Consider the following 57671-nt stretch of genomic DNA (forward strand, 5'->3'; position numbering starts at 1 on the left):
TTCTAGTTCTTGATGCTTTAACCGGAAGGATCGCCTTCTTTCTTCACTTTCAGAAGAAGCAACGATGCGTTCGACACCAATAATGACAAGCTGGGATTTCCGGTACCATGATGCTTGCCCCTTTTCTTTAATCGTTTCTAAAGAACGTCTGACCGTTAGTTCTGATTGCTCGATGCGATAAGTTGGGATATTCATCTTCGTTAATTCTTTATACACCTTATTCAAACAAGTAATAGCCACATCGACTTTGTTACTTTCATATAATTCTTTATGAAAAGCAATAATCTCTTCAGCCGGCATATATCCATCGTAAGAATTCATCTGGAAAAGGACTCGATTCCTCACTAGCGGATCGAGTCCTCTATCCATTTCTTCTTCTTGAATAGTGTCCAAGCTAAAACGCTTTTGCACTTGATCGCTATCTAAAAAAACCTTTACTAAGACAGCAAGCAGGCTCGCACCACTTAAAGGAATATAACTCGCTTCTTTTTTTGTAATCACTTTCTTGGATAATGCATAAAAATATGGCGCCTGTCCTGAAAAAAGCCACTGGTCAACCCATTCTCTATTTCTAATAATAATTTGCTCAGTTTCTTCAGTCGATTCATACACAAAGGGAATAAAGTGAAGTTCGCCGTAGTCCGCCCCTGTATCTATAATCATTTTAACTGAATCTTTTGGTCCAATAACCCCCACTCGAATTTTCATTCAACGCACCTGCCTCCAACAAATTAAACAATATAGCCTTATTTTAACATGACTGGTTAAGGTTCGTTCTTTTTTAACTTATTGCCATCCTAAAATCACACGACAAATTGATTCAACGGCGATAGGCAGTACCTCTTCATCATAATCAAAACATGGATGATGATGTCCAGCAGCGAGCGGTGTTCCAAATAACATATAGTTCGCCGCTCCCCCATTATCCCTCACCTTCTCTAACATAAAGGCAGCGTCTTCAGAAGCCCCTAGAGGTAATTTCGGAATCACATTTTTAATATTTGTACTTGCTTTCACTGCCTCATTAATAAAATCCACCCATTCTTCTTGACACTCTGCACTTGGCGCTTGGCCAACGATTTCAACATTTGTTGTGACATCATATAGTGCTGCACTAGCTTGAATTATTCTCATGGCTTCGAGGACCATGTACTCTTCATTAAGTTCAGTTGAAGCACCTCGGGTTTCTAATTGCATTTTCGCATAATCAGCAATAATATTTCGGCCACTTCCAGCCTCTAGTGTTCCTATATTGATGCGCGTCGCACCCCCTGCGTGTCTCGTAATACCATTTAAATGTAATGAAGAGGCTGCAGCGGCTAATAGAGCATTCCTGCCTTCATTTGGCTCTAATCCAGCATGTGCTGATTTGCCAAAGTATTCAACGTTTATCTTTGTACTCGCTAAGAACTGATCTGTTGTTGCAACGATGTCACCAATGTTTAATGAGTGGATCCCTATATGTCCGCTTAAAAAGACATCGGCATCATCTAACAATCCTTTATCCACCATCGGCTTTGCCCCTCGTCCGCCTTCTTCTCCAGGTTGAAATAACAAGGTGAAACGTCCGTTTAATTGATGGCGATTTTCATGAATAAAATGCGCCACACCTAAACCAATGGCGGTATGCCCATCATGACCGCACGCATGCATATAGCCCGCTCTGTTACTATGAAACCCATGCACAAAAGGAAAATGTGCTTCATCCTCTGCTTCATTAATCGGCAGGGCATCAATATCAAATCGTAGAACAATATGTTTTCCTTTTCGACCAGTGTCGAAATAAGCTTTAAGTCCCGTAAAAGCACCTTTCATTAAATATAAATACGCTTTATTTATGCCCGCTTCCATCGCTCTTTGTTCTTCTTTTTCTATCTGATCTTCTGTTGGCAACCCCATTCTTGTATGTGGATGGAGAATCGCTTGTCCCATCTCTACTTCAAAATCAAGCTTTTCTATCTCTTCAGCAATTTTTGCAGTTGTCACATACTCTGTCCACGCTACCTCTGGATATGCATGAAACATTCTTCTCATTTTAGTTAAATACGGGGTGATGTCTTTTATGAATGCTTCCATTGAAAAAAATTCCTCCTATAAACCCTTACTTTGTAATTGTTCAATTGTATCAATGGCAACTTGAGCCATTAATTCCATACCGATCGGCAAAATGTTTTCATCAAGTTGAAAAGAAGGGTTGTGAAGCGGCTTTTGATTATTTCCTATTGAACAACCTAGCCAATAATATACACCTGGATATTCTTTTAAAAAGCGGCCAAAATCCTCTCCTGCCATTGAGGGTGCGACTTCTGGGACATTTTCCTTACCTACAAATTTTGCCGCTGTTTCCTTTACTCTTTCAGCCCATTCCGGAGTGTTTACTGTGGAAGGATAACCATCAAGGTATGTGATTTCGACACGTCCACCTAGCGCCTTAACAGTGTCTGTTACGATTTGATGAAAACGATTCTTCACTTGTGTTTTTACCTTATCTGTTAAAGTCCTTACTGTACCTTCAATAATTACTTCTTCCGCAATGACGTTATGGGCAACACCGCCAGACACCTTACCAACTGTGACTACCGCCGATTCTAGCGGATCAATGTTTCGGCTTACGATCGTTTGCAACATTGTAATTACTTGATTCGCTATAATAATTGCATCTATTGTCGTATGGGGCATACTTGCATGCCCACCTGAACCAGTGATTTTCAAAGAAAATCGATCAGAGTTACCCATCATTGGTCCCGGTCTAACTCCTATTTGACCTGGCGGAAGGTCTGGCCATACATGCTGACCAATAATAACAGACGGTTTATATTCATCAAATACACCATCTTCCATCATGATTTTCGCTCCACCTATTGGAGACTTTTCTTCCGCTGGTTGAAATAAGAGCAAGATTGTGCCGGATATGTTGCCTTTATGTTTATTTAAAATAATTCCAGCTCCTAATAACATTGCTGCATGGCTATCGTGACCACAAGCATGCATCACACCTTTTACTTTCGAAGAATAAGAGACACCACTTTGTTCTTCAATCGGTAGGGCATCAATATCCGCTCTTAAACATACTGTCGGTCCCTGTTTTGCCCCTTTAATAATTGCTAGAATACCAGTTTTTGCAAAACCAGTTTGATATGGTATTTGATAATCGTTTAATTTCTGTTGTATTTTCGAAGATGTTTGTACTTCTTCGCCACTTAGCTCTGGATACTCATGAAGCTCACGTCTAAACAATGTTAATTCAGTAGCTATTTCTTTTGCTTCGCCTTTAAAAGAAACGGTCATAATGATCTCTCCCTCTATCAAATCATTAAGGAAAAATTCCTTATCAATTCCGATAATACACTAAAATGAATCAAATTTGAGGGAAATCCGAGAATTTTTTAAAAATTTACGTAAATTTCTTTTGTGAATAGAAAAATATCCAATCAGTTACTCATTTTATTTCACTCTCGGTCTCGAGACGTAAAAGATGCTCCTTCCTTTCTATTCCTCCGCCATATCCACCTAATTTACCGTCTGCTTTAATCACACGATGACACGGTATTATAATGGCTATTTGATTGGCTCCGTTCGCATTTCCGACAGCCCTTACATAATTGCTACTTCCTAATAGCTGACCAATTTCCCGATAAGATACAGTTTGTCCATAAGGAATCTTTTGCAAAAGAGACCATACTTCGAGTTGAAAAGGAGTTCCTTGAAGGATAAAAGGAATTGTAAATTGTCGAAGTTGTTTAGCATAATAAAGCTTGAGCTGCTCTTCTAGGTTTCTATTAATCTTTGTATCCCCTGGTAGAATTCGCGCATTTTGTTTGTTTCTTAAGTTTTCTATCTCTTTTTCAAGTCCACGTCTATCAACAAATTCCAATAAATATAAATACTTTTCATCACTAATACTGATCATCCGCCCTAGAGGTGTTGATACAATATTTGCATATAATATCGATAAAGAAGCTCTCTTAGGAGACCTACCAAAAATCTTTGAGAAAGCATCATTAAACGCACTCGATGAATCATACCCGAGTAATACTTGTTGATCTATGACTTTTTTTCCATTTAATATTTCTTTAAAGGCGATACCCATTCTTCTTGAGCGGGCGTACTGCACAAATGTCATTCCATAAATTTCTTTAAACCTTCTTCTGGCAGTTGCTGAATGGATACCAATTTCTCGAAAATCTGCTTCCTTCCATCTTTTTTCCGGGCTTCCCTCAACGGCTACAACTAATTTCTCAATTTCTTTAGGAATGCTATTTGGATAGAATAATGGTGTACACCGCTTACAAGGGCGATATCCTGCTAATAATGCTTCCTCTGCAGTTAAGAAAAATTCACAATTCTCATACTTAGGCTTTCTTGCCGAACAGGTCGCGTGACAAAAGATACCGGTTGTTTTTATACCAACAAAGAAAATACCATCATATTTTGGATTTCTGTCAACTAAAGCTTGATAAAACTCTCTTGCCTTTTCCTCGCCTATAACCATAGTTGCCCCCTCCTTTATTTCGGTTAATCGCTACTATAATTATAGCGAGACTAAGCAAGATTTCTTTCGAAAAATGAACAACTATTTTTATTTTTGGTTTATCCCACTTTCTAAGTTATTTCAATCATATAGATGATGGGTTATATTATATTCTTTTATGAGCCAGTCTTTTTTCTTTAAAGTAATTGTATTAATACAACCATTTAATAGACGGTCTTTTTTTTGATGAATTTCTCCTTTTGAAAAATGATTTAGTAGTGTGCCAATCACCGCACCATGTGCAACAAGAAGGACTTTTTTATGAGGATATTGATAATGAATGGTTGATAAACCGATTTTTAATCTTTCCATTAATATTTTATCACTTTCATAACCCGGGATATTATGTGATGGAAACTGCTCTTTTCTTTCTTCATAAGTCATTCCCTCTGCTTCTCCAAAACATCTTTCAATAAATTCATCCATGACAACAATAGGTAATTGCAGCTTCTCATTTATAATTTCTGCTGTTTGTCGGGCTCTTTTCAAGGGACTTACAATCATTACATCTGCATCCGTTCCAGAAAAATAGTTTCCACATTGCTTCGCTTGTAGCTTTCCTTTTTCGTTTAGGATAATATCCGTTCTACCTTGAATTCTTCTCGCAGCATTCCAATCGGTTTCTCCATGTCTAATCAAACAAATCGTCGTCATTCTTTTCCCCTCCAAAAAGTTAACGCTTTTTTCATCTTGCGTTCATAGGTTATTCATATTTTATGTGTATATTAATAATACAGCTAGGACATAAACAAATTCCCCCCCTTTTGAAATAGGGATTGAACATTGTTCAATCCCTCAGACCGTAGACAAACCCCAACTTTGCATTAAGCGAAGGTGGGGTTTTCTATTGTTGTCAAAGATTTTTCTTCTTTTTTAGGTTGGACATGACCCTCGCCATGTCCAGTTTGCCAATTTCTTAAGATTCATGGCAGCGAACGTAAGCATCGCCTGCATTGAAACTTTTTTAATACCTCTTAAGGTCGTCCAACGCATGCCATGCTTTTCTTTTGCGTCCGCAAAGACTCGTTCGATCGTTTCTTTACGTTTCGCATATAGAGTTTTATTACGTTCGGTATGTCTCAAATGATCTACTTCCTCTATGTACTCCTGCCATACATGTCTATGAATCATTTTGGTATGATTCTTACTTTGCGTACAACGTTCTAACAGAGGACAGTCTTTACATTCCAAAGGATTTGAAGCGTATTGTTTGTACCCGTCTCTTGTCGTCGTACGGTAAGATAGAATTTGTCCTTCGGGACATAGATAGGCGTCAAAATATTCATCGTAAACGTATTCGTATTTTCTAAGATATCCGTCTTTCGTTTTTGGACGTGTATAAGGCATAACAGGTCTGATGTCTTGGTCCATTAAGAATTTAGCGATGTGTGGTGTTTTATATCCTGCATCAACAGCGATAGAATGGGGCTTACCGACTTTATCTGTGACTTGAGTGACGAGTTTGTCCAACATCCGACTATCGTGAACATTCCCTCCGGTGACCAGTGACCCTAAGATAAACCCACGGGAGTCGCTCGCCGTATGAAACGAATACGCAAATAGTTTTTCGCGTTCATCTTTTACGTAATAACCACTTTCAGGATCTGTCGTGCTAACTTTTATTTCTTTTGACTCTTCTTTATTCTGCGGGGGGAAGGGCTTTTTTCCGTGTTTCTCACGATCGATATTAATCTCTTCATCTAACTGATTCTGATATGATCTCGTTTCGACTCGGGCTATTTTTTTTTCAAATTTCTTCTTATTAGCGTTCGCTTTTACATGAGTAGAATCAATAAAAGCAATGGATGGATCGACCAATCCCTTGGTCATCGCTTCTTTTAGAATGCGATAGAAAATTTGTTCAAATAGATCTGTATCGTGAAAGCGTCGTGCGTAGTTTTTACCGAAGGTTGAAAAATGAGGAATCTTCTCGGTGAACCCATAGCCAATAAACCATCGATAAGCCACGTTGGTTTCGATTTCCTTTATGGTTTGACGCATTGAGCGTATGCCGAAAAGGTATTGTATGAAGACCATTTTAATTAGAACAACGGGATCAACACTCGGTCGACCATTGTCTAAGCAATACTTATCTTTTACCAGATCATAAATGAATTCAAAGTCAATCGATTGTTCAACCTTCCTGACCAGATGATCATCTGGAACAAGTTGATCCAACGCAACCATTTCAATTTGATTTCTTCCATCTTCAACGTGTTTTGATAACATTTTATATCCCCCACAAAAAATCGATTCCATTCTATTATACAAAAAAAGCTTGTAGACTTGGTCTAATTCTTAGACTTTGTCTACAAGCTGAGGGATTGAACATTGTTCAATCCCTTTCTTATTGTTTTACATACCGATTTTTCTTATTTTTTTATTCGTATGATGCACATACTTGTCCTGATATCATAAGATATTAACGAATAAAAATTTCTTTCCCGCTAAAACCAGTTTGCTTCGCCTTGTGGCCCACCTAGTGACAAAGTCTGCTCGGTGGGCGAATTTATTAGTTTTCAATTTCAAACTCGTTTTATCTATCAAGCTTTTTCTCGTTTTTTTCAAAAAAAGCCAAAGTAATATGCTCACTTACTATCTTCTCGCCCACCAATTGAAAACGATTTTTTTTATAAAAATTGACTGCTGGTGTATTTTTAGTTGCTGTCGAAACCTTCAGTTTTTTTGACTTGTTTTCATTCTCAATAAAGTTTAATAGTGCTTGTGCAACTCCCTTTTTAAAAAAGTTTGGGTGGACCACTAAACGGCAAACCTCTATCACATGCCTATCAATATTGATTGATATAACCCCATATAACCGTTCTTCGCTGTAATAACCAAAAAAAGATTCCCCACAATTTTGCAGCGTTTCTATTGTCTCTTTTAATGGGGGTAAATCATATGAACCAATAATCGCCGCTTCTATTTTATATGCTGCGATTTGAATGGAGAACACCTCTTGAGCTGACTCAAAGTTAGTAATATCAATTGTTTTTATCATTTTACAAATCCCCCAGTCTTCCAACTCTTATGAAGCTTTCACATTGATTGATCATCTGTGGTGTGTATGGCCATTATATCATCAAGTTTTTAAACAAACGCTATAGTTAATATCAAATAACATCATATAAAATCTAGCCATAATCTGAATTTCTTTTCCTTCGATACTTGATTGTCTATAATAATAAAAAGTAATGAAAGGCGGAGAGGAAATTGGATATGTTAACAAAGTGGCTGAATAATGCACATGCAACAGTTGTTTTTACCGGGGCTGGTATGTCTACAGAAAGTGGGTTACCAGATTTCCGCTCATCTACAGGACTATGGAAGCAATTCGACCCAAAGCAATTAGCTAGTATTGACGCATTGAACAATCAACTCAGTGATTTTATGCAATTTTATCTAGAAAGAGTGAACAGTATACAGCTTGTAAAGCCTCATCAAGGGCATAGCATTCTTGCACAATGGGAAAAACAAGGGTTAATTGAAGGTATTATTACGCAAAATGTTGATGGTTTACATCAAGAAGCAGGTTCTACACATGTAGCAGAACTGCACGGTACATTAAAAAGATTTCACTGTCAAAGCTGTGGGGAGACAAAGGATAGGGAAGATTTTATAAAGCAACAAATCAAATGTCACTGTGGTGGTAAGATAAGACCGTCTATCGTATTATTCGGTGAGCAGTTACCAAATAAAGCTTTCGAAGATGCGTCGCATCTCTCTTCATTTTGCGACCTTTTTATTGTTTTAGGTTCCTCTCTTTCTGTAGCCCCAGCCAATCAATTTCCTTTAATCGCAAAAGAAGCAGGAGCAAAGTTAATAATCATTAATGAAGAATCAACCGATCTCGATCATTATGCTGACTTAGTCATTAATGAGAGGAAGATTGGAGAAGTATTATCCGCTGTGGATCAACAATTACATAGCATTTAATTTAAGAAAATTCGATATAACTTATTAAACGAGCGTTATACATTCTACTTTGTAATAAAAATCATTCGTTCATTCCTTCTATTCAGAACACGTTGTTTTACCTCGGTTAAGCTCATCTTCGCTTTTGGATTCATGTAGGCATATAATTAATTTTTTCTTCATTCTCATAGAGAACTTCCCCACTATCAAAATTGTCATATTTCCATCATTTCATTTCTAAAATGACTAAATTTTTCAGACGGTAACCACAACGATCAAAAAAAGCCTGATAACAATAGTTATCAGGCTTCCTCCCAAGTGGGGCTTAGGATCATATACTTACTATATTATGATTCTTTTCGTTCTGCATCTATTTTGTTAAATAATCTAACATGTTTTTTTATTTTCTTTGCATACGTTGGCTTAGGCTGAATCAAATGTCATCTAATGTTCATTCTCCGTTCAAATTAGCTAGATAGGATTGATTTTGAAGGAGATGAAACGAATAATGAAATCATTAAAAAAAATCGTGCAATTTTCCAGCAGTAAAAAAGGAGCTAAATGGGTCATATTCTTTTGGATCGTCTTTATGATCCTATTAAGTTTTACTGCACCTAGTTCGAAAGAATATGCTTCAAATAGTAGTGAAAGCAGTATATCTGGCAAAATGCCATCAGAAATCGCTCAAGACTTATACGAAGAAGAATATCCATCAGATGATGGATTAACTGCTTTACTCGTTTTCCACCGTGAAGGTGGTCTTAAAGTTGAAGATCGAGAAAAAATTACTTCTTTTAGTGAATGGTTAACAACTGATGACAAGCCAGAAGCATTTTCTTCTGTCCTCCCTTTTCATCAATTTAATGAATCTATACAAAATCAAATGTTTTCTAAAGATCAATCCACTTTAATTATAAATGCATCTTTAAAAGAAAATATAGATTCTGATGTCGCTAATCAGGCATTTGACTCTTTACGTAATCAATTCACACGGATGGGAGCAACAGATATTCAGTTCGAAATAACAGGACCAGCAGGTATATCCGCTGATACAGTGACCCTTTTTAAAAATGCAGACTTTGTGCTTATGATTACAACCATCTTACTAATATTCTTTTTACTGATGGTCATTTACCGTTCACCAATCATTGCAATCATACCAGTAATAATTGCCTTAATCGCATATGGTGTGATTGACCGCATCCTTGGTATAGCAGGAAAATGGGATTGGTTTACTGTCGATAGTGCCAGTATCTCTATTATGCTCGTCCTTCTATTTGCTGTCATAACTGATTATAGTCTTTTTATTTTTTCTAGGTATCGAAGTGAATTGAAGAAATATCCGTCTCATTATGAAGCGATGCACCATGCGGCTACACCTTTAGCTGAGCCTATTTTCTTTAGTGGCGGTACTATATTAATGGCAATGCTGACATTATTTTTTACTGTTTTTAAGCCCTATAATCATTTTGCACCAGTGTTTGCTGTAGCTGTCATATTAATCTTATTAGCAGGTTTAACCTTGATTCCCAGCATGTTTGCCTTATTTGGAAGAAAAGCCTTTTGGCCTTTTATTCCTCAAATGGATGCAGCAGATACTAATAAGCATCCGTTTTGGGAAAAAGCTAGTCAATTGATTGTGACATACCCAAAAAGAATGGCTGTTTTACTATTAATTATTTTTGGACTTAGTGCTTATCAATTCAGCACGATTAGTCCTTCTTATAATTTATTAAAATCGTTTCCCGAAGATTTATCCTCACGTGTAGGTTTCGAAATCTTAGAAGAGAACTATCCAGCCGGACAATTAGCGCCGTTAACAGTGTTAGTACATCAAGATCAAATTGCGACTAACAATGTTGCAGAAAATGTAGCAAGTTTGCAGGCGTTGGCAAAAAGTATAGAAGAAACAGAAGGAATATCAACTATTTCGCCTTCCATTACAGATGAGATGGTATCTGCACAAGTATCATTACCAAAAGGTTTTCAATCAGATTCTCTAAATAGTTTTTCCTTTCAAATTATACTAGATGATCACCCTTATGAACAATCGAGTATGGATACGGTGGAAAGCTTGTTGCAACAAAAAGATGAGTTAATGAAAAATGCTGGTTTTGATTCTGAAGAAACTCAACTATATTTAATCGGACAAACGGCTAAATTAGTTGATATCCAATCTATGAATCAACGGGATACTATCGTTTTGATAACACTTGTTACCCTACTGCTGATAGGGCTACTATCAATTCAAACCAAATCATTTAAATTGGCGTTCCTTATGGTAGCAACTATTTTACTATCTTATTTTGCCTCATTAGGCTTCAGTTGGTTGATATTTAAATACTTACTAGGGCTAGATGCCATCAGCTATCGAATACCCGTCTATACATTTGTTTTTATGGTAGCCCTTGGAATTGATTATAATATTATGTTGCTAGCAAGAATTAAGGAAAGAGCAAAAGAAGTTGAATGGATTCAAGCTGTGAAAGAAGGCGTGACGCTAACAGGTGGTGTCATCTCGTCTGCAGGGGTTATATTAGCAGCAACTTTTGCAGTGCTTATCACACAACCTCTACAGGAATTATATCTTTTCGGAATGACGATGGCTATTGGTATCTTACTGGATACTTTTGTTGTTCGTGGTTTCTTATTACCCACACTTCTTGTTTGGACTACTAAAAAGAGAAAGATTACTTCTAATTGTGAAGACACATTAAAAAAATAAAGTAGGTATATCTCTCCACACTTTGATGCAAACTAGTAGAAAAAGTAAGGAGGGACTTTCATGGGATTACTCAATGCTTTTAACGAGTGGCGTGAAACAAGATATGCTAATCACGTAGAGAAGATGAAAGATCTCGAAAAATGCCCTGATTGTCGTGGAAAGGGATTTCAATATTTTGCTGGTCAAGAATATATGTTTATGGACGACGATGCCTACTACTGTGCAAGCTGTAATGGCAGTGGTGAGTATGATATATGGGAAAGTAACCAAATTAAATGATATTCCTCCTGAATTTATTTAAATAGACAAACATAGGAAAACCATCTCCAGCATTATCTCTGGAGATGGTTTTTTATCGAAAATCTATTTCAATGATCATTACTTCTGATTGAGATCCTATACGTAGTGTTGGCCCCCATAATCCGAATCCTGAAGTAGTAAAAGAATGTAATTGCTCTTTTTGCATATAACCCCAATCATTCTCGAACAATTTCGCAGTAATTAAATTTGCTGGAAATAACTGCCCCCTGTGTGTATGACCAGATAATATCACATCTGCTCCAGCCACTTGTGCTTCTGTAATCTCATGAGGCTGATGATCTAATACAATAACGGGTAAATCTTTTGTTTTATTCGTAGCAATAAGTTCCTCTATGGTTTTTCTATTTGGGTTCGTTAAATCCTCTCTGCCAATTACTACAAATTGGTCATTTACAATTTCTGCTTCATCCATTAAATAATGAATACCGATTTCATTTAATTCCTTTTTCAACTGTTCATTATCACCACCATAATAATCATGGTTACCAGGAGAAGCAAAAACACCAAGTGGGGCTTCTAGTTTTGCCATCGTTTTATTCATTTCCTGTTCTACATATGGGGTAATATCATCATTAATAATATCACCAGGTATAAGAATAATATCAGGTTTCTCCTGGTTCGCTATTTTCACCAACTTTTCAAGATGATTATTTCCTATAATCGTACCCAGATGCAAATCTGCCGCTAATAAAACCTTTAACTTCCCTTCTTTTGCTTCTGTCGGTTGATCGATTGTTATTTGATAGTCTCTCACAATCGGAGTCCATGCATTATATGTACCATATACAAAGACAAACGTAAAAAACGCAACCATCGCCCACCCTGAGTAAGTGAAAAATTTAGCATTTTTCTTTGAAATAAAATAAAGCAAATTGATAATCGGTAATAGGAGAATACCATAGCCAACAATGACAAGCCAATATCCACCAATCCATTCAATGACCGGCAGATGAATCGCAAATCCAACAAAAAATGATATTGCAAGAAGAAAAACAACCACGATAAATGTTTTTTTGAATCGAAAAGAAAATGTTTTACTTAACCAACGCCATGTATTAAAGCCAATATAGTAACAAGTTAAGCCATAAATAAGTATCATTGTGATGCCAACGAACAATGTAAGCATATTTTTCCCCTTTACATTATGTATAAAGTATAGAACTGTAAAAAATATTATCAGAGACGTTTGTTGAAAACAACTAATTGCTTCTTAATTACAAAAATAATGTTAAATAACTTTATTACATATATAAAAAGAAAGAAGCCTCCACTTTTACTGTGAAGACTTTAAGGTGTGATTTGTTTTTTGATTTGCTGTAATTCTTTTAAAGATAAACCCTCTAAAGATTGTTTAATTTCTTTTGCAATTTCCTTCTTATGTCGTTCTTCATACTCATTCCACCACTGTCTCAGTCCTTCAGTAGAATCAAGAAGATAATCAAAGTCTATCTCCTCGACTGTTTCATCTGTTAAATAATTCATTACAGCTGCAAGCATAGAGTTGAGATGGTCGATTTCCTTACTATTATTTTCTTCCTTTTTAGCCATGTTTTCATACCCTTCATCTATTGTTAACGATAGTATGGTCGATTTAGCTTTTAATTAATAAATAAATAAAATAAGGTGCGCCAATTGCAGAAACGACTAAGCCAATTGGAATTTCTGAAGGTGCTAAAATGGTACGTGAAACAAGATCTGAAAAGAGTAGTAACACCGCACCGACTAACGCTGAAACAGGCAATAAAATTTCATTTCTTGGCCCTACGAGTTTTTTCGCTAGTTGAGGAGCCACTAAACCTAAGAATGAAATGCCTCCACCAACAGCCACACAAGAACCAGCTAGTCCAACAGCAAGTATTAATAACCATTTTCTTTGACGATTGACATTGACACCTAAGCCAGTAGACATCGCATCTCCTAGTGTAAGAACATTTAAATACCTCGCCTTGAATAACACAATGGGTAACAGCACAATTAACCATGGTAAAAGAGCATAAGTATAACTCCAACTCACCCCAGAAATATTACCCGATAACCAAACAGTTGCTTGTGTAAAGGAACGGGGGTCCATTTTTAATTGGAGGATAATAATTAAAGCAGAAAAAGCCGCATTAATACCTATACCTACTAAGATTAACCTTATAGGTGTAACACCAGAAGACTTTTTCCACGAGAAAATATAAATCAAAAATGCTGCAAGCAGCGCCCCACATAATGCAAATATAGGAAGAATAAACAGTTGTAATAACTCAGATTCAAATCTGATACCTTGTGTAAAAAAGATAAACAAAATTACAGCAAATCCAGCACCACTATTAATACCTAATATCCCCGGATCTGCTAGACCGTTTTGAGTCGCACTTTGTAATATCGCACCAGAAACAGCCATACCAATACCAATTAAAATGGCTAGAACAATCCTTGGTAAACGAAATTCGAAAAGAATTAAGTCATATTGACCAGGTGTAGAAGATAAAACACTATTGAAAATAGCAACGGGTGAAATAAAACTGGCTCCAAAGCTCAAACTAGCAATGAAGAGTAAAGCTAATAATATCGTTAGAAAGAATACAACCACTTTCCATTTTTGTTTCCTAGATTTATACATCATTATCTTCCCCCTTCCCTTCTTGCTAAATAAAGAAAGAAAGGTACGCCGATCAATGCCATGATGGCACCAACTGGTGTTTCAAAAGGAGGATTTATCATTCTCGCACCAATATCCGCTAACACAAGTAGTAGACCACCTAATACTGCTGAGCAAGGAATGATTAAGCGGTAATCTGTTCCAACTAAAAACCTAATCATATGTGGGATCACGAGCCCCACAAATCCAATCGTACCCGATATAGAAACTGCTGCTCCAGTTAAAAGCAAAACAACTATAAAACCAATTGTACGTATCAAACCTGTCTTTTGCCCTAGTCCGATAGCTACATCTTCTCCCATACTTAAAACAGTAATGGAACTGCTAATCATAATTGCTAGGATTATACTTATAATAAAAACAGGAATAGCAGGAACTACACTTTCCCACTGGATACCAGCCACACCACCTGCATACCAAAAGCTTAAATCTTTTGCGACATTAAAGTGAATAGCAATTGCAGACGAGATAGAACTTAAAAGAGCCGTAATAGCAGAACCTGCAAGAGCCAGTTTAACAGGAGTCAGCCCATTTCGTGATAGCATTCCGACACCAAAAACAAGCCCTGCTCCAATGCTTGCACCGATAAAAGCAGCAAACATAGTTCCAATTGGACTTAAAGTGGTAAATAAGGCTAAAGCAACTGCAATTGCAAATGTAGCGCCAGAGGTAACCCCCATTATAGATGGTGAAGCTAGTGGATTTCTTGTCATCCCTTGCATAATTGCTCCGGCAATGGCAAGTGCAGATCCAACTAGTGCTGCTGCCACTACTCGAGGCACCCTTAAATTCATAATAATTTGATGTGTCGTTTTAGACGGGTCATATGATACAACACTTTCCCATACAGTTGAAAGATTAATATTCACTGCACCAAAAGCAATGGAAGCAGCCATCGATAAACAAAGGATGATTGTACCAAATGTGACGATCATAATCGCAAAAAAACGATTTCTACTCGTGTTTGTTCCATTAAGTAAAGCCATTATGTATCTCTCTTTCATCAAGTTGTGCAAGAAATATCTTGTAATCGATAGTGATAATTGTTATCATTTGCATAGGCTAATTATATCATAGTTCATTTAGGAGGTTAACATCTTGTTTTCATTTCACAAGAAAAAAAACTTATTATTAATTGCTACAATTACAACATCTCTTGCCCTTTTTGGTTGTGGTAATGAGGATGCTGAAAATAGTAACAATGACTCAAACCAAGCAGCTGAGCAAACCGAGGATCGTGTATTAACTGATGCATTAGGAAACGAAGTAACAATTCCTGCTAATCCTGAACGAGTAGTTGCTACATACTTAGAAGATCATCTTGTCGCTTTAGGCATTACACCTATTGTACAATGGTCAGTTGCTAACGGCAAACAAGAATACCTTCAAGAATATTTAAAAGATGTACCTACGATCGCTCATGATTTACCTTTAGAAGCGGTATCTAGTCAAAATCCAGATTTAATCATTATGGATGGAGCAGGTATGGTTGAAGGTGGTAAATATGATCAATATGCGAAAATTGCGCCAACTTACGTGATTGGTGAAGAAGAAAATAGTGATTGGCGTACAGAACTTGAAACAGTTGGTAAAATCTTCGGTAAAGAAGATAAGGCAACTGAAGTTCTTAAAGAGTACGAAGATAAAGCAGCACAAGTTGAAGAAGAGCTACAAAAAGATCATGCTGGTGAATCTGCTGCAGCTATTTGGTTAGTGAATAACAGTTTATTTGTCGTAAGCAAGGATCTTTCTGCAGGTGATGTAATTTATAATGATCTAGGTATGGCAGTTCCTTCTGTCGTTGAAGAAATTTCAGCAGATGCTACTGGGAACTGGTCTGCGATTTCTTTAGAAAAATTAGCAGATATGGATGTGGACCACCTATTCTTTATTAATAGTGATGGTGAAGGAGCAGAAGTCTTATCTGACCCTTTATGGGCAAATATTCCGGCAGTAAAAAATGAGAATGTGTATGAATTCTCTAGAGACACAGGGTGGTTATACACTGGAACGATAGCGAATACACAAATCATTGAAGATGTGGAAGAAACTATTCTTAATAAATAAGACAAGCAAAAAGGCTAAGTTTTCCTTTTGGAATCTTAGCCTTTTTGCTTGTCTTATGCCACGTGATCATGTCCACCTTGTTTATTATGATAAATATGAACAAAAAATGTGATAACGAAGGCTGCAATGATAATACTAAAAAATAATATATGTCCAATCTCTATATGGAACACACTTAATAACATTTTAATTGCAATGATTCCAATAAGAATAAAAGCTGTTGTCTCTAACTCAGGAATCTTATCAATTAGCACTAAAAATAACTTAGCTACTGTACGCATCATTAAAATACCAAGCATACCTCCAATTAACAAAATCCATACTTTATCTGAAACAGCAAAGGCAGCCAATATACTATCTACAGAAAAAGCTAAATCCATTAACTCTACTGAAATAACCGTTCCCCAAAAAACACCAAAAGTACGAATCATCCAACTGTCTTTCTTTACTCCGTCGATATCTTCTTCAGGGGTTTTAAACCAAAATTGTTTAATCACTAAATAAGCTAAATAAGCAGCTCCAAGTACTTTAATCCACCAAAATTTAATCAGCCACATACCTAAACCGATAAATAAAAATCTGAAAAAATAAGCGCCAATTAAGCCATAAGTAAGTGCTTTTTTTTGCTGCTCCTTCGGCAAATGCTTAACCATAACGGCTAATACCAATGCATTATCAGCTGATAATAGACCTTCTAGGACAATGAGTGTGCCTATATAACCCCAAGAAACAGGATCTGTAAGAACCTCTTTCCACATTGACCAATCAAAAAATGATGCATAGGTGGATAACAACTGATTTAATACTTCCATTGACAAGACTCCTTTAAATGAATTGAACCTATTATACTCTTCTATTATATCAAATAGATTCGCTACCCGAAAGTTTCGTTAATCTAACAAAATATTTTTCATTTCCTCTCATAAAGTATGAGCAAAAATAATTCTTTTTAATATAATAATTAACAGAAATGGTTACAAACTTTTGCACCCTATAAGATGTACGGGTATATTCAAGACCTTTCATAGTTGAAGCATGAAGTTTAACAGTAGTTTGTCTAGCATCACGACAATTTATCGCTTCATTAAAAAGCGATGCAGAGGTGAAGCCGATGAGTCTAGGTAAATCTTTTAATCAATGGAAAAATGCACGAGAACATAAACATTTAGAAAAGATGAAACGAAGTAATAGATGCCCAGAATGCTACGGACAAGGCTTTTTATTATATCCTAGCCTTATGTACTCCCTACATTCTGATACACTCTTTTGTCCAGGATGCGAAGGAAGTGGTCGTTTCAATGATTGGGTGACTATTCAAGAAAGAGAAAAGCACACAGAGGATGAACAAGTCGAATAACGAAACTTCTACTGAGCAACACAAGTCGAATGTTGAGTGCCTTTAATTATTTGGCAAAGAGTTTTGTATAAGTTACTGCCATTGCCTTTAACTGGAAAGCGTGAATGGACAGAGAAAAGGATGTTTTTCAGCTATATATTCCCATTTCATTATCGAAGTATGCACACATACTCTTTTTAGCTCTGCTCTAATTACTAGGTAACACATTCTCCTCACGCAATATCAATTAATTTTCAATATCAGTATAGAACAATAGACCAATCAAAAAGCCCTCTCCTAAAAATGAAGGAGAGGGCTTAAAAAAGCTTATACTGTTTTCCAATCAGCAGCGAACTTTTCCATCCCTTGATCTGTCAATGGATGCTTCGTTAACTGCTCAATTACTTTATACGGAATTGTCGCAATATGAGCGCCTGCTAATGCAGCTCTTGTGACATGATCCGGATGTCTAACAGATGCAGCAATAATTTGAGCATCTATTTGATGAATACGGAATAACTCAGCAATTTTAGCAACAAGGTTAATCCCGTCTTCTGAGATATCATCAAGTCTGCCTAAGAATGGTGAAACATAAGTAGCACCAGCTCTTGCAGCAAGTAATGCTTGGTTCACAGTAAAGATTAATGTGACGTTTGTTTTAACACCTTTTTTGGATAAATATCTTGTTGTTTCGAGGCCAGCCATTGTCATTGGCACTTTAATAGTAATGTTCTTATCACCATTATTTATCTTAATCAGTTCCTCAGCCTCTGCAATCATTTGTTCAGCTGTTTCTGCGGAAGGAGTGACCTCAGCAGATACTGATTCTAATTCTGGAACAGCTTGAAGAATTTCCTCAATTCTTGTTTCAAACTTAATCCCTTCTTTAGCTACAAGTGAAGGGTTAGTTGTCACGCCTGAAAGGACACCTAACTTGTATGCTTGTTTAATTTCATCTAAATTTGCTGTATCTATGAAAAATTTCATTGTAAAATACCTCCCTTTCTAGCTTCCTTTAACATTATACCATACTAAAGCTGGTAATCGTTTCTAGTTTCATTTGTTACTTTTCCATCCAATTAGTATGATACGTTCCTTCTTTATCTACTCGCTGATACGTATGTGCTCCAAAATAGTCTCTTTGTGCTTGCAGTAGATTAGCTGGTAATGTTGCCGTTCTATAGCTATCATAATAAGCAATAGCACTCGAGAATGCAGGTACAGGAATACCTTGTTCAATAGCAATAGAAAGAACTTTTCTTAATGAAGACTGGTAGCTTTCAACAATTCCCTTAAAATATGGATCCAATAGTAAATTTGCTAATGCTGGTTCACGATCATAAGCATCTTTAATTTTTTGTAAGAATTGGGCACGAATGATACAACCTCCGCGGAAAATCATGGCAATATCGCCATATTTTAAATCCCAATTCTTTTCATCAGACATTGCGCGCATTTGAGCAAACCCTTGTGCATAGGAGACAATTTTACTCATATATAATGCTTGTCTAACAGCTTCTATTAATTCCGCACGGTCTCCACTATAGGTGTCTTCTTTAGGTCCTGCAAGAATCTTGCTAGCATGAACTCTTTCTTCCTTCATTGCGGAAATGAACCTTGCAAATACAGATTCTGTAATAATCGGGAGGGGTACCCCAAGATCTAAAGCATTTTGACTTGTCCATTTACCTGTCCCTTTTTGACCCGCTTTATCGAGAATCACATCAACAAGTGGTTTGCCAGTTTCGTCATCTACTTTTGTAAAGATATCAGCTGTAATTTCAATTAAATAGCTATCTAACTCACCCTTGTTCCATTCTGCAAATGTCTCATGAAGTTCATTCGCTTCTAAACCAAGTACATGTTTGAGGATAAAATAAGCTTCAGAAATCAACTGCATATCACCATATTCAATCCCATTATGAACCATTTTCACATAATGACCAGCCCCATTTGGACCAATGTATGTACAGCAAGGATCGCCATTTACTTTAGCAGAAATAGCTTCAAAAATTGGTTGTACAAGGTCAAATGCTTCCTTCTTACCACCTGGCATGATTGAAGGTCCTTTTAAAGCTCCTTCTTCACCACCAGAAACGCCTGTACCAATAAAATGGTAGCCTTCTTCTGCTAATTCTTGATTACGGCGAATGGTATCTTCAAAATATGTATTACCACCGTCAATTAAGATATCGCCTTTTTCAAGATATGGCTTTAGCGATTCAATTGTCGCATCTGTCGCTGCACCCGCTTTAACCATTAACAAGATTTTTCTTGGTGTTTCGAGTGATTGAACAAAATCTTCAATAGTTTTAGCACCAGTAAAGTTCTTGCCCTTTGCTTCATTTTGTAAGAATGCTTCTGTTTTTTCATTAGAACGGTTAAAAACAGCTACTGAGAAGCCACGACTTTCTATATTCAAAGCAAGGTTTTTCCCCATTACTGCTAATCCAATAACACCTATTTGTTGTTTACTCATTTAATTGGTCCTTTCGTCTTTCATTTTTTCTTGACTGATACTTTAGTCAAGAATAGAATAACCCTCATCTGTGATTATACAAAACGATAAGGGTGATTACAATCAATCCTATTATTGAACAAACTGTGTGAACTTTCTCACTATATCACTCTAATGATAGTATAGTTCCATACCGTTTGAGTCTCCATTGACAATGAATTTCTTCATTAAATCCGATAGAATCATACTATATACCGTGCCATTGCCGCCATATGTGAGAAGATAATAGGCGTTTGAGTAATTCGGATGTCGTTTGATCATAGGTAAGCCATTATGAGTCTCTCCAAAAAAGCCTGTCCAGTAATAGACAGGTTCTAATTTACCCTCTAACGTGGGGAATAACAAAAATAATTGTTTTAATAATTGATCCCTTTTCTGGACTAACATCCCATCTCTTTTTTTAGAGTCTGAAGTTTTCTCATCAAGACCTCCAATAATGATTCTTTTATCTAATGTACGGCGCAAATATAAATATGGTCTGGCAGTTTCCCAAATTAACATATCTTCTGGCCATTGATAATCAACTGGGTTAGTAGCTAAAGCGTATGAGCTTACAATCATTCCGTTCTTTTCAGCTATATCACTCTGCGCTTCATACCCTGTAGCATAAATTACATATTTCGTTTCAATTACGTTTTTATTATCAGTATATAATTCGACCGTATTTTTCCCCCATTTTTGACCTACAATTTCACTTTCTTCAAAAACGTCCACCCCTTTTTTACTAGCCGCACTTAGTAAATAGTGAACATTTTTAAATATATTAATCTCAGCGTCTCCTTCAGTAACAATGGCACCTTCTTTTTCAAAGGACCAACTATCTCTCATATCTCTCCTTGACAAAAAGCGCACAGGAAACTGATGTGCTTGTAAATTGGCAAACTCTTTTTTCAGCATTGTTATATCTTCACTTTTAGAAGCAAAATATAAGCTTTTTCTTTTTAAAAAATCGGGATTATCTTCTAAAGTAGGCAAAATGGTGTTTTCATAATTAGATATTGATCGAAAGCAGTTCTGTAAATGCATTTTCGCTTTCCTTATGCCAAAAGAGTTAATATAAGATGTAAATGATTTATCATTACTAAATTGTAGTAATCCAGTATTTGCCGAGGAACTACCCATACCGATTTTTCGTTTATCAATGACGATTGTTCGGATGTTTTCTTTCGCTAATTGGTAAGCAAGAAAAGCCCCACTCGAACCACTGCCAATGATACACACGTCACATTTCTTATTCTCTTGCAAGCAGCCATACTTTTTCACGTTGTTCATAGTAATGGGCCAATATAATTTGCCAGTTTTTAAATTCATTGTCATTATCCTTTCATCAACCTATAGAAGGTCATGACATTACTTTCCCCATAAAATATGTATAAGAAACATGATAAGAAAGAAAGTAATGACAAAGAATGGCCATGTCATTACTCATTTACGAAGCTTTTCTATTATGAGATGGCAATAGCGTTAATTTGGTTTTTCTTCTTATATGAGCAACAAAATAGAGCAGAAAGATAACGACGGCGAGTAAAGAAGATAGGATGTACATAAAACCGTATCCCTTTTCGTTTGCAGCAATACCAAGCAATAATGCGCCCATTGCTAAACCCATATCCATAAAACTTAAGCTCATGGCATTAGCCGTCGCTCTTTTTTCTTTTGGTACGAGTCTAACAGCCCAAGCTTGGAATGTCGGTTGCATGACACCATATGCAATGCCATAAAAAACAGCGGCAATAAATAATGTTGAAACACCTTTTGCAAATGCAATCAGTAACAACCCGATAAATGCTGCAATTGTTGCGCTATATATTAAATAAGCATGTCCAAAGCGATCGAAAATCTTCCCTGAAAATGGGCGAATGATAATGAGCATCGCCACTAAGATGAGAAAGAATAAAGAGGTTTGTTCCCCAACCCCAATAGAACTTCCTAAGCCTTCAATAAAATTCACCACTCCAGCAAACGTAAAATAAAATAATAATACTAAAAAACATGGTAAAAAAGCGCGTGAATCAAAAGCGGATTCAACTATTGACAATTTACTAACTGTCTGCTGATTTATGTTTTGAGAAGTTTTAAGCGCCAGACTACCAATTGTAATCACTATAATAAGAATAAGAGAAAAGTACAAAACGGATTCAAATGAATAGACATTAATCATTGAAATAGCTAAAAAAGGTCCGCTTGTTGTACCTACACTAGTAGCTAACCCAAAATAACCGATTCCTTCACCTAAACGGTGGTCAGGAATTAAATTTGTGGTTATAGTTGCTAATAAAGTAGTAATAAAACCGAAAGCAATTCCTTGTAGTATGCGAAGGATAGTGAATAGAACGATAGAGTTTGTGAATGTTGTCACAAAAATAAACACCAACATACCTATTAAAGATAGAATTAATAACGCTTTTTGATTCAAATACCGTAAGCAAAATCCTAAGAAAAGTCTAGATATAACAGCAGCAATCATAAATGCTGTAGTCATTAACCCTCCATACGTCGGGTTATCACTTAATGCAGTAACATAGATTGGAAATCCCCCTAACAAGGATTGTAAACTTAAAAAAAATAAAAAAGTAAGCATAAGGGCCATGATATACTGTCTGGTCCAAAGCTTGCCTTCTAACGTGTGCATGTTCAACCTTCTTCCTCAAAAAAATGAATATATTATATTTCGACTATCTAAGCAATTATAGCTTAAAATCCTCCAATAAAGTATGATCATTTTACTTATTTTTTTGTCGAAATAAAGTGAAAATTTTTTATTGTTTATGTAAGCGTTTTCATATATACTAAGTATTAGGCGGATAGCAAGTGTGGCTATCAACGTACTTGGCGAAGGTGGGGCCGGTATATTCAATGGTGATCATTTTATTTAGTACATATATAAAGGTTGTGATTAAGCTTGAAAAGAACTAACTTTTCGTATTTTGTTAAGAATAATGAATTTAACCTACAAGCCTACATCAATTATTTATTGTTGAAATATCATTCATCCACTATTCAAATTCAGTCGCATTCTCATCAGACGAAACTTTAATAGCTTAATAATCAAAGCCTATACTAAAAGGTTACCATTACACTTTTTGTAGGGAAATGGATACGTAAAGATGAATGGTTAAACAACATATCCCCCAGTAAAAATCACAGCCATCCGCCATTGGCTGTGATTTTTCATTGTTTAATGGTCTATTTTGAATTTGATTGTTTCTCCATCAACATCAAGATTTTGTCATTTCTTCAACTTCTGCTAATGTAATGGTCTGGACAAGTAAAGATTCTTGTACAAGCGCCGAAAACTTCTCTAACGCACTTAAAACCCTTTCATTGCCAAACATTGTTAGATGAATACGTAGTTCAACCGCTAACCCCTGCTTTTTTCGAGTGTTTTGCACTTCTCTAATTACTTCCCTCACTAACCCTTCCTGCAAAAGCTCTTCTGTTAATCCGATATCCAGTAGGACCGTACAATCTTTTCCTTCCGCAAATCTATATGGGTGTTTTGCTTTTTTCTCTACTAACACATCCTCATTTTCTAAAAAGAGCATTTCTCCATTTTTCTCTATGTTTAATATTCCATCCATCAGTAACCTATCTTTTTCATGGACCGTTAATCCTTTTATTACTTGCTCAATCATTTTTACTCTTTTACCGAATTTTTTGCCGGCAATTGCGTAATTAACTTTTAACTCAATCATCATGAATTTATTTACATATTTTTCATAAACAATGTCTTTTACATTTGTTTCATCTTTTATAATCTGTTCATAGGGTGACAAATTAACCTTCCCATTAACAGCACTTACGATTAATGTTTGAAGTGGCTGCTTTGTTTTGATATTAGCTGACATCCTGATCGATCTAGTGAGTTCAACAATTTGTCGAATAGCTTTCATTTCCGATTCTAATTGGATGATAGTCTTCATTTTCTCTTGTTTAGGGTAGTCAGTTAGATGAACACTACTGCCGACTAATTGTAAGTGAATCTCATCGGTGACGAACGGCATAAAGGGTGCAAATAATCGTGTTGATTGCTGAAGCACTTCGTAAAGAGTTGTATACGCTGCCCTTTTGTCGTGATCTAACCCTTCCTTCCAGAATCTTTGCCGTGATCGTCTTACATACCAATTACTCACATCATCCAAAAATTCTGCCAGTAATTTAGCACTTTTAAAAAAGTCATAACGCTCTAACCCTTCTCTTACCTCCGCAATCGTATGATGCAATCTTGAAAGTATCCATTGGTCAATGAGTGCAAATTCCTTGACTCGATGTTGCCTGAAGTCAAAGCCATCTATCTTTGCATACATATCATAGAAGGAAAAAACATTCCTCAACGTATCTACTATTTTTGATTTTGCTTGTTGAACGGTTTTTTTAGAAAATCGCTTATTATTCCAAGGGGCACTATCACTAAGAAGAGCCCATCTTAATGCATCTGCGCCAAACTCTTCAATCAACGATGTAGGATTTAGAGCATTCCCTTTGCTCTTAGACATTTTTTGTCCTTGTTCATCTAATATATGGCCAAGAGATAAGACATTTTTATACGGTGCAACACCTTTGTATAGGGTGGATACGGCCAGTAAACTGTAGAACCATCCTCTCGTTTGATCCACTCCTTCTATTACAATATCTGCGGGAAATTGTTCTTTAAATGGCGTGGTCTGTTCGAAAGGATAATGATATTGGGCATATGGCATTGAACCACTATCAAACCATACATCAATGACCTCTTTCTCTCGCTTCATTTCACCACCACAAGAACATCTCAAATGAATACGGTCAACATAAGGTTTGTGCAGATCGATGCGATCATCTACTTTTTCAATCGCTCTTTCTTTTAATTGTGCAATGGAACCTGGGGCACTTTCTAATCCGCATGTTTGACAAGTCCATACATTTAACGGCGTTCCCCAAAAACGATTTCTTCCAATATTCCAATCAACAAGTTGGTCAAGAAAGTGACCGAATCGACCATTCTTCATATGCGTTGGGTACCACTCAACCATTTGATTATTGTCTATCATTTTTTCTTTAACATCAGTTGTTCGAATGAACCATCCTTCCATCGCATAATAAATCAGTGGATTGTCACACCTCCAGCAATACGGATAACTGTGCTCATACTTCCTCTTGCTATAAAGTAGATTTTGCTGTGCTAACATTTGAATGATTGTTACATCACTTTCTTTCACTCTCTTATTTGCTAGCGGGGCAACTTGTTGAACATACCTCCCTTTCTCATTCACGACTTGAAGAAAATCTAATCCATTTTCTTTTACAGCTTGGTAATCATCTTCACCATGTGCAGGGGCAATATGGACTAACCCAGTTCCTGAATCATCCTTTACGAAATCCGCAGCAATTACAATATGCCCCTTGTTGAGCGGAACAAATGAAAATGGTGCTACATACTTTATACCTATTAATTCTTCACCTCGTATAAACTCGATAACTTTGTAACCTTCTTTAAGTACTGTTGAAACCAAGCTTTCTGCAACAATCAATCGTTCATTATTTTGCTCGACTTTCACATAACGTAGCTTAGGGTTTACCGCTACAGCTACATTTCCCGGTAACGTCCAAGGGGTTGTTGTCCAACAAAGTAAGTATTCATTTTCAGCCACTTTAAATTTAACTGTTGCTGAAAGGTCATGCACATCTTTATATCCTTGTGCGACTTCATGCGAGCTTAGGGACGTTTCACAATGAGGACAATACGGGACAACTCGATGCCCTTTATATAAACGCCCACCTTGATGAATGTGTGACAATATATGCCAAACTGATTCAATATACTCATTATCGAGAGTTATATAGGGGTTATCCATATCCACCCAATAGCCCAATAGCTCAGTAAACTGTCGCCATTCTTTTTCATATGTGAATACACTTTTCTTACACTCTGCGATAAATGCTTCTACACCAAATGCTTCAATATCCTCTTTGCTATGCAATTGTAATTTCTTTTGTACTTCAAGTTCTACAGGGAGCCCATGTGTGTCCCACCCTGCTTTTCTTAAAACTTGATGTCCCGTCATTGTTTTATAACGGGCAACAAAATCTTTTATCGTTCGACCAAGTGCATGACCAGCATGTGGCATACCATTTGCTGTTGGCGGGCCTTCATAAAAAACAAAGGATGGCGCCTCTTGCCTTTGCTGTATGGACTTTTGAAATATCCGTGTTTCTTTCCAATAATCAGAAATCTTCCTCTCCTTTTCCACATCTCGTTCTTTCATTTGTAAAGACCCCTTTCGATATCCATTCATATACGAAAAAAAACTCGATTCCTATACGTAGAATCGAGTTAAAATATCCCCTCTAAAAAACAAAAAAACCAACTGTAGTGGTTTGTATTTGCTCTCACTACGTACCATCATACGCGTCCAGGTTATCGGTTGGATGCCGTCAAAGCTTAGTTTCACTTCAGCTTTGCTTCTCAGAGAGGATTTTCATTGTGGTCTTAACGTCAGCCTCTCAGCAAATGGCTAACTCTCTTTGGATAAGATGTGCACAACTACTCTTTCTCGTCAACGAATTGAATAGAATTTAATTAATATGAAAGTATCATATGTTAATAATTATGAATTGTCAATAGAAATAAATATTTTATCATTGCAGGATGAAGAGAAGTAACCTATTATAATAATTATTAATAAAAACATGTTAAATAGACAATAAAGCTTGCCTAGAATAAAGGAGATAACAAAATGACGATTCACACCGAGAAAGAGGGCATTTTCACGTCCGTTTGTTCACTTGATTGTCCGGACCAATGTGGTTTACTCATACATAAAAAAGAGGGGAAAATCATTAAAGTGGAAGGCGATCCTAACCATCCTGTAACGCAAGGGAATATTTGCAATAAAGTAAGAAATATGGCTGAACGGCTATATGACCCGAAGAGATTAACTCACCCTCTCAAACGAACTGGTCCAAAAGGTAGTCTTCAATTTGAGGAGATCAGTTGGGATGACGCACTACAAATAATTACAGATAAATGGAAAGATTTAATTAAAACACAAGGTCCCGAGAGCATTCTTCCCTATAGCTTTTACGGTAATATGGGTAGAGTGGCTGCAGAAGGAATGGACCGCCGTTTCTTTTCCCGCTTAGGTGCCAGTAGACTAGAACAAACAGTTTGTCAAGCAGCAGGTAAAGAAGGTTACCGTTACACAATGGGTGGAGGCTTTGGCACTGATCCGGAAGAAACAAGTGAAGCCAAGCTCATCATCCTTTGGGGAATTAATGCTGTCAGTACAAATATGCATCAAGTTATCCTTGCCCGAAAAGCAAAAAAACATGGAGCAAAAATCATCGTGATTGATGTCCATAAAAATCAAACAGGCAAAATGGCTGATTGGTTTATTCCCATTAAACCAGGTACGGATAGTGCGCTTGCACTTGGGATGATGCATATCTTGTTCGCTGAGCATATGGTAGATGAGAAATTTCTTGAAACATATACCATTGGACATGAGCAATTACGAACACATGTAAAAAAATATACGCCAGAAGTAGTCTCGTCTATTACAGGGGTATCTGTAGATGATCTTTATCAATTAGCAAGAGAATATGGTCAGAGTACCCCTTCATTTATCCGGATTGGCAATGGCTTGCAACATCATGATAATGGTGGGATGAATGTACGTGCCATATCTTGCCTTCCTGCTCTAACAGGCCAATGGCTGCATAAAGGTGGTGGCGCACTAAAATCAAACTCTGGTTTTTTAGCTTTCAATACCGCGGCTATGCAGCGTCCCGATTTATTAGCAAATAAACAGACCAGATCGATTAATATGAATCTCATAGGCGAAGCTTTAGTACAAAAAGATAAACCTATCCGCTCCATGTACGTTTATGGTAGTAATCCGGCTGTTATTGCACCAAATAGTAATCTAGTGAAAAAAGGGCTTGAAAGAGAAGATTTATTTTTAGTTGTTCATGATTTATTCTTAACGGAAACAGCTCAATTTGCTGATATCATCTTGCCGTCTACATCATCATATGAGAATACAGATTTTTACACTTCTTATTGGCACCATTATATTCATTTGCATGAACCTGTAATAGAACCGTATGGTGAGTCACGGTCCAATCATCATGTTTTTCAACAGCTAGCACATTATATGGGATATACTGAAGATTTATTTAAGGATTCCGAAGAAGATTTAATCACATCCGCTTTAGAGAATACAAAGAATGAATATATGAAGGAAATTAATTTTGAGCGTCTAAAAGAAAATCGCTTTATGAAAGCAGACGTACGTCCATTACTTCCTGGCAAACTTAAGACACCAAGTGGAAAAATCGAACTTTATTCTGAATTAATGGAGAAGGACGGTTTAAATCCACTGCCGACCTACAATCCAATTGTAGAAGAAGGCGATGCGCCATTTTTATTCGTTCCAGCACCAAACCATAATTTTTTAAATAGTACTTTTTCAAATAATGACAAGCATATTAAATTAGAAAAACAACCAAAACTCCACTTGCATAACAAGGACGCACAAGCTTATCAAATTGAAGATGGAGATCCAGTAAAAATCTTTAATGATCGGGGAGAATGTGAGTTAACCGCTGCTGTCGGAGAAAACGTACTTCCTGGGGTTGTTGTTAGTCAAGGTCTTTGGGCTGATGAGCCAGGTAAGAAACAACTCGTTAATACCCTCACACCTGATAGAGTCGCTGATATGGGAGGCGGGGCGACTTTCTTTTCTGGCAGAGTGTATATTGAGAAAGTCATTAGTAATTAATCCTTTTGAGAAATTGGACAAATGTCAAAAATTACAGAATGGCTAGGACAAACTGTTATCATTGAACGTTTGTTCTAGTCTTTTTATGGTTCTTAAGGGAAGAAGACCAATGATTAGGTTTACTTCTTTAGATTAGTTTCCGTTTTGCATCAACTAAATTGGAAGGTGACCTATTGTTATTTATGTTTAGCTATTTACATTGCCCATGTCCGAAATTGCTCACCTGTTGCCTGTTTCTCCCCTTTTGCGCTAATCTCACATCTCATTAGTTTGGTAGCTATGCATTTACTTCTTCCGATCATACATTTTCCCAAAGAAAAGAGCCGAACAAATCCCTATTTAATAATGGAAATTTGTTCGGCACCTAACGTTTATTTTTTTTAGCCGAATCTGCCAGTCACATAATCTTCTGTACGGCTATCTTTTGGCATGGAGAAGATTTGATCGGTTTGTTCAAATTCAATGACTTCTCCGTTAAGGAAGAACGCTGTCTTATCGGATACACGAGCAGCTTGTTGCATATTATGAGTAACGATGACGATCGTATAATCTTTCTTCAAATGAGCAATAAGTTCTTCCACTTTAAGTGTTGAAATGGGGTCAAGTGCTGAAGTTGGCTCATCCATTAATATGACGTCTGGTTTCATTGCAATTGCTCTGGCAATACAAACACGTTGTTGTTGACCACCTGATAAACCAAGTGCCGAAGATTTCAAACGATCCTTTACTTCGTCCCAAATCGCCGCTCCACGTAAACTTTCTTCAACAATTTTATTCAATTCTTTTTTATTTTTAATCCCTTGCATTCTAGGCCCATAGGCTACATTATCATAGATGCTCATTGGGAATAGATTTGGCTTTTGGAAAACCATACCGACTTTTGTTCTAAGTTCAATAACATCTTTTGATTGATATATATTATTGCCATTAATGTGGATATCTCCATTAATTCTCACACTATCAATTAAATCATTCATACGATTCAATGTTCTTAAAAAAGTCGATTTTCCACATCCAGAAGGACCAATTAATGCTGTTACCTCTTTTTCACGAATATCTAATGACACTTGATAAAGCGCTTGGTTATCACCGTAGAATAAATCTAAGTCTCTTACACTAATTTTCACTGAACGCTGATCATTTTGATTTTCAACATTTGCAGACTCTTTTACTTCTTTACGTTCTAGTGTTGTATTCATGAATAGAACACTCCTTTTTAATAGTCAGCTTTATTAAGCTTTTTAGAAATAAATGTTGCAGCAAAGTTTAGAGCAAGAATCATAACAATTAACACAATACCAATTGCTGCTGCTAATTCAATATCACCAGATTCTTGTGTAACAAGATACGAGTGAACCGTTAATGTTCTCGCTGAGGAGAAAATCCCTTCAGGCATTGCAGCTACTGTACCTGCTGTTAAAAAGATCGCTGCTGATTCACCAATGATACGTCCCATAGAGAGGATAATCCCTGATAAAATCCCGGGCATAGCGCTAGGTAAAATGACTTTATATAGTGTTTGTAACTTTGTTGAACCTAATGCAAGGGAACCTTCTCTATAAGTAGCTGGTACTGTTTTTAAAGCTTCTTCTGTTGTACGGATGATCACTGGTAAAACAATAATTGTTAAGGTCAAGGATGCTGAAATAATAGACATCCCCATCGCCAATGTGGTAACAAAAAATACAGCACCGAATAATCCGTATATAATAGATGGAATACCCGTTAAACTCTCTGTTGCAAACCGGATCATTCGAACGAGCTTTCCTTGTTTCGCGTACTCCTGTAAATAAACTGCTGCTAAAATCCCAATTGGAGTGGCAATGACTAGCGATATCACAATTGTATAAATGGTAGTAATAATCATTGGCCAAATTCCACCGCCGCCGACAGGTGAATAGTCACCAAAGATAAAATCAAGATTAATTAATCCGATACCTTTATAAAAAATATAACCAACGATAATAAGTAGGATAGCTACAGTTAAGAAAGCGCCAAACCACAATAAGCCTAATAATAAATTATCTTTAAACTTTCTCACTTTACTTCCCACCTTTCGAACTTATTTTTGCTAATACGAAATTCAATATTAGAATGAATGAGAATAATACAATTCCTGTCGCAAATAACATTTCTTGATGTGTACCATAAGCGTAACCCATTTCAAGGGCAATATTCGTTGTAAGTGGTCTTACACTATCAGTTAAGCTTGTTGGTATAATCAAACTATTACCAGCAACAAGAATGACTGCCATCGTCTCTCCGATTGCTCGTCCTAGCCCTAATACAATGGCTGCCATAATACCTGATTTTGCTGCTGGAACAACGACTTTAAATATGGTTCCGATTGGCGAGGCACCTAATGCTAAGGAACCTTCTCTATACGTTTTCGGTACTGCCCTAATGGCTGTTTCAGCAACGGTTACAATTGTAGGTAACATCATGATCGCTAATACGAGAATAACCGCTATTAAACTTTGCCCTTTTACTAAGCCAAGATTATTTTGTAAGAAAGGAACAATAATCGCTAAGCCGAATACACCATATAATACAGATGGGATACCCGCTAACAATTGTACAGCTGGTGAAATAATTTTTGCAATTGGTTTCGGGGCTATTTCCGATAAAAAGATCGCCGTTAATAACCCAATTGGTACTCCAATGACAAGCGCCCCAATCGTTGCATAAATGGAAGCGACAATCATCGGAAAAATGCCGTACTTATCTTCACTCGGTACCCAATCAGACCCGAAGATAAAATCAATAAAACTATACCCGTCTGCAATGAATGGGTTTGATCCTTTAAAGAAGACGAATCCAATAATGAGAAATAAACTAAGCACAGAGATTAACGCACAGATTAAAAACAATTTCTCTGAAATGAACTCCATAATATATTTTAATCGATTTGATTTATTTGTTTGTTTTACTTCTGATGGATTTGGCAAAACACATACCTCCAAAGTCACTTGCTAATTGTTTGATGTAGCGTTATTCTTCTATAATTGGTATAGCCCCTGCTTCTGCAGCGATTTCCTGCCCAGCTTCACTTAAAATGAAGTCAATAAACGCTTGGCTTTCCTCTGATAAGTCTTTATGCACGAAAAGGAAAGGACGAGATAATGGATATTTCTCTTCAATTACATTTTTAGCGGTTGGTTCTACCCCATTAATATTAATCGTTGAAATTGTATCATCTATATATTCAAAAGAGATAAACCCAATAGCATGTTCATTTGTTGCAACTGTCGTTTTTATATTTCCGTTTCCACTAGCGATAATTGAGCTCCGTACTAACTCACCAGAAGAGTAGTCAACAATTTCCTGAAAAGCATCTCTCGAACCTGACCCGTCTTCACGTGAAACGACAACAATCTCCATATCTTTACCGCCTACCTCTTTCCAGTTTGTTATTTCACCAGTAAAGATCTTTTTCACTTCTTCCATTGTTAAATCTTTTACTTTATTGTTTGCGTGTGTAACGACTACAATTCCGTCAAAAGCAATGATTGTAGGTGATACTTCTTCTTCTTCTCCTGACTCTAAGTTACGAGAAGACATGCCAATTTCGGAAACTCCATTTATTGCATTTGTAATTCCTGCTGAGGAACCAATTTGATTGATTTCAATGTTCACATCTGCATTTTCCATATATTTAGCAGCTAGCTTTTCTGCTAGCGGACCAACTGACGTAGAACCAGAAATGGATATCGTGCTTCCGTTACCTGTACTAGCTTGTCCCTCTCCTTCTTCTTCACCACCATTGCATGCAGTCAAAATTAAAGTAAGTGACAAAAGTAACAAAATACTCTTCCATTTTCGAAGTTTTAACATAGAAAAACCTCCACTTTAGATTGCTTTTAGCTATTTTGTTTGTGTTAATCCCAATATAACGAATCATATTTAATACTCTATTAACCTTTTGTAAAGCCTTTGTAAATTTCATCAATATACCCATAAATTTATGGAGAAATTGTAAAAATCAACCTAATAATATTATTAATTTTTCAAACTTTCATTTTTTAGAATACGTTTATTATCTCTCCATTATATGATTTAAAAACATTTAAAGAAAAATACGCGGAAGTATGGGCTTTTTTATGTAGGTTGTGGTACGATGATTGCTAGAATAGGAAGTGATTATTGATGATTAATATTGAAATACCTCATCCAGACTTAGTTATCACTAAAAAGAAGCCTGGCGGGGAACAAGGAACAACGGCCATCAGCCATTTATATGGTTTTACGGACTTTACAAAGATTCCAAGAGATAGAGGTGGAATGATTTTATTCTTTGACAAAAAAGAGAACCTTCTTTTTGTTGGGAAAGCACGTAAACTAAGACAACGTGTAAAAAAACATTTCGACGACCAAGTGTCTCCCATTAAAAATCACCGTGAACAAGTGTCTAAAATTGCATGTATGTATGTTGATGATCCTGTTGAGCGTGAAATATACGAAACCTACATTATTAATAAGTTAAAAGCAAAATATAATACTGAAAAAGTTTTCTTTTCAAGCTAATTTTATTTTAGTTATGGGATGAAGGAGAAACCTCCTTCATCCTTTTTTTATAAAATGATTTTTCTCTCCGAAAGACTCAATTAAATTCCTGTCTTTATGGTTTCCTAACAACAAAAAAAAGACTCCCAAACTGTAAAATTCTTACTAGTCGGAAGTCTTATTATTTTGGTTCTTTTTAAAGCGGTACGCTAAATAGGCAATGTATAATGGAGTGGCAATATAAATTAAATAAGGATAGGAACCATATGTCCCTTTATAAAGAACAAAAAGCATACAGCCTAAAAAGATTGTCACAATTGTCCCGTACTTTGGTAATGGGATATCTTTTAAACTCGGAATACGAATACGACTGACCATTAAAAAACATAGCGCGGTAAATACAACTGTCGTAATAATACTGGGCACCCAGTGACCAAACAATGTTAAAATAGCTAAAATACCACCAGCGGCAGTAATCGGAACACCGATAAAATAATGCATGGACTGCTTACTAGTACCAATATTGAATCGTGCTAAGCGATATGCACCGAATAGCGGGAATAACCCAGAAACTAATAATCCAATAGAACCAAATTGGTAAAAGTATGTATAATATACGAGAAATGACGGTGCAACCCCAAAAGTTACAACATCCGCTAATGAATCTAATTCTTTGCCTAGCGTACTATCTGCTTTTAACATTCTCGCTGCACGACCATCCATACTATCAAGCATCATACCGATAATAATCAATATCGCCGCATTATTATATTGGCCATGAGCAGCAAATCCAATAGACAAAAATCCACAATATAAATTGCCTAAAGTAAGCATATTTGGTATCATCTTAATAAATTTCACTTACAATCATCACTCACTTTTTTGTGATCTACGTTGCAAAAATAAACCTTCATTTAAACACAAATCACTTTTTAAGGTTTATCTATTATAACACTATATTCTAAGTTGTTACTATATATGTTTGACGATTATTAAGTTCTTTTGTCCCTATTTCTTTTTTTGAGGATTTCTCAAGTCAGAATATTGTTGAATACAAGACCAGTTATCATCATAAACGAAACTCCCTCTTTGTTGATGATAATTACTTTTGGGTACTTCATCGATTTCTAACACAGGTGTTAAGCAACAATCGACTTGCTCGCTAACACCTATCCAATCAGTAAATGATCGCTCCTTAAAAACTGCACAAACTTGTTTATAAACAGGATCACTTACCTTCATCATATGACATGCTATCCATTCGGGATGTTCAACAGCTAAACAAAAAGATTGCCAGAACTTCTTCTCTAATGCGCCTAATGCCATATAGCGACCATCACTTGTTTCGTATAAACAATAGTTAACAATGGTCCCTGCTAAAACCTCTACACCTTGTTTCATTTCTGTCACTTGATGAACGAGATGGTGGTTACCCATCAAAGCCGTCATTGTATCTGCCATACTTACTTGATGGTAGCTACCCTTTGCATTTATCCCTCTTTGAACAAGACCTGCTAAAACTCTTTCGCTTGCCACAATCCCTCCGACTAAATCAGCTATTTGTTGAGAAGGATGAATGGGACGTCCCTTATCATCCTTCCATTGTGCTAACATCCCGCTAATGGCCATATAATTCAGGTCATGACTTCCAAAGGTAGAATAAAAAGTATTTTCACCATACCCAACCAATGAACAATAGACAATTGTGGGATGGTATGTTTGGATCGTTTCATAGTCTAATGTTAAACGCTTCATCACACCCGGTCGAAAACTTTCAATGATTACGTCTGCTTCTAGTATTAGTTCCTTCACCTTATTTAAATCCGTTGTATCTTTTAAATTGAGGAAATGACTGTTTTTACCGCGATTATTACTCGTAAATATGACACCTTGGCCTTTGCCCATCGGCTCTAAATGTCGTGCAGGATCACCATTCGGTCCTTCTATTTTAATTACTTCTGCTCCAAGTTCTGCCAATCTAAGCGTGGCAAAAGGACCTGGTAAATAGTTTGTAAAATCAATTATTTTCACACCTGTTAACATATATTATCCCTTTCATTTACTGGCGGTTATTTTTGCAATAGTTCCTGATTTCTTAATACAAATTTTTGGATTTTCCCACTAGCATTCCTCGGTAGACTGTCCACAAATTCATATCTTCTTGGTCTTTTATAATTTGCAAGGCTTTCACTTTGCTTACAAAATGCATCTAAAATTTCAGCAGTAATATTCTCCTCTTTTTTGACAACGTAAGCAATAACAACTTCTCCCCAATGCTCATCTGGTACACCTAATACAGCTACATCTAACACGGAAGGATGTGCATGGATAACATCTTCTACTTCCCGTGGATAAATATTCTCTCCCCCTGAAATCACCATATCATCAACACGGTCTTTCACATAAAGAAAGCCTTCATCATCGAGATAGCCCATATCTCCTGAGTGATACCAGCCGTTATGGAGTGCCTTTTTAGTTGCTTCCTCTCTTTTATAATAACCTTGCATCATACTTGGTCCTCTCACAATGATCTCACCTACTGTACCAGTTGGAACGACTTGATCATCATATGAATGACCATCATCATTAGGTGTAACAATTCTTATCTCATGGTTCAAGCAAGCTTGCCCCGCCGAGCCTGCTTTACGAATCTGGTCTTCATCACTAAGGAACGTAATTGCTGGTCCCATTTCAGTCATCCCATATGCTTGAGTTAACTTAACACCCAATTTCTCCCGACAAGCAAATACGAGACTAGGGGCCATTGGAGCTGCACCATATAAACCTTTTTCTAATGTTGAAAGATTATACGCCTGTAAATCTTCTTGAAGCATCATATTCCACATTGTTGGTGCTGCAAAGAAAGCGGTAATTTTTTCTGAATCAATCAGTGATAATGCTTTTTTTGCATCAAACTGGTGGAGAATGGTACTCTTCGCTCCAATATGAACTCTTGGTAAAAAAGCACAATGTAACTCTGCACAATGAAACATAGGCGCAGCAACTAAACCATTATCATTCTGATGATAATTTAGTGCATGGATAACAATCAGACTTTGTTCTGTCATATCTTTATGGCGATGCAGCACGCCTTTTGGTCTCCCAGTTGTCCCACTCGTATACATAATCGCATATAGATCATCAGATGATAGTTTCACTTCTACGTTCTCTCTATTAACAGCTGTGATTTGCTCATGATAACTTTTGGCAAAAGGAGGATGGTTGCCATCAATTGACCAAAATTGAACTGTGGGGAAACTATTGGCCACTTTTTCAACAGCTGTCTGTAGAGTTTCTTCAAAAATAAACACCTTTGGTTCAGCATCAGAAATAATAAATGACAATTCTTCTGACATCAGCCGGAAATTAATAGGATTAAATACTGCACCTATTTTTGCACAGGCAAAAAACGTCGTTGCTAATTCTTCTGTATTATATAAATAGGTAGAAACTCGGTCTCCTTTTTTTACTCCTGCTACATGTAACGCCTGTGCTAATCTATTGACTTCGTCTGCCCACTCACGATAAGTAAACCTCAAATCTTTTCTGACATCATATAGCGCCTCCTTCTCTGGAAACTTACTTACCGTTAAATCAAAGATTTCTGCAATCGTCATTGTCATCTATTATTCCTCCCTTTTTTATTAAAAGATTTTTTCTATAATTGTTGCGTTTGCCATACCCATACCTTCACACATTGTTTGTAACCCATATCTACCTTCTGTACGGTCTAATTCACTCATCATCGTTAATAATAAGCGAGCTCCACTTGCACCCAGTGGATGGCCTAAGGCAATAGCACCTCCATTTGGATTCAGTTTATTCGCATTTGCTCCTGTTTCTTTCAACCACGCTAATGGCACAGAAGCAAAGGCCTCATTCACTTCAAATACATCCATATCTGCCAAGGTTAATCCAGACTTGTGCAATGCTTTTTCAGTTGCAGCTATCGGACCTGTAAGCATCAAGGTAGGGTCTGACCCAATAACGACGCGGGTAATTATCTTAAATCTTGGTTTCAATCCTAATTCACGTGCTTTCTCACCTGACATAATGAGCAAAGCACCTGCTCCATCACTTATTTGACTTGCATTTCCAGCATGTATGATGCCATTCTCTTTAAATGAAGGTTTCAATCCGCCTAACTTCTCTATACTCGTTCCTTTTCTTGGCCCCTCATCTTGATCAAAATTGAATGTTGCCCCACTATCGTCAACTAACTCCAGTGGCATAATTTCATTTTTAAAGCGATTTTCTGCTTGAGCAAGTAGTGCCTTTTCTTGACTGTGATATGCATACTCATCTAGTTGAGCACGAGTGAACTGATATTTTTCTGCTATTCTTTCCGCCGATAACCCTTGATGGATAATCTCATATTGCTTTGTCAATTGCTCACTCGGTTTTACACCCTGATAACTTGAACCAATTGGTATTCTCGACATACTTTCAACGCCACCGGCAATAACGATATCCATATCACCTGATGAAATCGCCTGGGCGGCAAAATGAACCGCCTGTTGACTCGACCCACATTGTCGGTCAATCGTTGTTCCTGGTACTGTAATTGGCAATCCAGAGATAAGAGCCGCCACACGAGCAATATCTCCTGTTTGTTCACCTATTTGTGATACACATCCTAAAATAACATCATCTACTAGTGTTGGATTTAACCCTGTTTTTTCTACTAAACTTTTAATGACTGCACCAGCTAAGTCATCAGGACGTGTATTTCTTAAAGAACCGTTCCTTTTTCCGACTGCACTTCTTATCCCATCAATAATAACTACTTCGCGCAAAAGAAATCCTCCCCTATAATCCTAAGTTTTTAGCAATAATTGATTTCATCATTTCATTGGTTCCTGCGTAAATACTGGCAACAGGTATGTCTCTATACCTTCTTGCTATTTCATATTCTTCCATATATCCGTATCCACCATGAAGTTGCATGCATTCTGTCGCAATTCTTCTCGCATTCTCTGTGCATTTCCATTTAGCCATTGAAACTTGAGTGACAATATCCTTTTGTTTCATATGGTCATAAATTAACTTTTGAAGAAAGGCACGGCTCATCTCTACATCTGTTACCATCTCTGCCATTTTAAACTGCGTATTTTGAAAAGAGCTAATAGCCTTTCCAAACGCTTTTCTTTCTTTGATGAAAGCCATTGTCATTCTAATCATTTCTTCGGCAGCAATTTGGGCAGCAATAGCAACAATTAACCGTTCTTGTTGAAGCTTTTCCATTAAATAGTAGAACCCTTTACCCTCCTCACCGAGTAGATTTTCACTAGATACGACACAATCATCAAATATAAGCTCTGCTGTATCCTGACAATGTAAGCCAACCTTGTTTAGTTGCCTTCCTCTTGTAAACCCTTTCATTCCTTTCTCTACTATAACTAAGCTGATTCCTCTATATGGAGGGGTCACCTTCGTATCTGTTTTTACTGCCACAATAACCAAATCTGCATTCATTCCATTTGTAATGAAGGTTTTTTCACCATTCAGTACATAATGGTCATCAACTTTTATAGCTGTCGTCCTAATCGATGCCAAATCAGAACCTGCGCCCGGCTCAGTCATGGCAATCGCCGAAATGAATTCGCCTGTCGCACACTTTGGTAACCATCGCTTCTTTTGTTCTTCTGTACCATATGTTGTGATATAAGGGATAACAATATCATTATGAAGGCCGATACCAATCGTTCCGGATCCGACCCTTTCTAATTCTTCATTTATAACGACAGAGTAGCCAAAATCAACACCACTTCCACCATATTCCTCGTCGATGTTTGGGCATAAGAAGCCTTGCTCACCCATTTTCCTCCAGAAAGCTCTAGGAATCATACCATCTTTTTCCCATTGTGAATAATAGGGATAAGCTTCTTTATCTAAAAATTTCCGTAAAGACTTTCTAAAGAGTTCGTGCTCTTCTGTTATATATGTATCATTCATATTTACCTTTCCTCCTTTTCTATATTTTATTATATTTTTCTTATTTTTTCGAATATTATTAATATAAATCCCACACATAAGCAATATGCAATTATGAAATGGATTTCGTGAAGTTGATTTCTACAGATAATATCCATTTATTAGAAATAACATAATAAAGCTACTAACGCTTGTTGCATGATTATTTTTTTTTGATATGATTACTGTATGAACGTAGGGAAGGACCTGGCATAAAATGAATGATCAAACTGTTTTTGAACTTATTCATGCGATGGAACAAGTAACCAACCGCATGATTATTAAATGGAATCAATCTTTTAATGAGGGATTAGGTATTTCTCATATTCTTCTGCTTAGTCATTTAAAGCGCGATGGAAAAATGAAACCTATCGATCTGGCAGAAAGCCTTGGTATCGCACCATCTTCTATTTCGCATCTTATTCAGAAGTTATCCAAACGGTATTATATTAAACGAATACCTGATTTAAATGATAAAAGGATTTCATATTTAGAAATCACTGATGAAGGCTTAGAAGTATTAAAAAAGGCAGCTGAAGACGGACATCAACTGCAAAAAAATACATTTGCACAGCTCACAAATGAAGAAATAAAACAACTATTAGCAATCTATCAAAAGTTAAATCTTACCCTCGATCAAATGTGAGCTACGTTTTCATCGCTCGTATCACTCGGTAGCCTAGATGGTTACTTAATTGTAAGTTAAGTTGGTAATGATCAATTAACACTTGTGATAAATCTTCTTTTAATAACTTAATATGTTGATGGGAACTATCGTCTCCCATCTTCACTCCTTCTGCAATCATCTCTGCAATCGTACTTGCCTTTAAAACCTCGACCTTTTTAAAGCCGGCAGTGTCTAAAGCCTTCGTCCAATCTTTTTCACTTAACAGTTTTTCTAATTGATAAAAAGCCTTCATTTCTTCTTCCATTTCACTAGTCATTGATGATTCTTTTGTCATCTCTATTAAATAGAGTCTCCCTTTGTCTTTTAATACACGTGCAAATTCCTTTAAAGTATTTGCCACGTTAGTAAAGACGATAACAGATTCAGATAGGATCAGATCAAATTGTTGATCAGAAAAAGATAACTTCTCCACATTACCTACCGATACGTGAAAGGGTTTTGCTAACAAGCTCGCCTTTCTTCTTGCGGCCTGTACCATTTCTGCATGTTTGTCTATTGCTTCTATTCTCGCACTATATATATCACTTAAAAGATAAGATGTACTTCCTGTTCCACAGCCTGCGTCGAGAATAGTCGTTTCTGTTGTAATAGGCTCATTAATTAGTAACTCGCTCGTAAGTTGCTTCCCTCCAGGGTGAGCAAATGGGACCTGAAAATAGGCTAAAGCATCTTCATAAGAATATTTCATTGTTCCCCTCCTTGTATACTATCTATATTATTCTAACTTTCTAGTTGTTGACACTGGATAAAAACTCCGCTCTTCATATAGGACATGTACCTATTCAAAAAAGAAAGGTGGACATACCATAAGGAGAGAAAGCATTTTTATTTCCCGGAGGTGTTATTTTAATGAGTGGTTATTATCATCGCTGTTATAACGGAATAGGAAAGCCTGTAGAAATCAAAATGAATGATGGTAGAATTCATCGTGGAATTATTGAAAGAGTATCTAACGACAGAGTGTATTTACGTCCAATGAACAAAAATTATGGTGGTTACGGTTATGCAGGCGGATACCGCAGAGGTGGTTGCGGTCGTGGTGGTTGCGGTCGCGGCGGTTGGGGCTGGGGATTCGGCGCAGGGATTGCTTTAGGTGCTATTGCTGCCTTAGTCTTTCTTCCTTTATTTTTCTGGTAATTCCAACAAAAAAGTAACCGCTAAATATAGTGCGGTTACTTTTTTTGTTATTACTTTGAAATTGTTTGATTATATTGATGCAACGTATTAAGCCTTTTATTGTTCGTGGCTATAATATAAAATGCAGCCAAAATGATAAGAACAGCAATCAGTGTGCCGAGGTTAAATAAGCCTTTACTTGAATACCATACAATAGAGTACCCTATAGCACCTGCAAATAAAGCGTAATAAACAAATGGCAAGAGTGTTTTACGAATAACTTCTCCCTCTTTACCGACGAGTCCTACTACTGCAGAAGCAGCAACAACATTATGGACACAAATCATGTTACCCGCTGCTCCACCAACTGCTTGTAAAGCTACAATCCAGCTCGGGTTCACCCCAATTTGGCTACCGACATCATACTGGAAAAGGGAAAACATCATATTACTAACCGTATTACTACCAGCGATAAATGCACCAATCCCACCAATAAAGGTAGCAAAGAATGGCCAGAATTCTCCAGCTAATGCCGCTGCCCCATTTGCTAATTCGATTGGCATTTGTTCATAACCGGCGGCTCCACCACCAGTATTGATGAATACTTGAACCATTGGAACAGTGAATACAAGTGCAACTGATGCTGCAGCTGTTGTTTTTGCCGAACTACTCCATGCTTTTTTATAGGAGCTAAAATTCATTCCATGGATGAAAAATGTAATAATTGATACTAAAATAAGAACTGTTCCAGGTGAATAAAGAATCTCAAAGCTTGCAGTAATACTTGAGCCGAATATATTTTCCAATTTAATAACAATAGATTGTAACCACTCTTTTAAAGGAAGCGTTTTCAATCTAGTTAAAACTAAAAAGACTCCCACTAGGATATACGGTGACCATGCTTTTAGTAACCCCATTTTTTTCCCATTGTTATTTAGTTGTACTTCGATTCTACCTGTCCACTCAGGATCCCATTTTGATTTCTCTTCAAAGTCCCACGTTTCATCTTTTGGAAGGAGAAAACCTTTTCTAGCTGCAAGTACAACTATCAGTAAACCAACTAGTCCCCCTGTCATAGATGGGAATTCTGGTCCAAGTGTATTTGCAACAATAACGTATGGAATCGTCATTGCAAAAGCTGCAAACAGCGCAAATTTCCATACTTTAATTCCTTCTGCAAAAGATTTATTTTTACCAAAAAAGCGAGTCATTAAAGCAACAACAAATAATGGAATAAAGGTACCGGCGATCATATGCAAGATTGCGGCATGACCACCAATCGTTGTTACAACATTTAAGAGATTGTCAGTTATACTTTGGTTAGCAGATAAACCTGTTTGTACACCTACTAATACAGGTGTACCCACAGCTCCAAAAGTAACTGGTGTACTTTGTATGACCATGCCAGCCACAACAGCTGCCATTGCAGGAAATCCTAAACCAACCATTAACGGAACTGCTACCGCAGCAGGTGTACCAAAACCTGATGCCCCTTCAATAAATGAGCCAAAGAGCCAAGCAATAATAATCACTTGAATTCTTCGATCTGGCGAAATATCTATGAAGCCTTGGCGAATGGTTCTCATGGCTCCACTTTCTTGTACAGTATTTAATAATAATATTGCACCAAAAATAATATATAACAGTGTAATGGCCACAACTAAACCATTTACATTTGCTGCAGCTACAGTATTGAATGGAACCTTCCATACAAATAATGCTAATGCGGCAGCAATTAGAAAGGAAATCGGCATTGCTTTACTTGCCGGCCATTTAAGTCCTACAAGAAAAATGGCAACAGCAATAATCGGTAATAATGAAATAACTGCTAAAACGCCTGTACTCACACACACTCCCCCTTATTATCTTTGTTGTTATATAACTATAATATTTTGTTATACAACAAATATTATATATATTAATTATACTAATTTATTATGCAATTACAACAATATTTTGAAAATTATAAATTGATATTTTTTATTTATAATTAAAGTTTTTAAGAAGTAGAATGATTGATCAACAGATGAGGTAATAACAAGTGTTATTCGTCTAAAAAAGTAAAAACGCTCCCTTTTTTATAAGGGAGTGTTTTTACTAATTGAAAGATGACTATTCATCTAAATACCCTAACCGTATAGAAACACTCTTTCCAATATCAACCATAAAGGGAGCGAGTTCCTGCAAACGCTCTTGTGACATTCTTATTAATGGACCGGATACACTGATCGCAGCACATACATTGTTTTGATAGTCAAATATTGGAACAGCAATACACACAATTCCGTTTTCATTTTCCTCTAAGTCAAGGGCAAAACCTTTTGTCTTAATCATCTTTAAATTTTCTAACAATGCCATTTCATCTGTAATTGTATGCTCTGTATGAGGTTTCAACCCTTTTCTCTGTATAATATCTTTGACTACTTGTACTGGTTGATGTGCTAATATCGCTTTACCAACAGATGTACAATGCATAGGCGCACGTTTGCCAACAGATGAGTGCATTCTCAATGCTTCATTCCCATCGAGTTTTTCGATATAAACTACCTCGTCATTATCTGGTACCACTAGATGAATGACTTCATTCGTCTTTTGCTCCAAATCCTGTAAATAAAGCTTCGCTTCTGAGCGGATATCTATTGAATCAAGCAATCTAGTACTAATATTTAATATTTTGTAACCTACTTTATATTTGCCTGAATCTTTTACTTGCTCGATATAACCATACTTCACAAGAGTTGATAATATGCGGTGTACGGAGCTTTTATTGATATCCATTTCATTTGCAATTTCAGTCACACCCATACCGTACTTTCTTAAACTGATCATATCAATAATATCAAGCGCTCTACTTACCGATTTCACCATATTATCTCTTTCCATACCTTCACCTCAATCAAAACCTACAAAAATCATTTATGACTTTACTTCCGCTTTACTTCTTACGACTGTATTTGTTAACTGACCGATTGATTCAATCTCACATTCAATTATATCACCTTCACCAATCAATTCGGCGCCTACAGGGCTTCCAGTAAGGATAACATCTCCAGCCCTCAAAGTCATTACCTTCGATAGAAAAGCAATCATCTTTTGTATAGAAATAATCATTAACTCAGGTGGGCTATCTTGCTTTAATTGACCATTCAGATTGGCTCTAATGCGAGTTTCTTCTAGCTTAAGCTCTGTTTCTATAACTGGCCCAAGAGGAGTAAAAGTATCAAATGCTTTACCGACCGTCCAATGACCGTCTTGATGGAAAAATTGAGGAGCTGTTACATCATTACCAATCGTATAACCAAAAATATGATCAAACACATCTTCTTCAGCGACATCTTTTGTTTCTTTACCAATCACTACTGCCAATTCTGATTCAAATTTAACTTGATCAATCCCTTTAGGAATGATTATCTCTTCATTCGGACCGATTACGGATGATACCGGTTTAAAGAAAAACACTGGAACTGCTGGTAATTCCTCTGGTAGTTCTTGTTTATCACTAACAAAGTTTGCACCGATTCCGATAATTTGGGTGGGAACAATAGGAGAAACAAGTTTAACATCACTTTGATCATAATAGGTGCCTGTCTCTTCCCACTTATTGAATATATCACCTGAGATTTCTTTGATCTCCCCATTTTCAATGATACCTTGTAATAATTGATTATTAATCGTAAATCTTACAAATTTCATTTAAAATCCTCCTACTACAATCATTTAAGTTTTAAATTACAATTTCAAGTCCCACTCTTCTTACTATATTTAGAAAGAGTGGCCACAAACGAACCACTCTTTTATTCATTATTTTTTTACTGTTTTACAGCAAACTTCGCTTTTGCCTCAATTCTACGACGGTGTAAAATTGGTTCGGTATATCCACTTGGCTGTTTAACTCCTTCAAAAACTAGTTCACATGCAGCTTGAAAAGCAACAGATTCCTCAAAGTTCGGTGCCATCGGATAATACAATGGATCATCCGCATTTTGTTCATCCACTACTTTCGCCATTCTTTTTAGAGTAGTCATCACTTGCTCCTTTGATACAATACCATGATGCAACCAATTCGCCATATGTTGGCTCGAAATTCTTAAAGTCGCTCGGTCCTCCATTAAATCAATATTATTGATATCTGGGACTTTTGAGCAACCGATGCCTTGATCAACCCATCTAACGACATATCCTAATATCCCTTGTGCATTATTATCCAACTCTGCTTGGATTTCTTCCCCAGTCCAATTAGTATCCTTTGCCACTGGTATGGCAAGTATCTCGTCTCTTAAGTCAGTCTTTTTCACTGATAATGATTGCTGTACTTTAGCCACATCTACTTGATGATAATGAAGGGCATGAAGTGTAGCTGCAGTCGGTGAAGGAACCCAAGCTGTATTTGCACCAGCTTTAGGGTGGGCCACCTTTTGTTCGAGCATGGCTGCCATTAAATCAGGCATCGCCCACATACCTTTTCCTATTTGCGCCTTCCCTTTAAAACCGGTAGAAAGCCCTGTTAACACATTAGATGTTTCATATGCTTGCAGCCATTTTGTTGACTTCATATCATTTTTACGAATCATTGCGCCCATTTCAATTGAGGTATGCATTTCATCTCCGGTACGATCTAAAAATCCTGTATTAATAAATACAACTCTCTCTTTTACTTCTTTAATACAAGATTTCAAGTTTAAAGAAGTTCTTCTTTCTTCATCCATTACACCTATCTTCAATGTATAACGATCGAGTCCCAATAAATCTTCTGTTCGGTTAAAAAGCTCATTGGCAAAAGCCACTTCTTCTGGACCATGCATTTTAGGTTTTACGATATAGATAGAATTATTTTTACTATTTTGATATTTTCCATTTCCAAGTAATGTATGTTTTGCTGCTAGTGAAGTAATCACACTATCCAAAATTCCTTCTTGAATTTCCTCACCATTTTCTGTTAATATCGCCTCATTTGTCATTAAGTGACCCACATTTCTGACAAACATGAGTGAGCGTCCATTAAGCGAAAAGGTATCTCCATTAGGTGCCAAATATTCACGATCATCATTCATAGCCCTTGTGATCGATCGGTCACCTTTTTTAAATGTAGAAGTTAAATCTCCTTTCATCAATCCTAACCAATTACGATATACAAGTACTTTATCTTCAGCATCAACTGCTGCAACTGAATCTTCACAATCCATAATTGTTGTAACTGCAGCTTCTAATAAAATATCTTTAATTCCGGCATCATCGGTTTTTCCAATTGGATGTTGACGATCAATTTGAATCTCAAAATGTAGTTGATTGTTTTTCAAAAGAATGGCCGTTGGTTCTGTTTCTGTCCCGCGATAACCGATAAATAATGCTTTATTACGAAGAGATTCTTTTGTCCCACTATTCAATGTAATAACTAGTTCACTGGCTTCAACAGTATAAGCAATCGCGTCTTTATGACTGCCTTCTTGTAATGGGATTACTTCATCTAAAAAGTTTCTACTAAAAGCAATTACTTTCTCTCCACGAATAGGGTTGTATGCACCTTCTTTCGTTGCCCCATCTTCAGTACTAACCGCATCTGTGCCGTACAAAGCATCATATAGACTGCCCCATCTCGCATTGGCAGCATTAATTGCATAGCGCCCATTATTAATTGGAACAACTAATTGTGGTCCTGCTTGAATGGCAATCTCATCGTCAATATTTTGAGTAGTAATTTCAAAATCATCAGCTTCTGGGAGCAAGTAGCCTATATCTTCTAAAAACTGCTTATACTGTTTCGCATCAAACGTTTTTTGTGTTGTATGCCATTCATTAATCTTTGTTTGTATGTCTTCTCTTTTTTGTAGTAACTGTTTATTCTTCGGAGTTAAATCGGCAATTAACTTTTCAAATCCTTGCCAAAATTGTTCTGAATCTACCTCTGCTCCTGGTAATGCCTCTTTTTCAATAAAATGAAATAATTCCTCCGCGATTTTAAGACTGCCTTTTTCTACATATTGCGTCATGATAATCCTCCTTGTTTGTTATTACAAAACACTGTTTCTATTATTCTAAAAAAAATATACCATGATTGACTGATCGCTTCAATGATTTTTAGATTATTCTTACGATTATTTATCCAATAATTTTCTCTTTTATTTCTTTTTTCACTTCTGCACATCTACTTGGAGACGGAAATAACTTGCCAGCATTCAAAAGATTATCCGTATTAAACACAGATCGAATATCCGTTTGTGCTGCAATTTCTTCATCAGTGAAAACGAACCGCATTTCTTCCCTCTTTTCAATACCTACTCCATGTTCACCTGTAATTGTTCCACCAACATCTGCACACACTTTTAGACATGCACTACCAGCTGCCAGCGCTTTCTCTGTTTCGCCAGGAACTCTCGCGTCAAATAAAACGAGCGGGTGTAAGTTCCCATCCCCAGCATGAAATATGTTGGCAATTCGCAAGTCATATTCTTCACTGATCTTATTAATTCTTCGAAGAACTTCAGGTAATTTACTACGTGGGATAACGCCATCTTGAACAAGATAATCAGGTGATATTGCCCCCATTGCACCAAATCCTGTTTTTCTATTAGCCCACCATGCTGCCCGTTCTTTTTCATCCTTTGCTGCTCTTACTTCTCTAACATTACGATGGCGACAAACCGATAAAATTTGCTCAATTTGTTCATCGATTCCTGCTGCAATACCATCTACTTCGATTAATAAAACAGCTGCTATATCTTTAGGATGACCAACCGGAAAGGCCGCTGCTTCTACTCCTTCAATAGCTGTCTTATCCATCATTTCAAGTGCTGCCGGAACAATACCTGCTGAAATGATATCCGATACTGCTTGACTACCGTCTTCAATATCATCAAAATAGGCTAACACGGTTTGTTTTCCTTCTGGATTTTTTAATATTCTGACGATGATTTTTGTTACAATACCTAATGTACCCTCTGAACCTGTAATAAGGCCTAATAGGTCATAACCAGGTTCATCTAAAATACCGTTTCTACCGATTTCAACTATTTCTCCATTTGGTAGAACTAATTCTAACCCTAAAATGTGGTTTGTTGTCACACCGTATTTTAAACAATGGGCACCTCCAGCATTCTCTGCCACATTCCCACCAATGGTACAGCAATATTGACTCGATGGATCTGGTGCATAGTAATATCCGCGTTCAATAATTTGATTTGTGAGTTTCAAATTCACATAACCAGGCTCGACAACTGCTCTCCTGTTATCAAGGTCAATGTCAATTAATCTTTTCATTTTAACCATGCTAATAATGACCTCATTATTAAGGGGAATCGCTCCACCACTCAACCCTGTACCCGCACCTCTCGCTAAAAAAGGTAAGGAATGATCATGACAATACTTGACAATACGTGCCACTTCGTCGGTTGAATGAGGAAAAACAACCGCTCTTGGTAATGATTTATGAATCGTAAACCCATCACAATCATAACTGATTAAATCTTCTTTATGATAAAGAATAGCCTGTTTATCATTTAACAATTGAGAGAGTCCATGAATATGTCGATCTTTTGTTTTTAATTTCCATTTCTTCATCCTCTACTCTCCTTTTGATAAGCCCAATCTAATAGTTGAACGGTATGAACAACCTTTTGACTGCGCCCATGATTTTTCACACCAATGGCCATTTGCAACATACAGCCGGGGTTCCCCATGGAAATCATCTCGACATCATCTGGCACGTTTTCCATTTTACTTGCTAATACAGCTCCCGCCATTTCAGGGTTGGTAATATTATAAATACCTGCACTCCCACAACAACGATCTGCATTCGGCATATGGACCATCTCTACTCCAGGAATATTTAATAACAAATCTCGTGGTTCCTCTCTCACACCTTGACCATGAGCAAGATGGCAGGCATCGTGATAAGTAATTCTTTTATTCAAGGAAGCTTTTGGCTTTTCATAACCTGTATCATAAAGGAACTTCGAGATGTCCTCCACTTTATCTGCTAACGCTTCTGCTTTTTCTCGCCACTCTGGCTCCTCTTTAAATAATTCACCATATTCTTTCATCATACAGCCACATCCCGCTGCATTGACAATTACTGTATCGTCGTTCTCAAAGGCAAGAATATTTTGTTTTGCCAGTTTTCTACCCATATCTCGATCACCTGCATGAACATGTAAAGCCCCGCAACAGGTTTGATTTTGAGGAATATGGACATCATTACCATTACGTGTTAACACGTTTATAGTAGATTCATTGACATCACTAAACATAACATCCATTACACAACCAGTTAACATCGCCACTTCACGTTTAGTTTCTTGTTTCGCTTTAATTACTGATCCGTTACGATGTTTTTTCTTTACTGATGAATGAATCTTTGGCATGACCCCTTCCATATCAACTAAATGTTTAGGCATTATTTGAATGAGTTTCGTTTTTCTAACCAATGTTTGCATTCCACTTTTTTGATAGAACTTCAGCAGTCCACCTAAAGTTTGCAGACGATTTTCATGTGGAAATATCCCATGTAAAAATAACTTGTTTACAGACTTTTTCCATCCTTTTAGAGGAATAGCTTGCCTTACTTGCCCACGTGCTTCTTCAATTAATCCACCAACATCAACATCAGCCGGACATGCTGTTGTACAAGCTCGACAATCTAAACATGCAAATACAGGATCCATAAACTCTTCGTTTACCATTAATTTCCCTTCTGCCACAGACTTAATTAAATAAACTCTTCCCCTTGGCGAATGCTGTTCCTGACCTGTTTGTTCATAGGTTGGACAAGATTCTAAACACATTCCGCAATGCACACAATCTGCCCATTTCGTTTCATCAGGCGCATCATTCCACAAATAATTGCTCACCCCGTCTTTGCAAGCTGGTTGCTTTGATTTTTGTTGTGAGACTGTCACCTATATCCCCCCTACATAACGTTTACGGTTTAAGATTTTTTTTGGATCGACCTTCGTTTTAATTCCTTCTAGTAAATAATGAGCACCTTTCGTTTCTCCCCATGTATCAAACACTAACCTTTGAGCTAGCGGTAAATGTTTTATGATACAATAACCACCATTTTCATTTGTTACTTCTCTCATTTTTGTAAGCGCTTCAATCATTTCACTTTCTTTCCCCTTGATATATAGCTGCATCAAGCCATGACCGACTCCTCCATGCGTATAAATATCAATGTTGGTATTTCTTCTAATCTCCATTACTTTTAGGAGAATGTCTATAACGTTTAGATTGATTGTACCTATTTTAGCAACAGCAAAGATTTTTTCACCGTTGTTATACTCATCCTCTTTATCAATAGGCAGATGATAAAGTCGGTCCCATAACTGTTTTTCCTCACTATTTCTAAGAATAGTCAGTTTCATTTCTTCTTCTATCAAACTTTGAATATACTTTATTTGATATTCCACCGATTTTTCTACATCTTCGAAGCTTACGAGTAAGGAAAGTTTATTTATGCCGCTAATATTATATGAAACAATAGGATCAAGTAACTCACAACTAATTGGTTCAATACTATTATTTAATAAATTTCTAGTAAAAGAATAAATCGTATTTCTATCTTCACCTTGAAAAGATATGATGCAAGTGGCTGTACTCTTTGCCAGTGGACGTAATTTAACCGTGACTTCTGTTATCACTCCAAGTGTCCCCATTGAAGAAATAAACAACTTATTCATGTCATAGCCGGCAACATTCTTTACTACTTTACCACCTGTACGAATCACCTTACCATCTGGGTATACTACTCTTAAACCGATGACTGCGTCTCTGGCGGATCCATAATTTAGTCTCTTCGGTCCACTATCATTACTTGCTATCACTCCACCAATTGTACTTACGTGAGGCATAAAGGGATCTAGTGCTAACTTTTGATTAAAATCCTCTAAATAACGTTGAACATCCTCAAGTTTCGTTCCTGCTTTAACGGTTAAAGTCATATCTCCACTATGATGTTCAACGATTCCCGTAAATTTTTCCATTGAAATAAGTAAATCAGCTTGATCAATTAATCCACCGTAACCCCTTTTAGATCCAGCACCTTGGATATTGACCGTGAATTGATGTTTATGAACAAAAGCAAATATTGCACTTAACTCTTCTTCTGAGGTTGGATATACGGTGTATTGTCCACTATTACCATACAAATCAGCTTGAGACATTTCATAGTCTAGTTTATAAGTTGTTAAATACTCCGCTATAGAAAGCACCTCATTCTTCAATTTCCTTACCTCCTTATTGTTCGTTATTACAAAACACTGTTTTTCAAATAGCGAAAAATTTTTACTCCATAGTAGATGTCTCTTGTAACATATCTTCGACTGTGGTCAAATGCACCAGCATTTCTTCTGAAGCTTTTTTGCTATTTCGTTCCTTAATTGCTTGGAAAATGTTCCTATGTTGGGCTTCAATGATTGAACCTTTTTCTGTACTGTTCTGTATATATTGATGGAACTTTACTAGCGTTTGCTTCAATGGTACTGATATGAAGTCTATAAATTGCATTAAAACTGTGTTACCTCCAATACAAGCAAGCTTTTGGTGAAATAAAAAATCCGATTCCCACCCCTTTTTTGCTGTAAGTATATAATGTAAATCCTCTACATCCTTTTCTGATCTGTGATTGGCAGCTAATTCCGCTAAACCTACCTCGACGATCTTACGTGCTTGAAAGAGTTCTTGTATATCCTTTTCATACAAATTCCAATACTTACTCCCCAGCAATGTATGAACATCAAACGCCTTCACATAAGTACCTTCTCCTTGTTTTACCTCAACTAATCCCTTCCCTTTCAATGCAGTGATTGCATCTCGAATCGCTGATCTCCCGACACCAAAAGACTCACAAAGCATGCGGACTGATGGAAGTTTTTCACCGATTTGATATTGACCATCGAGAATCATTTCCTCTAACTTCTCTTCAATAATATGTGAGACTTTCTTCGTCTCAATCTTTTCAATTGCCAAAATCATCACATCCTGTTATATATCACATATCAGATAAGTTAATTTTATTAAAACACCTAATAAGAATAATTGCAACTATTTTTAGAATTAACTGATAATTTTATAACTACTTATAGAAGATAAGTCAGATTTACAATTTTACTTGGAACCTATTTACATAGAGAATACGATAGCTGAGGAGAATAAAACAGGAAGTTTGAAAAACACCACAATCATTTAAGTGCTGATCTATTATTTGATGGGATAATACAACTTAGTACTAGCTTGTTCTCCTTTACCGATTATGATTAGGTTTCAAGATCCATGTTTAAGACGAGAACAGAATTGGGTATAAAATAAATAAGCGCCCTATTACATTCGTAACAAGACGCTCTTTCAAAACTTCAAATGATAGATTAGTTGATGCGGTTAACGCGGCCGTTAAATGCTTTTGCCCAATAACCACTTGACATATCAGCAATGGCTACACCTGTGCTGCTTTGTGAACCGATGAATTTACCGCCACCGATATAAATACCAACATGACCATCTGTTTTATACGTATTAAAGAATACCATATCCCCAGGTTGCATTTGGCTTGCTGGAACTGGTGTACCTTGATTTTTCAATGCATCCGTACTAGCACCTACACTATAGCCACCTTGAGCAAATGCCCAATGTACGAACCCAGAACAATCAAAACGACCTGCAGCGATATCAGATGCTGAGCGACCACCGCCAAATACATAAACTGAATTTCCGATGTATTTATTACCTGCTGAAATAACTGCTTGCATACCGCTACCAACAGTTGTAGATGCTGGTGCAGAAGATGCTTTTGCTGAAGACTTAGATTTAGAACTACTATTAGAGTTTGTAGTATTTGTTGAAGTTGAAGTTGATTCATTATTTGTAACACTTGCTTCTACAGGAGCTTGTCTCGCCATGCTACTCTCAATTTCAGCTTGCATTGCTGCTAGATCAACATCTTTAGCTTGTAACTTAGATTTTTTTTCAGCTGCAACTTCTTCTTTTTCTTTTAATTCAGCTTTTAGCTTATCATTTTGTGCTTCCTGTTCTTTTAGTTGCTCGCGCATACCTTCAAGATCAGTCATTTTTTCATTTAGTGTAGTTAACTCTTTATCTACTGTTGCTTTCTTTTCTTCTACTTCTTTTTTGTCTTTATCATGTTGAATTAATAATTCTTCGTCTGCATCGACAATTTTAGAAATCGCACCAACACGATCAACAAAATCACTGAAGCTAGTAGAACCTAGAAGGACTTCAATATAGTTAACGTTAGAACCACCACTATTTTGGATAGCCACTGCACGCTCTTTTAAGATTTCACTTCTTTTGTCAATTCTTTCTTGAATGACTTTAATTTCTTCTTCAAGTTTTTTTATTTTTGCTTTAGCGTCTTCAATTTCTTTTTCTGTTTCTTTAACAATTTTCTCGTTATCGGCTACTGCTTGGTCTACTTTTGCGATTTTCTCTTCTAAACCATTTAATTCTGTTAATACTGCTGCAAGTTCTTTTTCTGCTTTAGAAAGATCAGATTTGACATCAGAGCGTTCTTTTTTAATGTCATCCAGAGATTCTGCGTTCACTGCTGGAAGTGCGAAGGCTCCAAGGCCTAACATAATTGTTGTGTTTAATGCGATAATCTTTTTCTTCACTCATTTTCCCCTGCCTTTTTAACATTTTTCCTTTTTATGTATGTTTTATCTATATTGTCTATTTTTCTATGTTTTTTTTACTATAGTTCACTTTTATATGTCGGTATATTATCTAGTACAAAATGCATTATATCATCCCTTTTTGACATTCAGGTAATAGCAATGTTACAAATATATTACTAATCCGACATATTTCATCATTTTTTTATTACAAACTGAAACTTTTTCCTAAAAACTTGTATTTTTTTGCACCTTTCTCCTAATCTCTTTGGCCTAATAAAGACGGATGCTTCATCTGTAAAAATCTAGTTATTTCAATTATTTAATTCAGTCTCCATGAAAACATATTCACTTCAACATTTCAATGATTAACTCCTTTAGAATAGACACAGGTTAAATAAATACGTAAAGGTATTGAGTTATATTATTGAGTGAGCTAGCTAGCGAAAACTATAGAATTCCAATTTAAAATTGGTAGACTTTCTTCTTTATATACAAAAGTGAAATATTTGTATGATGAACAACATTAAGTGGATGAACTAGGAATATTACTTGCCTTTATAACACCTAAGCAAGAGACCAGAAACAAAAAAAAGAGACCCATTAGTCTCTTATATCTAAAAGATGTAATAGATCCTCTTCCGTAAGAAAGTCTTCTGTTTCCCGGTCAAGAATTGTATGAATTAAATCTTTTTTGCGATACTGCATTTCTTCCATTCTTTCCTCAATCGTACCTTTAGCAATTAATTTCACGACAACGACATCTTTTTTTTGACCGATGCGGTAGGCACGGTCCGCTGCCTGGCTTTCAACTGCTGGATTCCACCATGTGTCATATAAAATAACAGTGTCTGCACCTGTTAAATTCAAACCAGTACCACCAGCTTTTAATGATAACAGAAAAAGATTCTTTTCCCCGCTATTGAACCGTTCACACATTTCTACTCTTTCCTTTGCGGTTGTATGACCATCTAAATAAAAGAATTCTTTCCCTTGAAAGGAGAGTTCACTACTGATAATTTCAAGCATGCTCGTAAATTGAGAGAAAATGAGCACACGGCGATTCGCCTGTTTTGCTTCTTGTAATAAAGTCAATAAATGATCTAGTTTAGCTGAGCGTCCCTGATAGCCTTCTACAAATAATGCCGGGTGACAACATAACTGTCTTAACCTCGTTAGTCCTGCTAAAATTCTAATACGATTTTTCCTTAACGTCCGTTTATCTAAATGCTTTAATGTATCTTCTTTCAATTTGGCTAGATACGCTAAGTAAATTTTTTGTTGTTCTTTATATAAATCTATTCTTTCGATTTTTTCTTCCTTAACTGGAAGCTCTTCCAATACCTCTGTTTTCATTCTTCGTAAAACAAAAGGTTGAATTATTCGGGCAATCGCAGCGTTATTTAGTTCACTAAATTGTTGTAAGCCGAGAAATAAATCTGGGAAGATAATATGAAAGACAGACCATAAGTCCTCGATTGCATTTTCTATCGGTGTACCTGTTAGTGCAAACTTATATTGTGATGATAATTGTTTTACAGATTTATGTGTTTCTGTTAATGGGTTTTTAAAACTTTGTGCTTCATCAAAGATAATCGTGTGGAAACGTTCATTTTTCAACCAATGAATGTCTTTCCTTATTAACGTATATGATGTAATAACTACGTCTGCTACATGAATATCTTTACGTATTAATTGTCTTTCGCTCTGTTTGCCATCTAAAATCACAACTTTCATATCCGGTACAAACTTCATCCATTCTTGTAACCAATTGTAAAGTACGGATGAGGGGCATACAATAAGAGCAGGTGACTGTTTATGTCTTATTTCATCTATATAAGAATAGATGAAAGTAATCGCTTGTACTGTTTTCCCAAGCCCCATATCGTCTGCTAAAATTCCACCAAATTGGTTTTCTGCCAGCTTTCTCATCCACTGATAACCTTCTATTTGATAGGGCCTTAATATGGACGAAAAATTCCCTGGTAGAGGGTAGTCATCTTCGTTAAGATTTTTAAAATCTTGAAGAAAATTTCTTATAGATGCTTCAAAGGCAATCGTTTCTTCCTTCGTTTTTGCAATAAGCTGTAAGCCACGTACAAGTGTCGTTTCACTCCAATTTTCAGCTTGCAGAGGTACTTCGTTCAAAAAAGCCTTAATTTGTTGATAATCTTCTGTTTCTAATGATAATAATGCCCCGTTCTTGAGGCGATAGTATTTTCTTTTATGTTCAATTGCAGTTAGGATTTCTTTAATTTCTTGCTCAGGAATTCCTTCAATATCAAATTTAAATTGCAGCCAATTCATTCGATCTTTTTTCATTTTCACTCTAATAACTGGACGCGTTTTACCTTTATCAATCCTCATCTTTATGGCTGTAGTCGTGTATATACGTACATGCTCTTGTAAATCAGGTAAAATATGCATTAAAAAATGATATTCCAATTCTTCATTTTGAATATAATAACCTTCATCCGTTTTTGTAAAAGAGGCCTGTTCCATTAAAGAGAGGATTTGCTCCTCGTCTTCTTTATTTCTAAATAGAACCTTTTTAGCTTTTTCGTCATCTAATGGATTAAAACTTAATTTGCCGTAATGAAACTCCAGACTAGCTAATAATTTATGATTTAAGCGATCTAAATAAAGCTTTGCCACTAAGGGGGCTTGCATATATTGCTTTTTAATCGTATCAGCTATGGTTATGGTCGCAAGCCTCTTTAACCCAGGCACTACTTTATTTAAGAAAAATGAGATTTGTTCATCAGCAATCATCAATTTTTTATCTTCCTGCATCATCTTTAACAATTCAGTTAAACGTCTAAAGTCATGTTTAGGCCAATGATAAAAGCAGCCCTCTTTATATACAGCTTGATAATATGGTAAAAGCTGAAAAGAATCATTATGATTGTAAGATAAAATAGCCATATTTTCTTCTTCGTTATAAGAGAGTTCAAAAATGATGGGTAAAGGTTGATCTGTTAATCTCATCGTTTGTAACTGTTTGTTCTCTTCTTTAAAGTGACTATTTTCTAACTGAATGATGTTCTCCATTACTTTTTCCCAAGTTAATGAAGGAATGAATAACCATTCGTGCTTTCTTTCTGCATTCTCTAATAGTTGCATAATATTGACGATTGGCTCGGCTAAATAATGTTTAGTAGCATCCAATAGAAATCCATTACTTTCTTTGTAAACCCTTCCTTCCATAAAAGAACGGAACCAATCGAGAGGGGACGAAATAGGTAGACCTTGATAGATAAATGATATCGCTAGCCTTGCTTCATTTTTCCATGTCACCGTACAGCATTGTATATGTATATCTAATTTTTTTCTATACTCAAAATGGGCTTGTTCATTTACTTCCGGAATCTCTTTTGCAAATAAGGAGAATAGTTGATTCGCATCTGAGTCCGCTCTCACTCTGTTCTTTTTTTGACAGGCAATATAAACAGCTGCTAGATGCTGACATTCTTTACGATAAGAAGAGAGTTGAGGGCAACTACACTTTGATTGTATCTCACCATCTATCCGTTCTACTTCTACATTGAAGTGTTCTCCGCTTTTAACAACTGCATAGATTTTGTTTTCTTCTTCTATTATAAAGTTGACTTTCCCTGCAGAGAAAAAAGCTTTACCGCGCTTATAAGAAACAGCTCCACATCTTTCAATAATCATCTTGTCAGTGAGGTTCAATTCCACAAATCATGCTCCTTTTTTCAAATGTTCTTCTATTATAACAAACCTATACATAAAGATTGTATAGCAAAAACTTTCTATTAATTGTTGAATTGATGTTTTGAAAGTGTATAAAAGGAAATATGAATAGTAGCAACAGAAAATATAAACGGAGGAGATTAAATGTTTAAGTTTATACTTTCCTTATCCGTCCTAACATTCGTCCTATTTCTGAACTTAACTGCGGTACCAAATGGGGAACCGGTGGCAGCAAAGGATA

At 36.5% G+C, this 57671-nt stretch carries 47 protein-coding genes (2 of these 47 running past the window's edge); 10 read left to right on the forward strand and 37 right to left on the reverse strand.

The genetic code is table 11. The annotated features are described in order from the left end of the window. From MKX83_RS13655 to MKX83_RS13685, 7 genes are all read right to left on the reverse strand, one after another. Positions 1-708: the 5' portion of a hypothetical protein gene (locus MKX83_RS13655; RefSeq protein ID WP_095373043.1), read on the reverse strand. The gene continues 615 nt to the left of window position 1, outside the view; only the first 708 of its 1323 coding nucleotides appear in the window; its start codon is at positions 706-708; its stop codon lies beyond the left edge, outside the window. 78 nt (positions 709-786) lie between these two features. After that, complete coding sequence (locus MKX83_RS13660) at positions 787-2076, reverse strand: amidohydrolase (RefSeq protein WP_341055868.1); 1290 nt, start codon at positions 2074-2076, stop codon at positions 787-789. A 15-nt stretch (positions 2077-2091) separates the two neighbouring features. After that, positions 2092-3288 carry a M20 metallopeptidase family protein gene (locus MKX83_RS13665; RefSeq protein ID WP_095373041.1) on the reverse strand — a complete coding sequence of 399 codons (1197 nt, stop codon included), beginning with the start codon at positions 3286-3288 and terminating at the stop codon, positions 2092-2094. Between the two features lie 151 nt (positions 3289-3439). Continuing rightward, complete coding sequence (locus tag MKX83_RS13670; RefSeq protein ID WP_341055869.1) at positions 3440-4492, reverse strand: bifunctional transcriptional activator/DNA repair enzyme AdaA; 1053 nt, start codon at positions 4490-4492, stop codon at positions 3440-3442. Between the two features lie 120 nt (positions 4493-4612). After that, a complete protein-coding gene (locus MKX83_RS13675; RefSeq protein ID WP_341055870.1) occupies positions 4613-5185 on the reverse strand; it encodes a histidine phosphatase family protein in 573 nt (190 codons plus the stop codon). A gap of 219 nt (positions 5186-5404) precedes the next feature. Further along, positions 5405-6760 (reverse strand): IS1182 family transposase, encoded by a 1356-nt coding sequence (locus tag MKX83_RS13680; RefSeq protein ID WP_191817413.1) that lies wholly within the window; start codon positions 6758-6760, stop codon positions 5405-5407. Positions 6761-7067: 307 nt separating this feature from the next. Continuing rightward, the gene (locus MKX83_RS13685) at positions 7068-7532 is read right to left on the reverse strand and encodes a GNAT family N-acetyltransferase (RefSeq protein WP_095373038.1); all 465 of its coding nucleotides are present in this window, start codon (positions 7530-7532) and stop codon (positions 7068-7070) included. A 218-nt stretch (positions 7533-7750) separates the two neighbouring features. Here MKX83_RS13685 and MKX83_RS13690 point away from each other — a divergent pair, with 218 nt between their 5' ends. The 3 genes from MKX83_RS13690 to MKX83_RS13700 all read left to right on the forward strand — a co-directional run bounded on the left by MKX83_RS13690 (position 7751) and on the right by MKX83_RS13700 (position 11450). Then, positions 7751-8467 (forward strand): NAD-dependent deacylase, encoded by a 717-nt coding sequence (locus MKX83_RS13690; protein WP_341058632.1) that lies wholly within the window; start codon positions 7751-7753, stop codon positions 8465-8467. A 487-nt stretch (positions 8468-8954) separates the two neighbouring features. Then, on the forward strand, positions 8955-11171 hold the full coding sequence (locus MKX83_RS13695) for an MMPL family transporter (RefSeq protein ID WP_341055873.1): 2217 nt from the start codon (positions 8955-8957) through the stop codon (positions 11169-11171). 60 nt (positions 11172-11231) lie between these two features. After that, positions 11232-11450: a methionine aminopeptidase gene (locus MKX83_RS13700; RefSeq protein WP_095373037.1), complete on the forward strand. Its 219-nt coding sequence runs from the start codon at positions 11232-11234 to the stop codon at positions 11448-11450. Positions 11451-11523: 73 nt separating this feature from the next. Here the strand turns inward: MKX83_RS13700 and MKX83_RS13705 are convergent, their stop codons facing one another. From MKX83_RS13705 to MKX83_RS13720, 4 genes are all read right to left on the reverse strand, one after another. Then, positions 11524-12618 carry a metallophosphoesterase gene (locus MKX83_RS13705; protein WP_340975249.1) on the reverse strand — a complete coding sequence of 365 codons (1095 nt, stop codon included), beginning with the start codon at positions 12616-12618 and terminating at the stop codon, positions 11524-11526. Between the two features lie 161 nt (positions 12619-12779). After that, positions 12780-13040: a hypothetical protein gene (locus MKX83_RS13710; protein WP_289433941.1), complete on the reverse strand. Its 261-nt coding sequence runs from the start codon at positions 13038-13040 to the stop codon at positions 12780-12782. A gap of 43 nt (positions 13041-13083) precedes the next feature. Next, positions 13084-14100, reverse strand: coding sequence for a FecCD family ABC transporter permease (locus MKX83_RS13715; RefSeq protein ID WP_370873273.1), 1017 nt, complete (start codon positions 14098-14100; stop codon positions 13084-13086). A gap of 2 nt (positions 14101-14102) precedes the next feature. Continuing rightward, positions 14103-15125, reverse strand: a complete 1023-nt coding sequence (locus tag MKX83_RS13720) for a FecCD family ABC transporter permease (protein ID WP_370873264.1) — start codon at positions 15123-15125, stop codon at positions 14103-14105. 109 nt (positions 15126-15234) lie between these two features. Here MKX83_RS13720 and MKX83_RS13725 point away from each other — a divergent pair, with 109 nt between their 5' ends. Continuing rightward, on the forward strand, positions 15235-16206 hold the full coding sequence (locus MKX83_RS13725; protein ID WP_370873272.1) for an ABC transporter substrate-binding protein: 972 nt from the start codon (positions 15235-15237) through the stop codon (positions 16204-16206). 53 nt (positions 16207-16259) lie between these two features. Here the strand turns inward: MKX83_RS13725 and MKX83_RS13730 are convergent, their stop codons facing one another. Then, on the reverse strand, positions 16260-17018 hold the full coding sequence (locus MKX83_RS13730) for a TerC family protein (RefSeq protein WP_095373031.1): 759 nt from the start codon (positions 17016-17018) through the stop codon (positions 16260-16262). A gap of 299 nt (positions 17019-17317) precedes the next feature. Between MKX83_RS13730 and MKX83_RS13735 the strand changes: the two genes are divergently transcribed. Continuing rightward, positions 17318-17563 (forward strand): methionine aminopeptidase, encoded by a 246-nt coding sequence (locus MKX83_RS13735; RefSeq protein WP_095373030.1) that lies wholly within the window; start codon positions 17318-17320, stop codon positions 17561-17563. Between the two features lie 306 nt (positions 17564-17869). On the opposite strand, the gene fsa is transcribed toward MKX83_RS13735, so the two are convergent. The 5 genes from fsa to ileS form a co-directional block, all read right to left on the reverse strand. Beyond that, positions 17870-18529 (reverse strand): fructose-6-phosphate aldolase, encoded by a 660-nt coding sequence (gene fsa / locus MKX83_RS13740; RefSeq protein ID WP_095373029.1) that lies wholly within the window; start codon positions 18527-18529, stop codon positions 17870-17872. Between the two features lie 76 nt (positions 18530-18605). Then, positions 18606-20021 (reverse strand): NADP-dependent phosphogluconate dehydrogenase, encoded by a 1416-nt coding sequence (gndA, locus tag MKX83_RS13745; protein WP_341055890.1) that lies wholly within the window; start codon positions 20019-20021, stop codon positions 18606-18608. 150 nt (positions 20022-20171) lie between these two features. Beyond that, the gene (locus tag MKX83_RS13750; RefSeq protein WP_341055892.1) at positions 20172-21371 is read right to left on the reverse strand and encodes an NAD(P)/FAD-dependent oxidoreductase; all 1200 of its coding nucleotides are present in this window, start codon (positions 21369-21371) and stop codon (positions 20172-20174) included. A gap of 118 nt (positions 21372-21489) precedes the next feature. Then, the gene (locus tag MKX83_RS13755; RefSeq protein WP_341055897.1) at positions 21490-22692 is read right to left on the reverse strand and encodes an MFS transporter; all 1203 of its coding nucleotides are present in this window, start codon (positions 22690-22692) and stop codon (positions 21490-21492) included. A 586-nt stretch (positions 22693-23278) separates the two neighbouring features. Beyond that, on the reverse strand, positions 23279-26302 hold the full coding sequence (gene ileS, locus MKX83_RS13760; RefSeq protein ID WP_341055900.1) for an isoleucine--tRNA ligase: 3024 nt from the start codon (positions 26300-26302) through the stop codon (positions 23279-23281). Between the two features lie 471 nt (positions 26303-26773). On the opposite strand from ileS, the gene MKX83_RS13765 reads away from it, so the two are divergent. After that, positions 26774-28819 (forward strand): molybdopterin-containing oxidoreductase family protein, encoded by a 2046-nt coding sequence (locus tag MKX83_RS13765; RefSeq protein ID WP_095373025.1) that lies wholly within the window; start codon positions 26774-26776, stop codon positions 28817-28819. 380 nt (positions 28820-29199) lie between these two features. Here MKX83_RS13765 and pstB read toward each other — a convergent pair whose 3' ends face one another. From pstB to MKX83_RS13785, 4 genes are read right to left on the reverse strand one after another with little or no spacing between them, the layout of a single operon-like run. Next, positions 29200-30018: a phosphate ABC transporter ATP-binding protein PstB gene (pstB, locus tag MKX83_RS13770; RefSeq protein WP_095373024.1), complete on the reverse strand. Its 819-nt coding sequence runs from the start codon at positions 30016-30018 to the stop codon at positions 29200-29202. 17 nt (positions 30019-30035) lie between these two features. After that, a complete protein-coding gene (gene pstA / locus MKX83_RS13775) occupies positions 30036-30860 on the reverse strand; it encodes a phosphate ABC transporter permease PstA (RefSeq protein WP_341055905.1) in 825 nt (274 codons plus the stop codon). Between the two features lies 1 nt (position 30861). Beyond that, positions 30862-31767, reverse strand: a complete 906-nt coding sequence (pstC, locus tag MKX83_RS13780) for a phosphate ABC transporter permease subunit PstC (protein ID WP_233435231.1) — start codon at positions 31765-31767, stop codon at positions 30862-30864. A 43-nt stretch (positions 31768-31810) separates the two neighbouring features. Continuing rightward, entirely contained in the window at positions 31811-32653 is an 843-nt protein-coding gene (locus tag MKX83_RS13785) for a phosphate ABC transporter substrate-binding protein (protein WP_095373022.1), read from the reverse strand. A 312-nt stretch (positions 32654-32965) separates the two neighbouring features. Between MKX83_RS13785 and MKX83_RS13790 the strand changes: the two genes are divergently transcribed. Next, positions 32966-33343, forward strand: coding sequence for a nucleotide excision repair endonuclease (locus MKX83_RS13790; protein WP_095373021.1), 378 nt, complete (start codon positions 32966-32968; stop codon positions 33341-33343). Between the two features lie 144 nt (positions 33344-33487). On the opposite strand, the gene pssA is transcribed toward MKX83_RS13790, so the two are convergent. From pssA to MKX83_RS13815, 5 genes are all read right to left on the reverse strand, one after another. Next, a complete protein-coding gene (gene pssA, locus MKX83_RS13795; RefSeq protein WP_095373020.1) occupies positions 33488-34183 on the reverse strand; it encodes a CDP-diacylglycerol--serine O-phosphatidyltransferase in 696 nt (231 codons plus the stop codon). A gap of 147 nt (positions 34184-34330) precedes the next feature. Continuing rightward, positions 34331-35365, reverse strand: coding sequence for a CaiB/BaiF CoA transferase family protein (locus MKX83_RS13800; RefSeq protein ID WP_095373019.1), 1035 nt, complete (start codon positions 35363-35365; stop codon positions 34331-34333). 26 nt (positions 35366-35391) lie between these two features. Continuing rightward, positions 35392-36945, reverse strand: coding sequence for a fatty acid--CoA ligase (locus MKX83_RS13805; protein WP_307313457.1), 1554 nt, complete (start codon positions 36943-36945; stop codon positions 35392-35394). Between the two features lie 21 nt (positions 36946-36966). Next, positions 36967-38118: a thiolase family protein gene (locus MKX83_RS13810; RefSeq protein WP_095373017.1), complete on the reverse strand. Its 1152-nt coding sequence runs from the start codon at positions 38116-38118 to the stop codon at positions 36967-36969. 13 nt (positions 38119-38131) lie between these two features. Continuing rightward, positions 38132-39277, reverse strand: coding sequence for an acyl-CoA dehydrogenase family protein (locus MKX83_RS13815; RefSeq protein ID WP_307313453.1), 1146 nt, complete (start codon positions 39275-39277; stop codon positions 38132-38134). Positions 39278-39512: 235 nt separating this feature from the next. Between MKX83_RS13815 and MKX83_RS13820 the strand changes: the two genes are divergently transcribed. After that, positions 39513-39941: a MarR family winged helix-turn-helix transcriptional regulator gene (locus MKX83_RS13820; protein ID WP_095373015.1), complete on the forward strand. Its 429-nt coding sequence runs from the start codon at positions 39513-39515 to the stop codon at positions 39939-39941. Between the two features lies 1 nt (position 39942). On the opposite strand, the gene MKX83_RS13825 is transcribed toward MKX83_RS13820, so the two are convergent. Continuing rightward, a complete protein-coding gene (locus tag MKX83_RS13825) occupies positions 39943-40671 on the reverse strand; it encodes a class I SAM-dependent methyltransferase (RefSeq protein ID WP_307313450.1) in 729 nt (242 codons plus the stop codon). 161 nt (positions 40672-40832) lie between these two features. On the opposite strand from MKX83_RS13825, the gene MKX83_RS13830 reads away from it, so the two are divergent. Beyond that, on the forward strand, positions 40833-41120 hold the full coding sequence (locus tag MKX83_RS13830) for a hypothetical protein (RefSeq protein WP_095373013.1): 288 nt from the start codon (positions 40833-40835) through the stop codon (positions 41118-41120). 50 nt (positions 41121-41170) lie between these two features. Here MKX83_RS13830 and MKX83_RS13835 read toward each other — a convergent pair whose 3' ends face one another. The 10 genes from MKX83_RS13835 to MKX83_RS13880 all read right to left on the reverse strand — a co-directional run bounded on the left by MKX83_RS13835 (position 41171) and on the right by MKX83_RS13880 (position 57415). Next, positions 41171-42946 carry an L-lactate permease gene (locus MKX83_RS13835; protein WP_341055908.1) on the reverse strand — a complete coding sequence of 592 codons (1776 nt, stop codon included), beginning with the start codon at positions 42944-42946 and terminating at the stop codon, positions 41171-41173. Positions 42947-43211: 265 nt separating this feature from the next. Next, a complete protein-coding gene (locus MKX83_RS13840) occupies positions 43212-43982 on the reverse strand; it encodes an IclR family transcriptional regulator (protein WP_095373011.1) in 771 nt (256 codons plus the stop codon). A gap of 33 nt (positions 43983-44015) precedes the next feature. Then, positions 44016-44792 (reverse strand): fumarylacetoacetate hydrolase family protein, encoded by a 777-nt coding sequence (locus tag MKX83_RS13845; protein WP_095373010.1) that lies wholly within the window; start codon positions 44790-44792, stop codon positions 44016-44018. A 116-nt stretch (positions 44793-44908) separates the two neighbouring features. Beyond that, positions 44909-47086 (reverse strand): malate synthase G, encoded by a 2178-nt coding sequence (locus MKX83_RS13850; RefSeq protein ID WP_341055909.1) that lies wholly within the window; start codon positions 47084-47086, stop codon positions 44909-44911. A gap of 109 nt (positions 47087-47195) precedes the next feature. Continuing rightward, positions 47196-48653: an FAD-linked oxidase C-terminal domain-containing protein gene (locus tag MKX83_RS13855; protein WP_307313442.1), complete on the reverse strand. Its 1458-nt coding sequence runs from the start codon at positions 48651-48653 to the stop codon at positions 47196-47198. Next, positions 48650-49990 carry a (Fe-S)-binding protein gene (locus tag MKX83_RS13860; RefSeq protein WP_307313441.1) on the reverse strand — a complete coding sequence of 447 codons (1341 nt, stop codon included), beginning with the start codon at positions 49988-49990 and terminating at the stop codon, positions 48650-48652. The genes MKX83_RS13855 and MKX83_RS13860 overlap by 4 nt, the downstream gene beginning before the upstream one ends. Beyond that, positions 49991-51313: an FAD-binding oxidoreductase gene (locus MKX83_RS13865; RefSeq protein WP_328197880.1), complete on the reverse strand. Its 1323-nt coding sequence runs from the start codon at positions 51311-51313 to the stop codon at positions 49991-49993. Positions 51314-51374: 61 nt separating this feature from the next. Beyond that, on the reverse strand, positions 51375-52058 hold the full coding sequence (locus MKX83_RS13870; protein ID WP_341055910.1) for a FadR/GntR family transcriptional regulator: 684 nt from the start codon (positions 52056-52058) through the stop codon (positions 51375-51377). A 395-nt stretch (positions 52059-52453) separates the two neighbouring features. Further along, a complete protein-coding gene (locus tag MKX83_RS13875; RefSeq protein ID WP_341055911.1) occupies positions 52454-53716 on the reverse strand; it encodes a C40 family peptidase in 1263 nt (420 codons plus the stop codon). A gap of 603 nt (positions 53717-54319) precedes the next feature. Further along, positions 54320-57415: a DEAD/DEAH box helicase gene (locus MKX83_RS13880; RefSeq protein ID WP_095373003.1), complete on the reverse strand. Its 3096-nt coding sequence runs from the start codon at positions 57413-57415 to the stop codon at positions 54320-54322. 159 nt (positions 57416-57574) lie between these two features. On the opposite strand from MKX83_RS13880, the gene MKX83_RS13885 reads away from it, so the two are divergent. Continuing rightward, positions 57575-57671 carry the 5' end (the start) of a hypothetical protein gene (locus tag MKX83_RS13885; protein ID WP_095373002.1) on the forward strand. Its footprint extends 380 nt past the window's final position, so 97 of the gene's 477 nt are visible here — the first part of the coding sequence; it begins with the start codon at positions 57575-57577; the stop codon falls past the right edge of the window.

The organism is Cytobacillus sp. FSL M8-0252 (assembly GCF_038007345.1).
Classification (GTDB): Bacteria; Bacillota; Bacilli; order Bacillales; family Cytobacillaceae; genus Cytobacillus; species Cytobacillus kochii.

Coding starts and splice junctions, on each gene's coding strand:
- MKX83_RS13670 (WP_341055869.1), bottom strand. CDS start 4,492: ATGGTTATAGGCGAGGAAAAGGCAAGAGAGTTTTATCAAGCTTTAGTT.
- MKX83_RS13720 (WP_370873264.1), bottom strand. CDS start 15,125: ATGGCTTTACTTAATGGAACAAACACGAGTAGAAATCGTTTTTTTGCG.
- MKX83_RS13735 (WP_095373030.1), top strand. CDS start 17,318: ATGAGTCTAGGTAAATCTTTTAATCAATGGAAAAATGCACGAGAACAT.
- MKX83_RS13665 (WP_095373041.1), bottom strand. CDS start 3,288: ATGACCGTTTCTTTTAAAGGCGAAGCAAAAGAAATAGCTACTGAATTA.
- MKX83_RS13830 (WP_095373013.1), top strand. CDS start 40,833: ATGAGTGGTTATTATCATCGCTGTTATAACGGAATAGGAAAGCCTGTA.
- MKX83_RS13695 (WP_341055873.1), top strand. CDS start 8,955: ATGAAATCATTAAAAAAAATCGTGCAATTTTCCAGCAGTAAAAAAGGA.
- MKX83_RS13675 (WP_341055870.1), bottom strand. CDS start 5,185: ATGACGACGATTTGTTTGATTAGACATGGAGAAACCGATTGGAATGCT.
- MKX83_RS13850 (WP_341055909.1), bottom strand. CDS start 47,086: ATGACGCAATATGTAGAAAAAGGCAGTCTTAAAATCGCGGAGGAATTA.
- MKX83_RS13680 (WP_191817413.1), bottom strand. CDS start 6,760: ATGTTATCAAAACACGTTGAAGATGGAAGAAATCAAATTGAAATGGTT.
- MKX83_RS13715 (WP_370873273.1), bottom strand. CDS start 14,100: ATGTATAAATCTAGGAAACAAAAATGGAAAGTGGTTGTATTCTTTCTA.
- MKX83_RS13790 (WP_095373021.1), top strand. CDS start 32,966: ATGATTAATATTGAAATACCTCATCCAGACTTAGTTATCACTAAAAAG.
- MKX83_RS13845 (WP_095373010.1), bottom strand. CDS start 44,792: ATGAAATTTGTAAGATTTACGATTAATAATCAATTATTACAAGGTATC.
- MKX83_RS13820 (WP_095373015.1), top strand. CDS start 39,513: ATGAATGATCAAACTGTTTTTGAACTTATTCATGCGATGGAACAAGTA.
- gndA (WP_341055890.1), bottom strand. CDS start 20,021: ATGAGTAAACAACAAATAGGTGTTATTGGATTAGCAGTAATGGGGAAA.
- MKX83_RS13660 (WP_341055868.1), bottom strand. CDS start 2,076: ATGGAAGCATTCATAAAAGACATCACCCCGTATTTAACTAAAATGAGA.
- MKX83_RS13730 (WP_095373031.1), bottom strand. CDS start 17,018: ATGGAAGTATTAAATCAGTTGTTATCCACCTATGCATCATTTTTTGAT.
- MKX83_RS13855 (WP_307313442.1), bottom strand. CDS start 48,653: ATGAAGAAATGGAAATTAAAAACAAAAGATCGACATATTCATGGACTC.
- MKX83_RS13705 (WP_340975249.1), bottom strand. CDS start 12,618: ATGCTTACATTGTTCGTTGGCATCACAATGATACTTATTTATGGCTTA.
- MKX83_RS13815 (WP_307313453.1), bottom strand. CDS start 39,277: ATGAATGATACATATATAACAGAAGAGCACGAACTCTTTAGAAAGTCT.
- MKX83_RS13685 (WP_095373038.1), bottom strand. CDS start 7,532: ATGATAAAAACAATTGATATTACTAACTTTGAGTCAGCTCAAGAGGTG.
- fsa (WP_095373029.1), bottom strand. CDS start 18,529: ATGAAATTTTTCATAGATACAGCAAATTTAGATGAAATTAAACAAGCA.
- MKX83_RS13800 (WP_095373019.1), bottom strand. CDS start 35,365: ATGTTAACAGGTGTGAAAATAATTGATTTTACAAACTATTTACCAGGT.
- MKX83_RS13785 (WP_095373022.1), bottom strand. CDS start 32,653: ATGTTAAAACTTCGAAAATGGAAGAGTATTTTGTTACTTTTGTCACTT.
- MKX83_RS13825 (WP_307313450.1), bottom strand. CDS start 40,671: ATGAAATATTCTTATGAAGATGCTTTAGCCTATTTTCAGGTCCCATTT.
- ileS (WP_341055900.1), bottom strand. CDS start 26,302: ATGAAAGAACGAGATGTGGAAAAGGAGAGGAAGATTTCTGATTATTGG.
- pstB (WP_095373024.1), bottom strand. CDS start 30,018: ATGAATACAACACTAGAACGTAAAGAAGTAAAAGAGTCTGCAAATGTT.
- MKX83_RS13755 (WP_341055897.1), bottom strand. CDS start 22,692: ATGCACACGTTAGAAGGCAAGCTTTGGACCAGACAGTATATCATGGCC.
- MKX83_RS13840 (WP_095373011.1), bottom strand. CDS start 43,982: ATGGAAAGAGATAATATGGTGAAATCGGTAAGTAGAGCGCTTGATATT.
- MKX83_RS13690 (WP_341058632.1), top strand. CDS start 7,751: ATGTTAACAAAGTGGCTGAATAATGCACATGCAACAGTTGTTTTTACC.
- MKX83_RS13765 (WP_095373025.1), top strand. CDS start 26,774: ATGACGATTCACACCGAGAAAGAGGGCATTTTCACGTCCGTTTGTTCA.
- MKX83_RS13750 (WP_341055892.1), bottom strand. CDS start 21,371: ATGAATTTAAAAACTGGCAAATTATATTGGCCCATTACTATGAACAAC.
- MKX83_RS13700 (WP_095373037.1), top strand. CDS start 11,232: ATGGGATTACTCAATGCTTTTAACGAGTGGCGTGAAACAAGATATGCT.
- MKX83_RS13805 (WP_307313457.1), bottom strand. CDS start 36,945: ATGACAATGACGATTGCAGAAATCTTTGATTTAACGGTAAGTAAGTTT.
- MKX83_RS13710 (WP_289433941.1), bottom strand. CDS start 13,040: ATGGCTAAAAAGGAAGAAAATAATAGTAAGGAAATCGACCATCTCAAC.